This is a genomic window from Campylobacter sp. CNRCH_2013_0898h (genome assembly GCF_025772965.1).
GTDB lineage: Bacteria > Campylobacterota > Campylobacteria > Campylobacterales > Campylobacteraceae > Campylobacter_D > Campylobacter_D lari_D.
Genome location: NZ_JAKMTD010000011.1, coordinates 1 through 44,665, shown reverse-complemented (window position 1 = coordinate 44,665; position 44,665 = coordinate 1). Strand labels below are relative to the sequence as shown.

Below are 44,665 nucleotides of genomic sequence, written 5' to 3'. Positions count from 1 at the left end.
TAGTTTTACAAAATAAAAAGAAGGTTTTAGTATTTATTAAGTGGTAGAAAATCAGAAAAGTTATTTAGAAATTTTATTTAGTAGTAATACTTTAATTTAATATTTTTAATTAGCCATAGTTGATATTTTTGGTTTTTGATATAAAATATTAATTTTTATAATGTATTGTATCTTTTTTATTTTTGGAGGATATATGAAAAAATTATTTTTAACTTTAACGCTTGGTTTTACAAGCTTATTGGCTAATGAAAAAATATTAAATATTTACGAAAGTCCCACTTGTGGATGTTGCGATCTTTGGGCTAATTATATGAAAGATAAAGGCTATAAAGTACAAATACACAAAAGTGAAGATTTTTTAAAAATAAAAGAAAAAATGAATATTCAGCCTATGTATCAAAGCTGTCATACTGGCGTGATTGATGACTATGCTATAGAAGGGCATGTTCCTGAAGATGCAGTTGCTTGGCTTTTGGAAAATAAACCTGAGGATGTTATAGGTATTTCTGCTCCTGGTATGCCTCAAGGAAGTCCTGGAATGGAACAAGGTTATGAAGAAGAATATCCTGTAGTTTTGATGCTTAAAAATGGAGATTATAAAATTTATGGGATCTATAAAGGACATAATTTAATCAAGACAAACTAAGTAAAATTGCTTAGTTTATTTTGTATATTAAAGGTATTCTTATATGAAAAGTTTTTTCATATTGTGGAAAATTCTTAGATGCTATGCGTATAGTTTCTAAGGCACTATCATTTAATAGTTTATATTTTGATGGTTTTAATATTTTTAAGTTTAATAAGTTTTTATCCTTAGTCCATGTGAATTCTACTAAAATTTCACCACTCATCCGCATTTTTCGAGCTTGCCTAGGATAAATTAAAGCTTTATCTATAGCTTGCTTAACTTCTTTTAAAAGTTCATTGTTATTAGTTAAAGATATACTTTCTTGAGAATTTATCAGGATGTTTTTTTCTTGAGATGTTATTTTTTGAGATTTTATTTCCTCTTTTAATCGATTTGTTGCTTTAGTATCGGTTGAAGTATTTATTTTTTTAGGTTGAACGATAGGTTTTTCTTTTACTTGTTCTATTTTTTTTATTTTTTCTTGTTTAGATTGTTCGTTTTTTACTTTAGGAGAATCTTGTAAAAATTGTTTTATAGCTATATTAAATTTTTCTTCCTTTGTAGTGTTATGTTGTATATGTAAAAAATTCTTAGTATAAAGAAAAACAAAAAGTAAAGGTAAAAAGATAAATAAAGTAATGAAAAATGATTGATTTTTATGATTACTTATAAAAGTCTTCATCTTTTGTGCTCTGTTAAAATTTGAAAATTTTCATGATTTTTATTTTTTAAAATATCAATAATTTTTACAAAGCTTTCAAATTTTGCCTCTTTATCGCTTTTTAACTCTACTAAGGTTTTAGAATTTATAGTGTCAAATTTTTCTTTTATTTCTTCTATGGAAACTGTTTTTCCATCGATATAAAATTTATTTTCTTTATCGATTAAGATGCTTATTTTGTCTTTATTTTCACTTATGGAATTTGAATTTTCACTTTGAGGTAGATTGATTTTGATTTCACCATGCGCGATAAAGGTGGATATGCTTAAAACAATAGCAAGTAAAACAAGCATTATGTCTATAAAAGGAATGATGTTTAAGCCTTCATTTTTTGGTAATTTAAGCATTTTTATCCTTAAAAATACGATATGCATTACTCAAGGTTGATATTTTTCTAAGTAATCCATTATAAGCCATTAAAGAAGGAATAGCAACTAAAATTCCTAATGCTGTAGCCTTTAAAGCTAGCGATAAGCCAATAACAATAGATTTAACATCAATATTCCCACTTGCTCCCATGTCGTAAAATGTAATCATAATCCCTACTACAGTTCCTAAAAGCCCTACATAAGGAGCATTAGTGTAAATGATATAAAGCATAGTAAGATTTTCACTAATTGCATCATCAAATTTTTCTTGGCATTGATAATCATTTAGTTTAATTTTTCTAAAAAATAAGATGCGTTCTATAGTGCACCATATAGCAATAAATGCCATTATCCCTAAAACAATAAATATAATTAAGTCAATATAAGTTTTTAAAAATTCCATCATATCCTCATCCTAAAATTTTTTGTGATTATATAGCTAAAAATTAAATTTTTTATTAATAACAATTATCATAATTGATACAATAAATTTATTTTAAATTAATAATTATTATCATAATATTCCAACTTTGAAAATTTGTTTATCAAGAAAGGAAATAATGAAAAAACATTGTTTATCGTTTTGTGTTGCTAGTTTTTTGGTCTGCAATGCTTTATCACAAGAAGTTTTATTAGATAGCTCCATAGTAAGTGCTTCGGGTTTTTCTCAAGATATCAAAGAAGCCCCTGCTACTATAAATGTGATTAGCAAAAAAGATTTAGGAGGTAAGCCTTATAGAGATGTTGCCGAAGCTATTGCTGATATTCCTGGTGTAGATTTATTTGCTAGCAAGGGAAAAACTGGATCTTATAATATCACCATGAGAGGTATTACTGGATATACTTTAGTTTTGATTGATGGGCGTCGTCAAGGAATAGGTGGAGAAGTAGGACCTAATGGTTTTAATGAAATTTCAAATTCATTCTTACCACCAATTTCTAGTATAGAAAGAATAGAAGTAATAAAAGGGCCAATGAGCACTTTATATGGTTCTGAAGCTTTGGGTGGTGTTGTAAATATCATCACAAAAAAAGTAAGCGATAAATGGGAAACATCAGTTAGTTTAGATAGTATTTTTAATGCACATAAAGAATGGGGTAATACTTATGGCACAAGTATATATTCAAGCGGCCCGTTGATGAATGATCGCCTAGGATTAACCTTACGTTTTAGAGAGTTTTATAGGGAACAATCTAATGTTGAATTTAGTAATGGGAGTGGACAAAGAGTGCAAGGTGATCAAGCACAAAGTCCTACAAAAGCTAATAATTTTAATTTAGGAACTAGGTTAAATTACTTAGTAGATGATTATAATACTTTGATATTTGATATTGATTTTTCAAGAAATCACTATGATAATAAAAAAGACCAACTGGGCACATTAACAAAACCAACAGATAAAAATGATGGCTCTTTAACAGGTGGTTATACAGACACTATGCAAGTGGATAAGTTGGTAACTTATTTAAGTCATGAGGGTGTATATGAAGATTTTTCGATTACTTCTACCTTGCAGTATAACCGTGTAAGTAACGATGGGCGTGAGGTGGTTGGCCAGGCAAATCAGTCATTTTTAGGGCAAAATAGAGATATAGTTGCTGAAGATATTATCGTAGATACAAGATCAGTTATTCCTTTAGGTCAAAGTCATATTTTAAGCGTGGGTGGTGAATATAGACTTGAAAAAATGCAAGATAAAATCGCTAATCCTACGAATTTTGATCAGTATTTATTAGCTTTTTTTGCAGAAGATGAATATAGCATAAGAGATGATTTAAGATTTACTTTTGGAGCAAGATATAATTATCATGAAATTTTTGGAAATAATATTTCACCAAGGGCTTATTTGGTTTATAATCCTACTAGCGAGCTTACTTTAAAGGGTGGTGTTTCAACGGGCTTTAGAACTCCATATGCTAATAGATTGATAGCTGGTGCTTATAATTATAGTGGACAGGGTAAGTACCCTATGTATGGAAATCCGAATTTAAAAGAAGAAACATCGCTTAATTATGAATTAGCTGCTGTTTATAATAATGACTTATTCTATATTTCAGCTACTGGGTTTTTGACAAATTTTAAAGATAAAATTTCTAGTCAAAAATTCGACAAAGATAGTATGATTTCGGGTATTGGAAAATGTGAAGCTGAGTCTTGTTATCAAGCGATTAATCATGGCAAGGTTGAATACAAAGGCATAGAGCTTGGAGCGGGGATTACTCCTATAGATCATTTAAATTTAGATTTAGCTTATACTTATCTTGATAGTGAAGTAAAAGATGCACAAGATAAAACTGTGATAGGAAAGCCAGAAATTGATAGTCTAAAACACAATATCATGCTAAAAGCAAGTTATAATATCTTTAATAAATTTTCTCCATGGATAAAAGGCGAATGGCAAATAGATCGATATATGGGTGATACAAATATTAATAGAGAATATTACCAAGATGTCTTTTTAGCTTCTATGGGTGTGCGTTATGATATCAATAAAAATTGGAATATTAATGCAGCAATTTATAATCTTTTTGATAAAAGTTTTACAAATGATTGGGAATCTTATAAAAACAAAGGTGAAGATACTTGGGTAAATACTTATAATCGTATAGAAGAGGGAAGAAGAATTTATATTTCAATCAATGGTAGTTTTTAATTTTGTATTGTCGGAGAACCAAAGAGCTTGATAAGAGCTTCTTTGGTTTCGTCTTTAGGATCGTATTTTTTAGCGTCTTTTTTAAAATTTTCAAAATGCTCATTTAAATTCGGAGTACTTTTTATTTCTTGTTTTATAGGAGTTTTGAATATATCTTGTAATTTTTGGGTATCTATAGTTTCTATTTTTTGAATTTTAATTTGTGTTTTTTCTCCAAAAAGCTCATGAAGCAAGACTTTGATTAATTTAAAGCCATTGTTTAGGGTTTTTCTATCATCATCTTTAGCATGTGAGCTAATACTTAAAATATCATCTTCAAAGGAAATAAACTGCGTGGTTTTTTTGAAAACTTCAGCTAAATCATAATCTCTTTTGTAAATAGCTTTTAACAAACTTTCATAAGGATTAAGTTTTTCTTCTTTAATTGTTTGTGTAGAAAGAATTTCTTGTTGTTTTGGGCTTGGTGTGTTATCTTGTTTTGGGCTTTTACTATAAATAGCCTCATCAATACTTTTTAGATAAGTTGCTTCTATAAGCATGAAAGCCATAACACAAAGTACAAAACTATCATCATCGCTAGAATTTAACATAGTCTTAGCACGCGAAAGAATTCTAAAAAATCTTTCGTAAATTAACATAGAAAAAAGATTGTTTTTAGCAAAAAATGCTTCTTTTAAAAAAAATATCATCTCATCGATGACATTGCTTGCCTCGTAATCTTCAAATTCTTTTAAAAACTCAAGAACTTTATCTTTATCGCTAGCTAAAATGGCTTGATAAAATTCTTCAATTTTAGATGGATCTAAAAAGCCTAGCATCGCAGTAATTTTTTGTGTTTGTATATGATTTTGACAATATACTATGGCTTGATCTAATAAAGTTAGAGTATCTCTTAAAGAACCGTTTCCACTTCTTGCTATGAGTTTTAAAGCTTCTTTTTCATAATTGATATTTTCTTTTTCTAAAATCCACTCAAGATGATTTAAGATATCGTGAATAGAAATTTGCTTAAATCTAAAATGCTGTGTTCTTGAAAGAACCGTAGCAGGAAGTTTTAAAGGGTCAGTTGTTGCTAGTATAAATTTTACATAGCTTGGTGGTTCTTCCAAGGTTTTAAGCAAGGCATTTGCTGCTTGTGGGGTAAGCATATGCACTTCATCGATAATAAAAATTTTAAACCTAGCTAAAGATGGAGCGTATTTAACTTGCTCGATAAGCTCTTGAATATCTTCTAAGCTTCTATGGCTTGCAGCATCCATTTCTATAATGTCTATATTAGAGCCACTGAGTGAAGATAAACATTGAGAACATTCTCCACAAGGATTAGCACTTGGTCCTTTTTCGCATACTAGGGCTCTTGAAAAAATTCTTGCACTTGAAGTTTTTCCACTTCCGCGTAATCCTGAAAATAAATAAGCATGTGCTAAGCGGTTATTTTCAAGAGCATATTTTAAGCTTGTAGAAACAGTATTTTGCCCTACAAGCTCATTGAAATTTTTTGGTCTGTATTTAACAGCAAGAGCTTGGAGCATTACTACTCATTCATGATAGATAATAACTCTTCATTGCTTTTGGTTTTTAGCATTTTAGAGTATAAGAATTTTAAAGCTTCTATATCATCCATTTGTGAAATAGCTGATCTAATCGCCCAAATTTTTTGAAGTTTTTCAACACCTTGGAGTAATTCTTCTTTTCTAGTACCTGATTTTATAATATTAATTGCAGGGTAAATTCTTCTGTCTGAAATATTTCTATCAAGAACGATTTCGCTATTTCCTGTTCCTTTAAATTCTTCAAAAATCACTTCATCCATTCTTGAGCCTGTTTCTATCAAAGCAGTTGCTATGATGGTTAATGAGCCACCATGTTCTATATTTCTAGCTGCACCAAAAAAGCGCTTTGGCTTATGCAAGGCATTTGCATCAACCCCGCCACTTAAAACTTTACCACTGCTTGGTGTGGCAGTATTATAAGCTCTTGCTAATCTTGTAATAGAATCAAGTAATATAATGACATCTTTACCTGTTTCTACCATCCTTTTTGCTTTTTCTATAACAAGTTCAGCCACTCTAACATGATTATAGGCAGGTAAGTCAAAAGTAGAGCTAAAAACCTCGCCTTTAACACATCTTTGCATATCTGTAACTTCTTCAGGGCGCTCATCTACTAAAAGTACAATCAAATGAGCCTCCGGATGATTTTTAGCAATAGCGGTAGCTAGTTCTTTCATTAACTCAGTTTTACCAGTTCTTGGAGGTGCTACGATTAAGCTTCTTTGACCTTTTCCAATAGGAGCAAACAGATCAAGCATTCTACCTGTTAATTTTAAAGGATCATATTCTAATTTGATTTTTTCAGTTGGAAAAATTGGAGTAAGATTGTCAAATAAAGGTCTTTCTCTAGCTTCTTTTAATGGAAGATAGTTGATTGCTTCAATTTTTAATAAAGCATAGTATTTTTCTTGATCTTTTGGCTCTCTAACTTGACCAGTAACTATATCTCCTACACGCAGAGCAAATTTGCGAATTTGTGAGTTTGATACATAAGCATCATTTACACTATCGCTTAAATTTGAGTCCATTCCACGTAAGAATCCATAACCTTCAGGCGAAATTTCTAAAATTCCTGTAAAGAGTATAAAGCCACCTTTTTTTGTTTGTGCTTTTAGAATTTCAAAAATAAGATCTTGTCTTCTAAATTCTCTCGGATTTTCTATTTCTGCTTCATTTGCTATTTTTACTAAGCTTTCTAAATCAAGCAACTTTAAATCTTCTATTTTATAACCTTCAACAGGAATGTGTGTTCTTTGGTGTTGTTTCTTTTCTTTTGTATTTTCCATATATCCTCATAAAATGTAGAAAATGTAGTTTTTGTTTTAGTTTATTCAAAAAAGATTTTATTAAAAAAAATACTTTTTTGTCAAATTTTGGAAATTATAATATAGCTTTGTAAATAATTTTTAAAATTGAAAGTTTGAAAAAATGATAAAATATTGTAAAAACTTATAAAGAAAGTATAAAATGAGATGTAAGCATTGCCAATTAAGCTTTAAACAAGAACAAATGATAGAAAAAAATGGAAATTATTTTTGTTGTAAAGGCTGTGAAAGTGTATATGAAATTTTACAAGAGAATAATTTGGAGGAATTTTATGAAAAACTTGGTAATCAAACTTTAACCCCAATAACAATAGAATATAGTATTAAAGACTATGAAAAATACATACAAAAAACAAAAGAAGGCTTTAGTGAGGTTTTTTTACTGATAGAAGAAATTCATTGTGCGGCCTGTGTTTGGCTTAATGAAAAAATTCTCATTAAAAGCGAAGGAGTGATAGAAGTTGATATTAATTCTATTACCCATAAAGCTAGAATTGTTTTTGATGAAAAAAGTATTAATCTAGTAAAAATTATCCAAAATATAGAAAGCATAGGCTATAAAGCTAGTGTGTATTTACCTACAAAAAATGAACAAAGAGCAACTCAAACCAAAAGAGATTTTTATGCAAAATTAATAGTTGCTATAGCTTGCGTAATGAATATCATGTGGATATCTGTAGCTAAATATGCTGGGTTTTTTAGTGGCATGGAAGCTGATATTAAAGATATTTTACATTTTGCTGAATTTTTACTTTGCACTCCTGTACTTTTTTACACAGGTTCGATTTTTTATAAAAATGCCTATTATGCTTTGAAATTTAAAAATGTTAATATGGATACTTTGGTAATTAGTGGAGCAAGTTTAGCTTATATATATTCAGTGTGGGCAATGTTTTCAAGAGCTTCACAGGTATATTTTGACTCTGTGGCGATGATTATTTGTTTTGTTTTTATAGGAAAGTATTTAGAGCTTTTAAGTAAGAAAAAAGCCCTTGATACGCTCGATCATTTGAGGTCATTTTTAGGTAATGAAGTAAGGGTGTTAAAAAATGAAAAAATAGAAAATATCGATGTAGAAGAGGTGCAAATAGGAGATATTATAGAGTTAAAAGAAGGCGATAGGGTTTTAATAGATGGAGTGTGTATTAGCGGTAATATTAGTTTAGATATGTCTAGTTTAAGCGGAGAGAGCTTACCACTTGATGTGCAAAAAGATGATATGATTTATTCTGCTTCTTTAGTTTTAAGCGGGAATGCTTTATATAAGACAAATGCTCTTTATAAGGATTCTAAATTAGCTAGGATTATTGATTTACTTGAAAATTCAAGTGCTAAAAAAGCCAAAATAGAAAAAATGGTGCAACAGGTAAGTAAGTATTTTTCGCCTATTATTTTAATTTGTGCTTTGTTGTGCTTTGTTTTTACTTTTTTTGTACTAAATTTAGGTTTTGAAGAAGCCATGATACGCATGGTTTCTGTGCTAATCATAGCTTGTCCATGCGCTTTGGCTTTAGCTACACCGGTGAGTTCTTTAGTAGCAATTAGCACTGGTTTGAAGGAAAAAATTTTATTTAAAGAAGCAGGTGTTGTGGAGGATTTGAGTAAGTGCAATGTGGCTGTGTTTGATAAAACAGGGGTTTTAACAAAGGCTAGTTTAGAGGTTAAAAAAAGCTTTTTGGATGAGAGGTTAGATAAAAATGAATTATTAAATTTCTTACACCTGACTAACCACCCAGTGGCTAAAAGCATTTTGAAATTTTTAGATGAAAAAATTGATAGCAGAATAGAATTTGAAAAAGTTCAAAATTTTCAAGCAAGAGGTTATAAAGCCTTTTTGGGTAAAGATGAATTTTTAGGAGGAAATGAGAAATTTTTCAAAGAAAATCATATGCAAGTACAAGAATTTCAAACTACGCATTTTATATTTGCTAAAAATAAAACTATATTAGCAGTTTTTGAATTAGAAGATAGTATGAGAGAAAGCTCTGAAGAGTTGATCGAATTTATGAAAGAATGCAAAATGCAAATTTATATGTTAAGTGGTGATAATTTATCTGCTGTGAGTAAGGTAGCTGAAAAATTAAAAATAAATAATTTCAAAGCCTCATGCATGCCAGAAGATAAGATGCAAACAATAGCTAGGTTAAATCAAACAGGTAAGGTTTTAATGGTAGGAGATGGGGTAAATGATGCTTTAGCACTTTCTTATGCAGGTGTTGGGGTTTCTTTAAAAGAAGGTTCTGAGCTTGCTATGGAAAATAGTGATATTATATTGTTAAAAAACGACTTAAAAAGCTTGCAAAAGGCTATACAAATAGCTAAAAAAACTTATCAAATTATTAAACAAAATTTAGCTTTTTCTTTATTTTATAATGCCTTGAGCATGCCTTTAGCTTTTTTTGGTTTGATTAATCCTTTAATTGCAGCTTTATCAATGTCTTTTAGTAGTATAATAGTGATTTTAAATGCTTTAAGGATTAAAAAATGAATGGTGTTTTAATGATGATGATAGGTGTTTCTATGGTTGCTTTATTTTTGGCAATTTGTGCTTTACTTTGGGGGATCAAAAATAAGCAATTTGACGATGATTATAAATTTACTACTTTAAATGATAGCGAAGAAGCTTTAAATGATGCAGTAATTTTGGAAAAAAGAAAAAAAGAAGCTTTGGAAAAGAAAAATCAAGAAAAACAGCCATAAAGGCTGTCAAATTATTTTTTTAAGCTCTCGATGTATTCTTCAATTGCTTTAAAATCTGCTTCTGTTAAACCTTTAAGGTTAATCTTCATGATTGCACCTTGGCCATAAGCATTTCTTTTACCTGCTGCATAATCTTTCATGTATTGTAATCTTTCAGCTGCAGTTAAAGTATTTAAAGCAGGAACTTTGTTAAGATAAACTTTATCTGCTTTAGCACCATGACATACTGCACATTTTTTATAAAGTGTAGCACCATCCGCAGCAAAAGCTGAAACACTAAGACATGCCAAAGCTGATAAAACAAGTAGCTTTTTCATTGTATCACTCCTATATAAATTGAAAATAAAATGTTTTTAATTATATGCTTTTTTTATTTAAAGTCGCTTAAAAAACTTTTTTACTTGATAAATTATAAAATCTTAAAAAAAATTCATTATAATTTTTTCATGAAAACAAAGGCGTTATTTTTAGATAGAGATGGGATTATTAATATAGATAAAAAATATGTTCATAAGATTAGTGATTTTGAATTTTGTGATGGTATTTTTGAACTTTGTGAATTTTTTCAAAAGCAAAATTTTTTAATTTTTGTAGCTACTAATCAATCAGGTATTGCAAGGGCTTATTATAATGAAAAAGATTTTGAAATTTTAAGCTCATATATGCTAGGTGAGTTTTTGAAAAAAGGCATTAAAATAGAAAAAATTTATCACTGCCCTCATTTAGAAAATTGTGAATGCCGTAAGCCAAAACCTGGCATGCTTTTAAAAGCACAAAAAGAATTTTATATAGATTTTTCACAATCTTTTTTTATAGGGGATAATTTAAGTGATATGCAAGCTGGAATCAATGCTGGTATAAAAAATCTATTTTTGATTAATGAAAATTATAATGATAATAAAAACTATAAGGTCTTTAAAAATTTAAAAGAACTTTTGTATTATTTAAAGGATAGGAAATGAAAATTGTGATAACAGGTGGAGCAGGTTTTATAGGCTCTGCTCTTGCTCTAGAACTTCAGGATAAACATGAGGTTTTGATTGTGGATAAAATGCGATCAAGTGCTACTTTTGAAAATGGAAATTTAGAAAGTTTTGGTCATTTTAAGAATATTTTAGATTTTGAAGGTGAGCTTTATGTGGGCGATATTAATGATGAAAAAACTTTAAAAGTTATAAAAGCTTTTAAACCTGATGTGATCTTTCATAAGGCCGCAATTTCAGATACAACTGTTTATGATCAAAACAAAGTTTTAAAGACCAATTTAAACACTTTTAAAGATTTTATAGAACTTGCTTTGGAACTTAATGCAAAATTAATCTATGCAAGTTCAGCCTCAGTTTATGGAGATGCTCCAAGCCCGCAAACTGTAAATTTAAGTGAAGCCCCTAAAAACCCTTATGCATTTTCAAAATTAATGATGGATAAATTAGCAAAAAAATACTTTAATAAAATGCATATAGTTGGGCTTAGATATTTTAATGTATATGGCAAGGGAGAATTTTTTAAAAATAGCACTGCTTCTATGATTTTGCAATTTGGACATCAAATTTTAGCGGGTAAAAGTCCGCGTTTGTTTGAAGGAAGTGATCAAATTTATCGTGATTTTGTGTATATTAAAGATGTTGTGAGTGCAAATTTAAAAGCTTTAGAAGCAAAAAGTGGAATTTATAATGTAGCTACAGGTAAAGCAAGAACTTTTCAAGATATAGTAGATATTTTGCAAAAAGAATTAAACACTAATTATCCTTGTGAGTATATTCCTAATCCTTACAAAAATTCTTATCAATTCCATACTCAAGCAAAATTAGATGAGAGTTTTTCATATAAAGCTAAATTTAGTCTTGAAGAGGGTGTAAAAGATTATTTAGATGAGATCAAAAGGCTTTATGAAAAGGAAGTAAATGTTTGATTTTTTAAGTTCTAAAAAGCCAAAAATTTTAGTTGTCGGGGATTTTATGGTGGATCATTATATATGGTGTGATTGCACTAGAATTTCTCCAGAAGCTCCTGTAATGGTGATGAAATCACAAAAAGAAGATAAAAGACTAGGTGGAGCTGGTAATGTATATGCAAATTTAAAAAGTCTTGGTGCTGAGGTTTTTGCTCTAGGACTTGTGGGTGATGATGAGAGTGGGAAGTTTTTAAAAGAGAATTTAAATGCAAAATTATTAGTAGAAAAGAATAGAAAAACCCCTCTTAAGAGTAGAGTTTTATCACATTCTCAGCAAGTTTTAAGACTTGATGATGAGAATGATTTTGATACTAAATTAGAAGATGAAATTATCCAAGAGTATAAAACAATCGCAAAAGATTATGATGCGATTGTTTTGAGTGATTATGCCAAAGGGATTTTAACTTCAAAAGTAACAAAAGCTTTGATAGAGCATGCAAATACTTTAAATTTACCTATTTTGATTGATCCAAAAGGAAGTGATTTTAGTAAATATCAAAATGCAACCTTGCTAACTCCAAATAAAAAAGAAGCTATTCAAGCTTTGGGTGTAGAAAAAATTGATAATTTAGAAAAAGCTTTGAAAAAATTAAAAGATGATTTAAATTTAGCTTATTCTATTATAACTTTATCTGAAGAAGGAATAGCACTTTTTGATGAGAAATTACATATTATTCCCGCAAAAGCTTTGGAAGTTTATGATGTAACAGGAGCTGGAGATAGTGTTATAGCTATGCTTGCTTATGCTTTAGCCTTAAAAGTTGATATCGTAAAAGCATGTGAGTTAGCAAATGATGCAGCAGCTGTTGTGGTAGCAAAAGTAGGAAGTGTGAGTGTAAGTTTAGAAGAGATTAAAAATCTAAAAAAAGCTTCTTTTGAAGATAAAATTAAAAGCAAAGAAGAGCTTGTGAAGTTGATACAAAATCAAAAAGTAGTTTTTACCAATGGATGTTTTGATATTATGCATTATGGTCATATAAAATACCTTGAAAAAGCTAAAAAACTAGGAGATATCTTAGTTGTAGGTTTAAATTCAGATGAAAGCGTAAAAAGACTAAAAGGAAACTCAAGACCTATAAATTTAGAATTCCAACGCGCATGTATGCTTGCGAGTATGTATTTTGTAGATTATGTAGTGATTTTTAATGATGATACTCCTTATGAACTGATAGAGTTTTTAAAGCCTGATGTGCTAGTTAAAGGAGCTGATTATAAAGGCAAGGAAGTAGTGGGTTCAAATTTAGTAAAAAAAGTAGAATTAATTGACTTTGAAGATGGATTTAGTACTACTAATATAATTAATAGGATTGCAAATGATAAATAAAATTGAAAAGGAATTTATTCAACATCAAAAAACTTTAGAGCAAAGTTTGAATTTAAAAGAGCAAATTGCTACGGTTGCTCAAGAATTAAAAGTGTGCTTGAAAAGTGGTGGGAAAATTTTAATTTGTGGAAATGGTGGAAGTGCTGCAGATAGCCAACATTTTGCAGCTGAACTTAGTGGAAGATATAAAAAAGAAAGAAAGGCTTTAGCTGCTATTGCTCTAAGCACTGATACTTCTGCTTTAAGTGCTATAGGAAATGACTATGGTTTTGAATTTGTTTTTTTAAGACAAGCAATAATGATGTATTGATTGGAATTTCTACTAGTGGAAAAAGCCCAAATGTGATCAAAGCTTTTGAAAAGGCCAAAGAAATTGGCACTAAATGTATAGGGCTTAGTGGAAAAGGTGGTGGAGCGATGAATGCATTATGTGAGCATAATATAGTCGTCCCAAGTGATGATACGACCAGAATTCAAGAAATGCATATTTTAATCATACACTGCTTGTGTGATCTAATAGAAGAAGAATATTAAGTTTGGGTTATTTTCCCAAACTTAAATAATATTCAATTTGATCTTTTTGTAAAATTCTAATTAAATTTGTACTTCCTGCAACACCTACTGGAAATCCTGCAGTAAGAGTGTAAACCCCATCTTTTTTCATAAGGCCTTTTTCAACTCCAAGTTTTACAGAATTGCTTAAAAGTTCTGTTAAATTTTCATGCTTTTCTATCAATATAGCAGGTTGAACTCCCCAGACTATACTTAAAAAATTTAAAGCTTTTTTAGAATGAGTAATAGCTATGATATCCATTTTTGGACGATACCTTGCTGTTTTAACCGCAGAAGCACCACTGCTTGTAATGGTAAAAATTGCATTTGCATTTAAATCAGTAGCTAATTGTGTGCTTGATTTGGCAATGATATCAGTTTCGTTAAAGCATTTAAAATTTTCAAATTTTTCATAAGGATAGTTTTTTTCTGTTTCAATGATAGTTTGAGTCATAATATCAACTGCATTTGCCGGATCAATCCCCACCGCACTTTCTTCGCTAAGCATAACCGCATCAGTGCCATCAAGTACAGCATTAGCAACATCTGAAATTTCAGCTCTTGTGGCAGTTTTTGATTTTGCAAGCGAAAAAAGCATTTGAGTGGCAGTGATTACAGGTTTATTGGCCTCATTAGCTTTTTTAATGATGAGTTTTTGTATATTTGGTACTCTATAATAAGGCACTTCAATGCCTAAATCTCCTCTTGCTACCATTATACCATCGCTACTATTTATAATTTCATCGATATTTTCAACAGCATCAAATTTTTCTATTTTTGCAAAAATAGCAATTTTGGCATTATTTTCATCAAGTATTTTTTTAACTTCATCAATATCATGAGCATTTTGCACAAAAGATATAGCTAAAAAATCAACATCGTTTTTAATGCCCCATGCAAGATCATCTTTATCTTTTTGAGTTATAACATCGATATTGATTTTTGTATTTGGAAAATTAATTCCTTTATTTGAACTAAGCACCCCGCTATTTTCTACTTGGGTTTGGATAAAATCTTTTTCAACTTGTATAACTTTAGTTTTAATAGAGCCATCACAAAGATAGATGTATTCTCCCACTTTTAGCATAGAAAGAATTTCGGGATGATTAATACAGACTTTATAATGTTCATTAGAAAGTTTTTCTCCTTCAAAAGTATCCTTGTAAAAGTCTAGTCTATCTCCACTTTTTAGCTCAAAAGCTTCTGGAATTTTTAAGGTTCTAATTTTTGGCCCGCTAATATCTTGTAAAATTCCAATCCTTGCATTAAGTTCAGCTGCTACTTTTCTAATGGTGGCTAGATTTTGACTATGATATTCATGAGTTCCATGTGAGAAATTTAAGCGAAAAACATTCACTCCATTAATAATCATTTGTCTTATTGTAGTTTCATTTTCACTTGCTGGCCCAATTGTTGCGACTATTTTTGTTTTTTTTAACATTTCCTATCCTTTTTATAGCAGTTCACTAGTAAATAAATCTTCATTAAAATTAGCACCCAAATATTGACAAATAAGTTTTGCATCTCTATAACCATTACCAAGACAACTCGTAGCACCTGGGCTTGGTGTCATATTAAAAATTATACCCGGAATTTCAGTGATGCTAGCCTCTCCAAGCATTAATTCTCCTGCTTTTTTATCAAGCACTTGAGGTCGCACTCCTCCAAAATTTTTAGCATAGTAAATATCATCTGTTTTTAAACTAGGAACTATTTTTTTAGCATCTTTTACAAAAAGTTTTTTGTTGATATAAGGAATTTCAAATAAATAATTATAAAGAATATAATTTCTAATAGTAGAATCTTTAAAAAGATTAAAACAAATTTTAATTACATTCATATCAAGATTAAGTGTTTTAAAAAATTCAGGTAAAGATTTAAAGCCATGGTATCTTTCTAGCATAGGAATAACTAAAGCAGTAGGACCAAAACGGGTGTTCATGTTAGTTAGTAAATCAGGATCGCCATGTAGTGCAGCAAATGGGAGTTTTGGATTTTGCACCATATAAACCTTACCATTTAAAATTTTTCTTTTTGCCATGTAAAAACTTCCTGCAACAGGAAAGCAAGATTTGTCTAAACCTATACCCATTTTATGTGCTAAAAATAATGAGTGTGCGCCTGCATTGACGATAATGGATTTTGCACTATATTCTTTAAAATCTCTTGTTTTTATATAAAAAATATCATCTTTTTTTTCTATAAACACAACTTCTTGATTGTAAGCAACATGAGTATCTTTACCTTGTTTACAAGCTTGCTCTATGAGATTTTGACTCATAAGTCCAAAATCTACTGTGGTATAAATTTCACCTTCTTCTACACCCATAGCTACTATATTATCCGCCCTATCATTGACACCATCTTCACCTAAAACAACATTTGGTTCTATTTGTTTGATTTCATTTTTTGTGTAAAATTTAATATAAGGATATAATTCTTTAAATTCTTCATATCTATTTTTCATATATTCACATTCTTTTTCCCCAACTGCAAGTGCAAGTTTTTGGTGTGAATACATGAATTTATTTTGTGCATTTTGCAAGAGCCCATATTTTACAATCATATCTGCTGTTTTTTTAACTTTTTTTGCTTTTTCCAAGGTATAGTTAGTTTCTATATCACCGCAGTGGATGGTTTGTGAATTACTTGTGCTGTGACTATTTAATGTTGCAGCGTTATTGTATTTTTCTAATAATGCAATACTTTTAATATCAGTATATCTTGCTAATTCGTAAAATGCTGCAGCACCAGAAATCCCACCGCCAATCACCACGGCATCAAAGTGTTTTCGATCCATTATCATCAATTCCTTTTGTGTATGTTTGATTTTGCTAATAATATCAAAATATAGTTGTTTTGAGTTTAAATAAAGCTTATAATTGAAAAGCCAAAGATATGGTTAATCTTTTAAAGTATAAAATTTTCACAAACAGCTTTTTTCATACCTCTAAAAATCAAAAATTTATCATAAATTGCATAATCAAAAAAATTTGCAAGAAATTGCCCATCGCCACCTGTGAAATATAACTTTTTATCATATGCACTATCTTTTATAAGTAAATATATACTTTTAAAAACTCCATAACTTAAGGCATCAATAGTTCTTTGGGGAAAGGCATCAAAGTTTATTTGAGTGTTAAGTTCGTGTTTTAAGCGAGAAGAAATACTAGCAAAAGATTTTTTGTAGCTTTCAATACCAGGCAGGATAAATCCTCCAAGATGGATTGAATTTGAAACAATATCCACAGTTATTGCAGAGCCAGCATCAACTACTACCCCATCTTCTATGGTATAGCAAGCTGCTATTCTATCAACTCCTAAATTCTTATAAATAGTATCAAAATTAAAATATGGAGCAAGGTTAATAAATAAAGGATTTTGCTTTAATCTTTGCTCTAAATTTGGATTAACATTGATGTAAAACACTTTTTGTGTCGGCTCATACTGTAAAAATTGCTCTATGCTCATAGAATGAAATTTTTGCTCATTTAAAAAACTTGCAGTTGTATTGCCAATATCACACAAAAGCATAATTTTGAATTCCTTTGGTGAATAAATATTCTTTTGCTTTTGAGCAAATTAGAGACTGATGAAAAATAAAATGATTTTTAAATTTTAAATTTAAAATTTGACTTATGTTTTGAAAAATATTTTCAAATTCTAAACCATCTTTTTTTAAAATCTTACTTTTTGCAAAAGAAAATAAAAATAAACAATATTGTTTTTTTGTATTTTCTCCATAAAAGCAAATTAGTTTTTTCTTTTTGCTAAAAGCATGGATATCCAAAGAATTAATATTTTTTAAAATAATTCCATGCTTAATAAGAATATCGCTTAGTTCTTGATTCATTTTAATTTAATTGTAAAACTTTATTGTGATAGAAAAATTTACCATTAGCCATAAAACTTTTTTTATCAATAGCTTCATTTAATTTATATACGGTAAAATCTTTCAGATTTGTATTTAATTTAATTAAATAGCCAGTTTTTTCAAATACATACAAAGAATCATTATATAATGTGCTTTTGGAAAATAAAGCAAATTGAAATTTTATTTCATTAATTTTTCTAAGATTATAATCATTTTTGATAACTCTTCCATCTTTTGTTAATATAAAAATTTCTTTATCATTAATATTTACCTCTTTAATGTTTTCGTTTAGGTATAAAGTTCTATTTGGTGTTACAACGATGATTTTTTGTGCTGTTGCGGCAACCATTGTATCGTTTTTAACATGAAGATAGATGATATTATTAAAAAATTCTTCACTACTTACTAAAATTTCTTTACTAACTTTTAGTGTACTTTTGTTAAGTATGGCTAATTTTCCATTAAGCATAGGGTATATGATAATGGTATTTAAAAAATAAGGATTAGCATAGCGACTATCTTGAGCATAAGCAGTGCCTAAATTTTGTAGCATTCTTATACCAAGATTTTTATTAGCATACACTAAAGTATTACTTGCTAAAATCAAAGCTATATCATCCCCATCTACATTAGCACTTACTACACTTTCGTTAAATTTATGAGAAAATAATTCTTCACCTTGTAAATTTAAAATTTTAAAATTCCCATCATTATCAGCTATAAGAATTTCTTCTTGACGGATATTTAAAATATTATAGTTTTTATCTATTTTTAAAGCAGTAATATTTCCTTTATTGTCTATGAAAGTATTATTGTTTAACTGAGCAATGTTGTTGTTAAAATTAACTATTTTTCCATTAATATTTTTAGAATTATAAGGAAGTTGTTCTAGTTGTGTTGGTTGATAGTATTCCCTTTTAGTGCCACAAGCACTAAAAAATATTAAAGTAATAATAAATAAATAAAAATGCTTCATTTTATTCCTTGATAGTGTTTTAAGCTTGTGATGATTTGCCATAAAGGAGAATTTATAGGTATTTTATTAAATTCAACATCTGCGTTTTTAAAATCATTTTGTTTTAAAAATTCAAAACCTATTAATAGAGTATTATAATCTTTTAGAAAATCTGATTTTTGATTATTTTGGGCAAGCACTATTTGTTTTAACAAAGGATCTATATTAAGACTCAAGGTTTGATTAAGATCTTGATTATTTTGACCCATAATATATATGGTGTATAAATTTGCATTTTTTTGCTTTAATTCCTCAATTAATTTTTGATCTGAAGGATTTTTTAACAGATTATTAAAAATGATATTACTTTCTTGGATATTTTTTTCTTGTTTTATATTATAAATATAACTTCCACTAAAATAAAGAACTAAAAGAGTAATAAGAGCAATAAAATAATATTTGTATTTTCTTATAAAGCGTTCTGATTTGATAAAATTTTCCATCATTTGCTCTTGAGAGCTTAATTCTTCTTTTACTGCTTTCAAATTTTCTTTTAAAGCCATATTTTTCCTTTATTAATATAAAAAATGTTATTTTGTAATTTTAAAGTCTATAATTGTAACATATAAAAATGAAAAAATAAATTATTTTATGTTATAATTTTCAATCTAAACCAAAGAGTTTTATAAAATTAAAATTAAGGTAAATGATGCAAATTGATGATAAATTATTAACTAAACTTGAAAAGCTAAGTGCTCTAAAAATAGCAGATGAAAAAAGACAAGAATTAGAAGAACAATTAAGTCAAATTGTTAATTTTGTAGAAAAATTAGATGAATTAAAACTTGATGATATAGAAGCCATGACTAGCACAACAAATGGTGGAACCTTATTGAGAAATGATGAGAGTAAAAAATCTGATGTGATAGATACGATAAGTAAGCATGCTCCAAATTCTCAAGATGGATTTTTTATAGTCCCTAAAATAATTGAATAAAATATTTGGAGTTTAGCGTAGATGGAAAATTTTTCGTGGTTTGATGTTTTTGTTTTAGGTTTGACTGTAATTTTAGGCTTAAAAGGCTTGGTAAGTGGCTTATTTAAAGAAATTTTTGGTTTATTGGGTATAGTTGGTGGGGTTTTACTTGCTTCAAGATATGCTAAAGAGGTAGCAGAGATTATCAATAATAATTTTTATGCAATTGAAAATGAAAATCTTGCTATTTTTGCAGGTTTTTTAGTTTTGTTAATCGTGATATGGATAGCATGTATGGCCTTGGGAAATATATTATCAAAAATGTTTAGCATGAGTGGTCTTGGTTTTATAGATCGTATAGGTGGATTTTTATTTGGAAGTGCTAAAATATTTTTAATTTTTGCAATTTTAGTTGCTTGTATTAATAATATAGAATTTTTAAATTCAAGTTTAGAAAAATATGCAAACAATAGTCATACTTTAAATTTACTTAGAAAAACAGGTGAATTTATAATGAATACTGATTTTACTCAAAATAGTTTAGAAAAAATAGAAGAAAGAATTAAAGATTCTAATATAAGTCTAAATTCGGAGGTAAATAATGCAAATTGAAAATATAGAATATGATGTTTTACTTGAGCGCTTTAAGAAGACACTTAAGGATAATGGCTTAAAATATACCAAACAAAGAGAAGTGCTTTTGAAAACTTTATATAATAGTGATATGCATTATACCCCAGAAAGTTTGTATGTGGAAATCAAGCAAAAAAATCCTGAATTAAATGTAGGAATTGCTACAGTTTATAGAACTTTAAATTTATTAGAAGAATCGGGCATGGCTACTTCTATATCTTTTGGAGCTTCAGGGAAGAAATTTGAACTTGCAAATAAACCTCATCATGATCATTTAATTTGTAAAAGTTGTGGAGAAATAGTTGAATTTGAAAATTCTATTATTGAGCAGCAACAAATGTTAATAGCAAAAGAATATAATTTTAAATTAACAGGGCATTTAATGCAACTTTATGGGTTATGTCCGCAATGTAGTAAAAAATAAAGGTAAAATTAATGTTTGATAATATTTTAGAACAACAAAAAATTCAAAAAGCACAAGAGTTAAAAAAGCTAGGAATTAATCCATATCCACATTTTTTGAAAAAAGAAATGAGTATAGTCGAATATAAAAATAAATTTGCATACATTAAAGATACGGAAAATCAGCGTGATGAAAAAGTATATGGAGTGTTAGCAGGAAGATTAAAACTTCTTAGAATAGCTGGTAAATCGGTATTTGCCAATATAGAAGATGAGCAAGATAATATTCAAATTTATTTTAATCAAAATATTTTAGGGGAAGAATACTTTGCTATTTTAAAAAAATATCTTGAAGTAGGGGATATTGTTTTGGTTAAAGGTTTTCCTTTTATGACTAAAACAGGAGAATTTAGTCTTCATGTTGAGCAAATTCAAATAGCTACAAAAGCCATAGTGCCTTTACCGGAAAAATATCATGGGCTTACTGACATTGAGCAAAGATATAGAAAAAGATACCTTGATATGATCATGAATAGTGAAGTAAGAAAAGATTTTATTTTGCGTTCTAAAATTGTTTCTTACATTAGATCTTTTTTTGATAATAAAGGATTTTTAGAGGTTGAAACACCAATGATGCATCCTATTGCAGGAGGAGCAAATGCAAAGCCTTTTGTGACTTATCATAATGCTTTAGGCGTGGAAAGATTTTTAAGAATTGCTCCAGAATTATATCTAAAGCGTTTGATTGTAGGTGGTTTTGAGGCAGTTTATGAGATTAATAGATGTTTTAGAAATGAAGGAATGGATTTAACACATAATCCTGAATTTACCACAATCGAGTTTTATTGGGCTTATCACAATTATCATGATTTAATGGATTTAACAGAAGAGCTTTTTGCTATGCTTTTGGATAAATTAAATTTAGATAAAAAGCTCGAATTTGATGAAAAAATAATTGATTTTTCTAAACCATTTGAAAGAATTACTTATAAAGATGCTTTGAAAAAATATGGCGGTTTAGATGATGAGCTTATTAATAATAAAGAATTAATTTTAGAAAAATTAAAAAAAGATGGTTTTGAAGCCAATGAAAAATTAGAATTAGGTCATTTGCAAGCTGAACTTTTTGATAATTATGTTGAAGATAAATTGATTAATCCCACTTTTGTAATAGATTTTCCTATTTCTATAAGTCCTTTGTCTAGAAGGAGTGACAAGGATAAGGATATTGCTGAAAGATTTGAATTGTTTATCGCGGGTAGAGAGATTGCTAATGGATTTAATGAGCTTAATGATCCGCTAGATCAATATGAGAGATTCTTAAAGCAAATTGAAGCTAAAAATGCAGGTGATGAGGAAGCATGTGAAATGGATGAAGATTTTGTTAATGCATTGGGCTATGCTATGGCACCAACTGCAGGTCAAGGCATAGGAATAGATAGGCTAGTTATGCTTTTAATTAATAAAAAATCAATTCGTGATGTAGTGCTTTTCCCAGCTATGAGGCCACTTAAAAATGAGGTAAAAGGAGAGTAAATGTTGGAAAATTTTGATAAAGAAATTTTTGATTTAACCCAAAAGGAGCTAGCAAGACAATGTGATGGTCTTGAAATGATAGCAAGTGAGAATTTCACTATACCAGAAGTAATGGAAGTAATGGGGAGTATTTTAACAAATAAATATGCAGAAGGCTATCCTGGTAAAAGATATTATGGTGGATGCGAATTTGTAGATGAAATTGAGACAATTGCTATAGAAAGATGTAAAAAACTTTTTAATTGTAATTTTGCCAATGTACAGCCTAATTCAGGTTCTCAAGCAAATCAAGGTGTATACATGGCATTGTTAAATCCTGGTGATAGAATTTTGGGTATGGATTTAAGTCACGGAGGACATTTAACTCACGGTTCTAAAGTAAGTTCTTCTGGAAAATTTTATGAAAGTTTTTTTTATGGGGTAGAGCTTGATGGGAGAATTAATTATGATAAAGTTAGAGAGATAGCAAAAGAAGTTAAGCCAAAACTTATTGTTTGTGGTGCTAGTGCTTATCCTAGAGTGATTGATTTTGCTGAATTTAGAGAAATAGCAGATGAGGTTGGCGCATATTTATTTGCTGATGTTGCGCATATTGCAGGATTGGTTGTAGCAGGTGAGCATCCTAGCCCGTTTCCCTATGCTCATGTTGTAAGCTCTACAACACATAAAACTTTAAGAGGTCCAAGAGGTGGGATTATTATGAGTAACGATGAAGAAATTGCCAAAAAAATCAATTCTGCAATTTTTCCGGGTATTCAAGGTGGTCCATTAATGCATGTAATTGCCGCCAAAGCTGTTGGATTTAAATATAACTTAAGTGATGAGTGGAAAATTTATGCTAAGCAAATCATTAAAAATACTGCTACCTTGGCTCAAGTTCTAATAGATAGAAAATATGATTTAGTTAGCGGTGGTACTGATAATCATTTAATTTTATTAAGCTTTTTAAATAAAGATTTTAGTGGTAAAGATGCGGATTTAGCTTTAGAAAGAGCAGGTATTACAGCAAATAAAAATACGGTTCCAGGGGAAACTAGAAGTCCATTTGTAACGAGTGGTTTAAGACTTGGAACAGCAGCTTTAACAGCAAGAGGTTTTAAAGAGGAGCAAATTGCTATTGTTGCAAATTATATAGCTGATATTTTAGATGATATACAAAATACAAAACTACAAGAAGAGATTAAAGTTAAACTGAAAAATTTGGCAAGTAATTTTATTATTTATGAAAGGGCTTTATTTTGATTACAACTATGGATTTGGCTTTAATTAAAATGGTTACAAGCCATTATTATATTAAGCGTAATGCTATAATTAACAAATATGAGCATAAAGGTAGAATTTTTTTTGATAAATTCGAAAAAGTAAATGCTCCTTTGACAGCTAATGTTATACAAGAACATATGGAAAAAAAGATTATTGTAGCACACTCTTTGATTAATAGTTTTGATAAGGTTGAAAATATTGTATTTGATTACAATGGTTTTAACGCAGAGCGTTTTTGGCATAGAGCACAGCTTGTTTTAAGGGAAGAAGGTTTTATAAATTTTACTGCCTATAAAACAAGAACTAATAATCATTTGCATTTGTATATCCATAAAGGACATACTACTTTTAATGAAGCATGCTCTTTGGGATCAAAATTATCTTTGCTTTTTTCTCAAAAAATGCCTGTAGAGTGGAAAGTTTTTCCTAGTATGGATATACCTAAGGAATTTAATATTTTAACTTTACCTTATGAGGTTTATCAAAAAGAGCGTGGCGCTTCTTGGTCTAAACATATGTAATTTTTGAAAGGATGAAAAATGGAAGAAAACAACAAAAATGAATTTGATGATATTATCTTGCAAAAAAGCAATAAAAGTGAAAAACTTAAAAAAATTTTACTCAGATCGATTATTTTAATTATTGTGTTTTTGGTAGTAATGATAGCAATGAAGTTAATTAATGATCCAGGCGAGGAAAAATCACTACAAATGCCATCAGAGCCGCAAGAGCAAGCTTCTTATGAAAATAATTTTAATTCTTTGCCTATTACAGATAATACTAAAGAAGAGGATGAATTTGAAGCTTTAGCTAGAAAACTGAAAGAAGAAAGTTCATTGGCTGATGCAAATAATACCATAGAGGAAAAACAGGAAATTCCAAGCAATAGTGTATTAGATCAAATTACATCAACAGAACCAAAAGAAGAACCAGCTAAGGTGGAAGAAAAACAAGAAGAGATTAAGCCTGTAGAAAAATCTATAGAAAAACCAATTCAAAAACCTTCTGAAAAATCAAAAACTAATGTTGTTGAAAAGCCAAAAACCCCAGAGCAGAGCAATGCAAATGAATTGTTTGAGAGTATAAAAACCACAAGTATTCAAACACAACTTCCTGCAGGTGCTTATATTCAAGTTTTTTCTTTAAATAGTCTTGATCCTAAATCAAAAGAATTAAATATACTTAAAGAAAATGGATATGAATATAAAATTTACAAAACAACAGTAAATGGCAAAGAACTTACAAAAGTTTTAGTTGGGCCTTATAAAGAAAGCGAATTAAAAGCTGAATTGGAAAAAGTGCGTTCTAAAATCGCAAAAGGTGCTTTTACTTTTAGAGTAAAATGAAAATTTTCACAGTTATAGGTGATCCTATTGTGCATTCTAAATCTCCAAGAATGCACAATAATGCTTTACAAGTTCTTAAAAAAGACGCAATATATACAAGATACCATTTAAAAAATAAAGCAAAATTAAAAGAAATTATTCAAAAATTTGATGGAGCAAATATTACTATACCTTTTAAAGAAGAAGCGTATAAAATTGCAGATTTTTTTGATGAAAGTGTTATGCATATAGGCTCTGCTAATACTTTGTTAAATAAAAATAACAAAATTTATGCTTATAATACAGATTATCTAGGATTTTTAAAAGCAATTGAAAATTTTTTTTCTATTAAAAATGCTTTGATTTTAGGTGCTGGTGGCACCGCTAAAGCTTTAGCTTATGCTTTAAAATCTATAAATATTGAAGTTGCAATAGCAAATCGCTCTAGTGCTAGATTTGAAAATTTAACCATCTATCCATGTTTTTTATATGATCAACTTGATTTAAATACACAATTTGATTTGGTAATAAATACGACTAGTGTGGGTTTACATGATGAAAGTTTACCTTGTGAAGAAAGGATTTTAAAAAATATTTTTCAAAAAGCTAAGTATGCTTTTGATGTTATTTATAGTAGAGAAACATCTTTTTTAAAGTTGGCACGAGAAAATGGATTAAAAATAAAAGATGGCACGCAAATGCTTTTATGGCAAGGTGTTTTTGCTTTTGAGCTATTTTTAGAGTGTCAAAAAACAGAAGAAATTTATAAAGCCATGGAGATGGCTTTAAAACTTCCTTAGTGACTAAACCAAGATTTGATTTTATCAAACAAGCTCTCTTGTTCTATAAAAGCTTCCTCATTTTCTAAGCCAAAGCTTTTTTCAAGTTGCAATAGTAGATTTTTTTGTTCATCAGTAAGTGTTTTTGGAAATTTTATTTCAATTTGTACAATATGCGAACCAAGTTTTCCATTGTGAATATTTTTAACACCTTCATTAGCTAATTCAAATTTTTGTTTATCTTTTGCACCCACTGGAAGTTTAAGATCAGCCTCTCCTCTTATGGTGGAAATTTTAATTGTCTTTCCAAGGGCAGCTTGGGTAAAAAATACAGGTACTATGGTATATATATCATCATCATGTCTAATAAATTTATTATCATCTTCTACAATGATTTTGATATACAAATCACCTCTTTGAGAAGAATTTGGAAGCTCATTTGCTTTGTTTTGCACTCTAAGACTCATACCGCTATCAATACCTTCTGGTATATCAAGTTCCATATGATCTTTTTTTTCTTCATAACCATTTCCATGGCATGTTTTACACTTATTTTTTATTATTTTCCCACTGCCCTTACAATGATCACAAGTTTGTACAAAAGTCATAAAACCTTGTCTAACACCAACTTGTCCTTTTCCTCCACAATGAGAACAAATATCTTCTTTTCCATTTTCTGATCCACTACCATTGCATATTTTACAAAATGTTTTATAGGTAAAATCAATTTCTTTTTTGCAGCCAAAAACAGCCTCTTTGAAGCTAATCTTTACTGCTATTTTTAAATCATGTGGATATTTATTTCCTCTTTCTTTTTTACGCGTTGAGTTTCCAAAACCAAATCCATCTCCAAAAAAACTTGAAAATATATCCCCTAAATCAACATCTCCAAAACCACCAAAACCACCGGCTTGTCCTTTCAATCCTTCTTTGCCGTATCTATCATATATACTTCGTTTTTCATCATTACTAAGTACTTCATAAGCTTCATTGACAAGTTTAAATTTTTCTTCAGCTTCTTTATCTCCTTGATTTCTATCAGGATGATATTTTAATGCCATTTTTCTATAAGCTTTTTTTATAGTTTCTTTATCTGAAGTTTGAGAAATTTCTAATATTTCATAATAATTAAGTTCCACTTTTTTCCTCTCTTGAAAAATTAATATTATAATTTTAGCAAAAAAATAAATGAATAGTTAAATTATGTGTTATAATATTAAGTTTGTAACATATTTTCACTAATAAGGGGTAGAGATGATTAATGTTTTAATGATCGAAGATGATCCAGATTTTGCAGAGTTTTTAGCAGAATATTTGGCCCAATTTAATATCAAAGTTACTAATTATGAAGATCCATATTTGGGAATGAGTGCTGGTATAAAAAATTATGATTGTTTAATTCTTGATTTAACTTTACCTGGACTTGATGGTCTTGAAGTTTGTCGCGAAATAAGAGAAAAATATAGTATTCCTATTATTATTTCTTCAGCTAGAAGCGATTTAAGTGATAAAATTGTAGGACTTCAAATAGGTGCGGATGATTATTTACCAAAGCCTTATGATCCTAAAGAAATGCATGCAAGAATTATGAGTTTAATCCGTCGTTCAAAACGCGTAAATGAAACTCCTGAAAAAATAATCAATTCAGCTTTTAAAATTGATGAAAAAAGACATGAGATTAGTTACAATGAAGAGGTTTTAATTTTAACTCCTGCTGAATATGAAATTTTAAGTTATATGATAAGACAACATGGATTTTCAGTTAGCAGAGAGCAGCTTGTGTATCACTGCAAAAGCTTAAAAGATAAAGATTCTAAAAGTTTAGATGTAATTATCGGTAGGCTTAGAACTAAGATCGGCGATAGTTCGAAGGCACCAAAGCATATTTTTTCAGTTAGAGGGATAGGATATAAATTAATAGGATGAAAGTAACTATTAATCTTAAGATTACCGTTCTTTTCGCAACGGCTTTTTTGTTTGTTTGTGCTTTGTTTGTGCTCTTGGGTAAGGTTCAGGTTGATTCTTATTTAACCAATGAGCAAAATAGACAAAAAGAAATTGTAGAAAAAATTATATATAATTTAGAAAGAAAAGAAGGTTTTTCAATTCATGATTATCTTCTTTCTAAGTCTTTTAAAATAGTTGAAAATGAACGTAGTGCAAAACATATAGTTGCAAAAGGTGAAAAGGTGCTTAAGGTTAATTCTGCTTACGGTAGTTTTTCTTCTATTATTTACCATAATCAAATTTTTTTTTATGTTGAACAAGTTAATTTAAAGCAGCTTTATGAGCTAAATGCATCTACGCGTTTAGAGTATTTGTTTTTACTAAGTTTCTTTTTTAGCTTGATTTTGATTATATTTTTATATTTTTCTGTTTTAAGATCTTTAATGCCTTTAAAAATTTTAAAAAAGAAAATTAAAAATATTAGTGCTGGAAAAATAGAACCTTTATCCGAATATTCACAAATTAATGATGAGATTTCAGAAATTTCTTTTGAATTTGACCATGCTATTAATAAAATACAAGAATTAGTAAAATCAAGACAATTTTTTTTAAGAATGATTATGCATGAACTTAAAACACCTATTGGAAAAGGTAGGATAGTTTGTGAGATGCTAGACAATCAAAAACAAAAAGACCGCTTAGTAGCGATTTTTGAAAGACTTGAATTATTGATTGATGAATTTGGTAAAATTGAAAAAGTTTTATCTAGAAATTGCCAACTAAATTTGCAAACTTATCATTTGAGCCTAATTTTAGAGCAGGCTGAAGATTATCTCATGAGAGATGATTTTTATCAAAAAGTTAAGATTTCTTACAAAGAAGATACTATGATTGTTGCTGATTTAGAACTTTTTTCCTTAATGCTTAAAAATTTGATTGATAATGCTATTAAATATTCTGACGATAAAGCTTGTGAGATTATATGTTCAGGGGACTATGTAATTGTTAGAAATAAAGGGGTTCAACTTAAAAAAACTTTTGATTATTATTTGAAACCTTTTGTAAGAGAACAAAATACTCAAGTTGAAGGTATGGGATTAGGGCTTTATATTATCAATAATATTTGCAATCTTCATGGTTATAATTTAACTTATAGTTATGAAGATGGTTATCATATTTTTAAGATTGTTTTTTCAAGGTTAAAATGACTTGAAAGATTTAGAAAAATTTAATGAATTAGTAAATGCATTTTCTGCATTGCCTACTATCGGTAAAAAGTCCGCATTAAGACTTGCTTATTATGTTTGTATAAAAGATCCTTTGCTAGGTTCTAAACTTGCTTATAGTATTGAAGAATCCATTAGAGGAATTAAAAAATGTATACAATGCGGGGCTTTAAGTGAAAATGAATTATGTGAAGTTTGTTCTGATATAGAAAGAAATAATAATATTATTTGTATAGTGCAAGATCCTAAAGATGTATTAATTTTAGAAGATAGTAAAAGCTATGATGGGCTTTATTTTGTACTAGAAAATACTAACGAAGAAAATATTACTAAATTAAGAGTAATGATTGAAAATAAAAATACTAAAGAAATTTTTTTCGCTTTTACTCAAGGCTTAAATTCAGATGCTGTAGTTTTTTTTATAGAGGAAAAATTAAAGGATTTAAATTTGAGTTTTTCCCAAATAGCCCAAGGTATTCCAAGCGGTGTTAGTTTGGAAAATGTCGATTTTATATCTTTACATAAGGCTATTAATCATAGAACTAAACTTGATTGATATATTTTTTAAGTAAAATTATCCATTCATTTTTGCTAATGTCATTTATAATTTCATCGGCAAAATCGCAATTTTTAACTCTATTTTTGGTAAAAAGTAAAATTTTATTTTGTGAATTTTGTATTTTATACTCATGTAGTATTTGGCTAAAATATAAAATATCGAACTTTATGACTTCATAATCAACCAAAATTAATCTAAAATTTAATTTTAAAGCGTTCTTAAAATCACTTAGGCTATCTACGATTTGATTATTTGAGCAAAATTGATTGGTTATATTTAAAATTAGATTATTTTCAAAACTAGAAGATTTAAAAATCAATACATTGTATAAATTTGCTATTTGATAACTTTCTTCTTTAAAATTTGCACTTAAAAAATTGATAAGATCTTTGACATTGACATCTACAAATGTGTAGTTTAGCGTATTTTTTATTTTCTTCTTTGAAATAATAAAGGAATATTTTTTCTCTGCTTTTTGAAAATCATCAAAAATTTCACTACTAATGCCTATATCTAATAAAATACATTGTAATAAAAAATTTTCAATCATATCATCATTTACAATGCATGCGTGGATATTCTTAAAAATAATATTTTTTGTTTTTGTATTTATTTGATATTTTTTTAAAATCGGTTTTAGTGCAATGGAATTTTCTAATCGCATATAGTTAAAACTTTGAATAAGATATTGTAAGTTTTTTTGTAAAAGTTTGTTTTGTATTTTTTGATCTTGCAATTGTTTTTGCGTTAGTTCAAATGATGTTTTTAATTTTTCTTTTAGATCTATTAAAGAGGTTGAACTTGATATTTTTAAAAATTTTTCTATTTCTTGAATAATGATATTATCTTTTTTAAGTTTTTGATTTTTTATGATTAAATAAATACATGTAGCGATAAATATTAAAATACTAATAGAGGTATAAATATAGAATAATTTTTGATCAATTGGATATAAAAAATAATAATTGAAAAAACATAAAATCAAAGTTAAAGAACTAATAAAAAATATCATAAATTTTCCTTAATTATTTTGGCTATTTTTATATTAGAAAGTGATTTTAATTCATTAAAATCGGCTTTACTGATTTTATCAAAACTACCATAATAATCTAAAAATTTTTTAATATAACCTTGAGAGATTCCAAGTTGTATCAACTTAGAGCTTTGTAGGTCCTGTTTTCTTTTTGTTTTTTGGTGAAAACTAATTGCGAAGCGATGTGCCTCATCGCGTAATTTTTGTAAAAATTGCAATTTTTTATCATCGGTAGAAAGTTGAATTTTTCCTTCTTGAGTATAAATTTTATCTTTTGCACTTCCTTTTGCTCTATAAGCTTTAGCATCTATTTTTTCTTTAGATATAGCTAAAATATCCACATTTGCTCCAGAACTTTTAATAATATCATTTGCTAGTTTCAATAAGGCATTCCCACCATCAATCAGCCATAAATCAGGCGGTGGATTTTTATCAAAGGATAAAGCTCTTTTACTAAGGATTTGAAGCATTTGATCATAATCATTTTTATAAGATAAATGATAGTGTCTATAAGAGCTTTTATCAAATTTCCCATCTTTGAAGGTTACTAAAGCACCTACAATTGCATCACCTTGCATATGAGAATTATCAAAAATTTCTATATGATTGGGATAATTTTGCAGATTGAAAAAATCTTTTAATTCTTTTAAAAATAAATAACTTTCATTTTTTAAATGCTTTTGTATGTTTATTTTTGCATTTTCTAGAGCAAGCTCGCATAGGGCTTTTTTTTCACCAAGTTTTGGCGATTTAAGGTAAAATTTTTTAGAAAATCTCTCGCTGAGTAGATCTTGCAGTAGCTTCATATCTTCAAAATCTTTGTGTGTATAAATATGAGTTGATTTTATTGGAGATTCTTGTGTGTAATTTTCTAGAATATATTGTTTATAAATTGCATTTAAGTCAAATTCGTTTTGATTATTAAGAGCTAGTATTTTATGATTTGAACTAATGATTTTACCATTATTTATTACAAAACGCACCATGGAGAGTATGTTTTCTTCGCAATAAATAGCATAAATATCAAAATCTTCTAATTTTGCAAGGTCTATTTGTATTTTTACACTTAAATCTTCAATTGTTTTAATTTGATCCCTTATAAGAGCTGCTTCTTCGTAGTTTTCACTCTTTGCGTATTCAAGCATTTTATTTTCTAAATTTTTTGTTAAAGATAAGGGATTTAAAAGAGCTTGTGTGGCTTTTTGGATAATTTTTTCATATTCTTGTTTGGAAATTTTTTGCTCGCACGGACCTTTGCAACGCTTAATCTGATAAAAAAGACAAAGTTCTTTGCAAGATTTCTTTTGTCTTAGCTCAAAAGATAAATATAAAGCATTTAAAAGCTCTTTTGCACCTTTAAAAAACGGACCAAAGTATTTTATTTTATTTTTTTTGATGATTTTTCTTGTAATCTCAAATCTTGGAAAATCTTCGTTTAAGTCTATATAAATATAAGGGTAGGTTTTATCATCTCTTAATAATATATTGTATTTTGGGTGTAATTGTTTTATAAAAGAATTTTCTAGTATTAAAGCATCGGCCTCGCTTTTTGTGGTAATAAATTCTAAATGATGGGTCTGACTAATCATCTTTTGAATTCTTAAACTATTGCTAGGATTTGGGCAAAGATTTGGAGTGAAATTAAAATAACTTCTAACGCGGTTTTTTAAATTCTTGGCTTTACCTACATATAAAAGCTTACCTTGTATATCAAAATACTGATACACGCCAGGTAAATTAGGCAAGGTTTTGAGTTCATTTTCAAGCATTTTTTATAAGCTTTCGTAGTTCTTCAAATTTATTATATAAAATAGGATTTTCAAAATGGTTTTTAAAATTTCCATTAGAAAGTTCTAGATGAGTTTTTTTATGTGCGTTAAAAGTATTGTTTTTGGATATAAAGTTTTTGTCGCTAAGTATTTTTATATTTTCCACTTTAGCAAAATTACTCATTGGCTTAGCTAAAATATAGTTTTTTATGAGACTTTTAATCATTTTTTTGGTATTATCGTGATTAAGCTCCATATATGCAATGTGGTGTTTAACTAAAATAATTAAAGTATTATTTTTTATAAAGAGTTTAGTAATCATTTGTTGGTGATTATGGTTAAACAGTTTTAAAAACTCTTTATATTGCAAAAGTGCTTTTAAAGGTCTATAATGTTTATATTTTTCAGAATTAGCAAATATATCAATAACATCACGACTTGTTTTAATTTTATTTTCAACTTCCATTTAATTATTGTAACATTTTTTTTATTAATATTTTTAAGTGCATGTGGTTATAAAGCTGCTCCATTTTATGAGATAAAAGATAATAATGGTAGTGTAAAGGAAATAAAAAAATTCCAATCTTTGGAGAGTGAAATATGAACAGAATATTTTTTTTACTTTGTTTTGGTGCTAGTTTTTTACTAGCAAATCAAAATCATGAATTAAATTTAGCTTTTAGTGTTTTAGGTGTAAGTGTTTTAATAATTTTTGTATTGGGGTATTATTTTATAGCAGCGGAAGAAAAATATCATATCAATAAAACTAAACCTGCTTTATTTATAGGAACATTTTCTTTTATTGTCATTGGTATATATATGGTAGTAAATGATTTAGACACGCAAATACTTGAAGAAAGCGTTAATCATCTTATCTTGGAAATCGCACAAATTGTGTTTTTCTTAATAGCAGCAATGACTTTTATAGAAGCATTAATAGAAAGATCGGTTTTTGAAACTTTAAAATATAAGCTTGTAAGCAAGGGTTATACTTATAGAAAATTATTTTGGCTAACAGGAATTTTGGCTTTTTTTATCTCTCCGATTGCAGATAATCTTACAACGGCTTTGATTTTATCCACTGTGCTTTTAACTATAGATAAACATAATAAAGAATTTTTAATCCCAGGCGCTATAAATATTGTAGTAGCAGCTAATGCTGGCGGAGCTTGGTCGCCATTTGGTGATATTACTACTTTGATGGTTTGGACGGCAAAAAAAGCTACTTTTTTTGAATTTTTTGCTCTTTTTCCTGCTTCTTTTATTGGATGGTTTCTTACGGCTTATTTGCTATCGCGTTATGTGCCTGATGTTGAGCCAAATTTTCATAAAGATAATCTAGAAAAAGTTGAAATTAAGCCAGGTGGTAAAGTATTTATTGTGCTTGGTTTTTTAACTATCGCTTTAGCAGTTTTTATCCATAGTATTTGCGATTTGCCTGCAATGTGGGGTATGATTTTTGGTCTTTCTTTGCTCAGCTTATATATGTATTTTTTCAATAGAAAACAAGGTAAAAAAGATTTGAATATTTTTCATTATATGACACGTATTGAAATGGATACTTTATTATTTTTCTTTGGAATTTTATCTGCTGTGGGCGCTTTACATTTTGTTGGATGGCTTGCTTATGCTTCCGATCTTTATACAAAATTTGGAGCTACTAGTATTAATATAAGCGTAGGATTTTTATCTGCTATTGTAGATAATGTTCCAGTTATGAGTGCGGTATTAAAAGCTAATCCAAGTATGGATGATACTCAATGGCTTTTAGTAACTCTTACAGCAGGAATTGGAGGATCATTAATAAGCTTTGGCTCAGCAGCTGGTGTGGGGGTAATGGGAAAAATGAAAGGAATTTATACTTTTAATTCTCATTTAAAATATGCATGGACGATTTTAGTTGGATATATAGTATCTATTATAGTTTGGTATGTACAATTTCAATTGTTAAATTTATAAAGGAGTTAGATGAAAAAAGCAGATATTTTGGTTTTGGACTTTGGTTCGCAATATACACAGCTCATTGCAAGAAGATTAAGAGAGCAGGGCGTATATGCAGAAATTTTACCTTTTAATGTAAGTTTAGATGAAATTAAAATTAAAGAGCCTAAGGGTATTATTTTAAGCGGTGGACCGGCTAGTGTATATGCAAATGATGCTTATTTTTGTGATAAAGGTGTTTTTGATTTAAATATACCAGTTTTAGGAATTTGTTATGGTATGCAACTTATGGCACATCATTTTGGTGCAAATGTAGCTCCAGCAGGTCATAAAGAATATGGCAAAGCAACTATAGATATTCAAAATGATAGTGACTTGTTTAAAAATTTACCTAAAAAACAAACGGTATGGATGAGTCATTCTGATAAGGTAGAAAATTTGCCACAAGGTTTTGAGGTTTTAGCAACAAGTGAAAATAGTCCTTTTTGTGTATTTGGAGATGAAAAGCGTAAATTTTTTGCTTTACAATTTCACCCTGAAGTTCAACATAGTGAGTTTGGAAAAAGCATCTTAAAAAATTTCGCTAAGTATGCATGTAATTGTGATAGTATATGGAATATGGGATCTTTTGCAAAAACTCAAGCGCAAAAAATTAAAGAAGAAGTAGGTAATGATAAGGTATTATGTGCTGTTAGTGGTGGGGTTGATAGCAGTGTAGTGGCTGCATTACTAGCAAGTGCGATAAAAGATCAAGTGGTAGTAGTATTTGTTGATAATGGTCTTTTAAGAAGCGGTGAAAAAGAGCAAGTTGAATATATGTTTAGACATACTTTAGGTATTGATCTAATTAGTATTGATGCTAGGGAGATTTTTTTAAGTCGCTTAGCAGGTGTTAGGGATCCTGAACAAAAGAGAAAAATTATAGGAAATACCTTTATAGAAGTTTTTGAAGAAGAAGCTAAAAAACATAAAGATGTAAAATATTTAGCACAAGGAACTTTATATACTGATATTATTGAAAGTTCGGTTGTAGGGGCTAGTAAAACCATAAAATCTCATCATAATGTGGGTGGGTTACCTGAAAAGATGAATTTAAAACTTATTGAACCTCTAAAAGAAATTTTTAAAGATGAGGTAAGAGCTTTAGGAATAGAACTTGGCTTGAGTAAAGATGTAGTTTATCGTCATCCCTTCCCGGGTCCAGGGCTTGCTATACGCATTATGGGTGAAGTAAATGAGCCTAGTTTGGAGCTTTTGAGAAAAGCTGATGTGATTTTGATTGAAGAATTAAAAAGCAGTGGTTGGTATGATAAAACATGGCAGGCTTTTTGCGTGCTTTTAAATGTGCAAAGTGTTGGCGTAATGGGAGATAATAGGACTTATGATAATGCAGTTTGTGTGCGTGTGGTGAATGCAAGTGATGGTATGACAGCTACTTTTTCTCATTTACCTTATGAGTTACTAGAAAATATTTCACGCCGTATTATTAATGAAGTAGAAGGAATTAATCGTGTGGTGTATGATATTTCTAGTAAGCCGCCAGCGACTATTGAATGGGAATAGTTATTTAGTGCAAAAATAAACAAAAGCAGGAGGGAGATTTTGCCAAATGATAGGTGAAATTTCTACCTTGCTAAAAGTAGTAAAAAGTTTTTTCTTAAAAGCTCTTCCTTTTGGCGTGGGCAGTATATATGCAAATGTTGCAAAGCAACCATTTTCCTCTAAAACTTCATGAATGGATTTTAATAATAAATCTTGTTCTTTGGAATTTAATAAAGCCCAAGGAATTCCAGAAATAATTAAGTCTGCGTTGTTGATTGCTCTTTTTTCTAACATATCAGGTAGAAATTCCGCTGATCTAATTTCTAAATCTATATTTTTTATATTTTGTTGTAGTTTTTTTGCCATATGTGGATTAATTTCAACTGCAAAAAATCTTGCATCATGATTTTTTTGCTTAAGGATATATTTGGTAAAACTTCCTGTTCCAGGTCCTATTTCAATAATATTTTTTGCATGTTGGACATGAGAGGTTATGAGTTTGCTTAGTTTTTTTGAGCTTGCACAAAATGCTCCTGTTTGCTTTGGATTTTTAAAGTATTGATATAAAAACATAGATTAAATACCTAAGATAGTTATTTTTAATAAATTTTAAAATATTATTGTAAATTTATGAAAACAAAGTTAAAATAAGAATTTAATTTTTCTTTAGATCAAGGATTTGGATATGCATGGAAAAATAATGGTTTATGTGGATGGTACTGGAAGAGGAACAGTAATTAATCTTGCAAAAACATTTTTTGAATTTAACAAACATGCTTGGCACGATAAAAGAAGCATGCCAACGGTTGGTATGTTTGTTGAGTTTAGATCCGATGGAAAGCATATTACAGATTTAAGACCTTCTAAATTTCAAGAATTTGGAGATAATGATTTTATTAAAGAAAGAGATTTTTGGAAAACAGATAGTGATGATGAATTGGAGGATTTAAGACTAACAAGGCGTGATGCTTATGTTCAAGAGCTTTATAGAGAAACTGATTATGATAATCTTGATAAGATTACTCTAAATTTGACTATCCCACAAGCCATTCAAAGGTATTTTTATAATGAAACACTATCAATCAATGCTGTGAAAGATATTAATACAGATGAGGTACCATATATTATAGATTTTTTTGCTATGAAGCGTTTTTTACATAAAGCTTTGGATACTTTGCTTTTTTCAGATAATACTATTAACCAAGCTGACTTTTCTGCTATGAAAAATATTATAGTACATCTTGAAATGGCTTATAAAGATATGAAAGATAAACAAAAACATATCAACATGGAGCGTTTGTATGATGAGGTCTTTTTGTCTCATCAATGCCACTATCAAGCACTTCTTGCTTCGATTGATAATAGGAAAAATAGAAAATTAGCATTTGATCGCCAAATGAGTACTTTGATTACAGATATTAAATCAAAACAAGCGAGAATAGAAACAGAAAGTGGCAAAAAACGACAAGAATTTGAAGAAATGATACAAAGTAAAAAACAAAAGCTTGTTGAAATAAAAAATGAAGTAGATTATTTTACAAAAAGCATTGAAAAATTAGAGGCAATGAGAAAGTCTTTCTATGAAAAAAATCTTACTATTTTTAATAATAGTTTTAATATGGCTAGAGAGAAACTTTTTGAGAAAATTAAACAAGGTTTAAATATATGTGCTACAAAATTAGATATAGAAATTTGGAAAAAATCTTTAAAATCAACAAGTATAAAAAATTCTTATTTTAAAACTGCAAGCGAAATTTCTTTCTGCACTCTTTCTTTTGCTGAACTTTATTTAAATAGATTAAATAAACATGCACTAAATCCAAATGATCAATTATTGCTTTCTTATGTTAAAAAAGTAAGAAAAGAATGTGAAAAAAGTTTTTTAATAGTTACTTCCAATCCTGATTTATATGTTAATATGAAAATCCAAATTTTTGCAATGAATCCTTATTATGTTGTTAAGCATGCACCTAAAAAAGTAAATTATCAAGGATTGATGAAAAATACTGAATTTGATATAGTTTATGTAGATGAAAAAACTATTTGGGCATCTGTTGCTGATGTTATTTTAGAGGGAAAGTATTTTTTAAAAAAGGACTCTAAAACTAAATTCAAAATTTTATAAAAATCCTTTTAAACCCTATTTTTAAGTTTTCTTAGTTATAATTAGAATGCCTAAATGGTTCGATATGGTATTAAAGAGGATCCAACACATTAATTATAAGCTGTGATGTGTGATTTACCGTGTTCTGTGACTTCGTTTGAGTTTTGAAAAAAAGCGAGAAGCTGCAGCCTTTAAAAATCACCTAATGGCATACTTTGACTTTTTGAGGGTCAGACACTTATACTCCGGCCATTTGGGTTTTGATATTTTAAGGAAAATAATGAAAATTTTAATATTAGGAAGCGGTGCTAGGGAATATTCTATCGCTTTGGCTCTTCAAAAAACAAATGATAATTTGGAATTTTATTTTGCACCAGGAAATGGTGCTACCGCTAAAATAGGAACAAATCTTAATATGAAAGATCCTAAGGTTATTACAGCTTATGCAAAGGCATCTGAGATTGATCTTTGTATAGTTGGAAGTGAAAATTTTCTAGCAGAGGGTATAGTAGATCTTTTTAAAGAAAATAATATTGCTATTTTTGGTCCTACTAAAGCTGCTGCTATGCTTGAAGCTTCAAAATCTTATATGAAGAGTTTTTTAAAAAAATATAAAATTAAAACAGCTAAATTTTTAAATACAACAGATTATGAGAAAGCTAAGAAATTTATTATGAGTTTAACTCCTCCTATAGTGGTAAAAGCAGATGGTTTGTGTGCGGGCAAAGGTGTGATTATTGCTCAAAGCCATGAAGAAGCTTTAGAGGCTACTAAAAATATGCTTAGCGGAGAGAGTTTTGGTGAAGCTGGTAAGATTGTTGTTATAGAAGAATATCTCAACGGATTTGAATTAAGTGTATTTGCAGTTTGTGATGGAGATGATTTTATATTGTTACCTGCTGCACAAGATCATAAAAGATTACTGGATAATGATAAGGGACCAAACACAGGAGGAATGGGTGCATATGCTCCAAGTATTTTAGCAAGTGAAAATTTATTAGAGCAAGTAAAAAAAGATATAGTAGTACCAACTCTTAAAGGTATGAAAGAAGAGGGTGCTGAATTTGTTGGAGTATTGTTTATAGGTTTGATGGTTGTAAATAATAAACCTTATGTTTTAGAATACAATGTGCGTTTTGGTGATCCTGAGTGTGAAGTTTTGATGCCTTTGATAGAAAATCCTTTGGATTTATTTTTAGCATGTGTGAATAAAAATCTTGCAAATACTCGTATAAAAATCAAAGATGAATTTGCAGTAGGTGTGGTTTGTGCAAGTAAAAACTATCCTTATAAAGATTCTCCAAAAGCATTAATTGATATAGGAGAAATTCCGCAAAATTCTCATATTTCTTATGCTGGAGTAATTTTAGAAAATAACAAACTATATGCTAGTGGTGGTCGTGTATTAGTTTGTGTAGGAATTGGAAAAAGTATTGAAGAAGCGCAAAAAAACGCTTATATGCTTTGTGATAATGTTCATTTTAAAGGAAAACAACATAGAAAAGATATTGCTTTTCAGGTTCTTAAATGAGTGCAAATCAAGAATTATTTGACAAACTAGAAAAAGAAGAGCTAAAAATAGCAAGTTTTAAAAAAAGATTTTTAGCTTATATTGTTGATAGTTTTGTGATTTTAGCTATTGTGAGTATTATTTTATTTGATAAGATTAGTTCTATGCAAACTTATGATGAAATTCACAATCTTTTAATACGTTTTGCTGGTGGAACTTTAATTTTGCAATTTACATATCATAGTCTATTTACATATTTATATGGTGCAACTTTAGGAAAAATGCTTTTGAAGATTATGGTTATTGATCAAAACTTATTAGATAAACCAAATTTCATTCAAAGTGCTTTAAGAGCAGGTGTGAGGCAAATTAGTGATATGTTGTATGGTTTGGGTTTTGCTTGGGCTTTAAGCAATATCGTTTTAAAAACTTGGCATGATTATGCGGCCAAAACAGTGGTGATAGATCTTGCGTAAAATATTACTTTCTTTGGCTTGCATAGGAAGTTTATATGCTTCCAAAGTAGATATTTATGCTTTGGATGTTGTCAAAAAAAATGATATTATAGAGGCAAAAAATAATGTAGTTGTGGTATCTGATTTTTATTTGATAACTGCAAGCGAGGCTAAATTTAATGAAACAACAAAAGATTTGGAGCTTTTTGGAGATGTTAATATCTTAAGGGGGCAAAAAGAAAGAACTAATTCTACTTATACAAAGATTAACTTAAAAGATAACACTACAGCTTTTAAAAATTTATTTTTTTCAAATAATGATTTGGAGGTTTGGCTACAATGTCATCAAGCTAAAATTGATGACAAATTTGTAATGGGTAAAAAGTCTGTTGTATCTAGTTGTAATGTTGAAAATCCTGATTGGGAAATTCGTTTTGATGAAGGCAAATTAAACAAAGAGAGTAATTTTTTACATCTTTATAATGCAAGATTATATGTAAAAAATGTTCCGGTGATGTATTTACCTTATTTTGGTTTTAGCGTAGATACTAAAAGAAAAAGTGGATTGTTAATTCCCCAAGTAGTTTTAAAACAAAGTGAGGGGCTATATTATAATCAGCCAATTTATTATGTTATTGATGATAATGCGGACATTCAATTTGAACCTCAGATTAGAACAAAAAGAGGTTATGGCTTATACTCAACTTTAAGATTTATTGATACCCCTTATTCTCAAGGTGAAATTAGCGGTGGTATTTTTGGCGAAAAATCAAGTTATAAAAGAGAAGAAAATTTAAAAAATAAAGAACACTATGGTTTAGAGGTTAAATATTCAAATGAATCTTTATTTAAAAGTCTTTTAGGTGAAGAATTTCAAGAGGGTTTATGGGTTGATGCTACTTATTTAAATGATGTTGATTATATGAATTTAAGTTCTAGTGCAAAAACCGAAGCTTCTTTAGTTACTTCTAAAATAAATTATTTTTTATCAGATGATGATAATTATTATGGTGCTTATGCAAAGTATTATATAGACACTTCTAAAATTAGCAATAAAGATACTTTACAAGAATATCCATCTTTTCAATATCATAGATATTTAAATGGATTTTTTGATAATTATATACAATATAGCTTGGATGCTTCTTTTCATAGGTATTATAGACATACGGGTATTTATGCTAAAACTTTAGATTTTGATTTACCTTTAATTTATCATACGAGTTTTTTTGATGATTTTTTAAATTTTGCGTTCACAGAAAGGATATATGCAAATTTTGTAGATTATTCTAATACAGATGTTAAAAATCAAGAACATTTATTTAGAAATTCTCATAATTTTTCTTTATATACAGATCTTTCAAAGCCATATGAAAATTTTTATCATACTCTATATTTAGGGGTTAATTATTTTCTACCTGGAGCTAAATCGGGTGAAATCACTGAAGATTTTGTAGAGTTAAAAAATGATCCTGAGCAACTTAATTTTTTAATGTATCAGTATTTTTATAATACTTTAGGCAAAAAAAAATTATATCATAACTTGAAGGTTAAATACTTTACTAAAGAAGGTAGCTTTGGTGCTTTTGATAATGTTGTAGAATATTTTTACAATGATTATATAAGTTTAAGAAATGAAGCTGAATATTCTGGAGTTGATAATCGTTTTGATAAGGTTTTTAGTGAAGCTTTGTTTGATTATGGTGAATGGAAGATTAGTTTAAACCATGCTTATAGAATGTATGAAAATGAAAAATATAATTTTATAGGAACTAAAGCCCAATATGATATAAATACTAATTATCAAATTTTTGGCGGATTGTGGTTTGATTTGAACAAAGATCCTGAAAAATGGGAAATAGGTTATACTTATCAAAGAAAATGTTGGAATTATTCTTTGATGTATCGCAAAGATATTTCACCTAAACTTACAAGTGGTGGTATTAGTGCTAAAGATCAAAGTGGTGTATATTTTATGTTTAATTTTTATCCATTAGGCGGGGTATCTTATGATTTTTCTTTAGAGGAAAATGAAAGGTCGATATGATATTTTTTGAAGATGAAAAAGATGCGCTTGAGAAATTATATGATATATTACCATTAAACAAACTAAAAGATTATATTATTATTACACCTTCTTTAAAATCGATAGTTTTTGTTGATGCACTAGCACAAAAATTAGAAATTCCATATGATTTTTTATTTACAGAACAAATTAAAGCTCCTAATAATGATGAATGTCAAATAGCTATGATTAGTGAAACAAAGGAGTTGGTTTATAATGAGGCTTTAGTTAAAGCTTTTGATATAAGTTTAGATTATATTTATGGTGAAGCCAATAGAACCTACGAAGAAAAAATTTTAAAAAATGTGTATCGTTATAGAAAAGGAAATCTTTTAAAGGATTTAAAAGGGAGAAATATTTTAATATTGCATGAAGGTTGCGAAAGTGGAATTACTGCTTCTTCATGTATTAAAAGTTTGTTAAAAGAAGAAGTAAATAGTATTGTTTATGCTACTGCTTTAATGCCAAGTGATGTATATGAATATATCGGTGTTTTTGTAGATGAGGTTTATTGTGTGCAAAAAATTGATCATTTTGTGAATATTGAGTTTTATTTTAAAAATAAAACGATTTTGCAAGCTCATGAAATTTTAGATATTTTAGAAGAAAGTAAATATTATCTTCCATTAAAGAGATAAATTTATATCTAAACAATCGGTTGTTTAGATATAAATTTATAGGCAAAACAAAAACAGGCTTTTTAAGTTTTAATTTTTAAAATTTAAAAAGCTTATTTGGTTTTTGCCTATGATGAAAATATTAAAGGAAAAATCATGCGACATGAAATAAATATTAATAATCATCTTGAAATATTTGAGACTAATAAGGTTGCAAAACAAGCAGCAGGTGCAGTTTTAATGCAAGAAAAAAATGCTGTAGTTTTGGCAACTGTTGCTAGAGAAGAAAAAATGGTAGAAGAGGATTTTTTACCTCTTACGGTACAATATATAGAAAAAGCTTATGCGGCAGGAAGAATTCCAGGTGGTTATGTAAAAAGAGAAACTAAACCAGGTGATAATGAAACTTTAAGTGCAAGGATTATAGATAGAAGTTTAAGACCTCTTTTCCCAAAAGGCTATGCTTATCCAACTCAAATTGTAGTAATGGTTCTTTCTGCTGATCCTGAAGTAGATCTGCAAGTGATGAGTTTAAATGCCGCAAGCATTGCTTTATATTTAAGTGATATTCCTATAAAAGCGCCAGTTTGTGGTGTAAGAATAGGTCGTATGAATAATGAATTTGTTTTAAATCCAAGCAATAGTGAATTAAAAAATAGCACCCTAGACCTTTATGTGGCGGGTGTTAAAGATGAGCTTTTAATGATAGAAATGAGAGCTTTAGCAAATAAACAAAATGGTCAACATTGTATGAATGAGCTTAATGAGGATGATGTTTTAAAGGCTTTAGAATTTGCAGGCAATGCGATTTTGCGTGGCTCTAATGAATATGAAAGAGTTTTTGCTGCTTATAGAAAAAATTCCAAACTTGAATTTAAAATAGAAACAGATGGTGGTAAAATTGTTGATTTTATTAAAAATTCTTATATCTCAAAGCTTAAAATTGCAATTAACCAAATGGCGAAAAGTGAAAGAGCAAGTGAAATCTCACAAATAGCAAAAGAGATTGAAAATGAAGCTAGTGCTATTGAAAATGAATGGAAAATTGAAGATATTGAGAAAGCTTTATATTTGTGCAAAAGAGAGCTTGTTAGAAGTCAAATTCTTAATGAAAATAAAAGGGCAGATGGTAGAGGCTTGAAAGATGTTAGAAAGATAGATATAGAGACAAATATTCTGCCAAATGCACATGGATCGTGTCTTTTTACTAGAGGGCAAACTCAAGCTTTAGTTATAGCTACCTTGGGAAGTGATAATGATGCGCAAATGTCAGATTTGCTAACAGAAAAAAATCCAATATGCGAAAAATTTATGGTAAATTATAATTTTCCAGGTTTTTCCGTAGGTGAGGCTACTCCTATAAAAGCTCCAGGTAGAAGAGAGTTAGGGCATGGAAATTTAGCAAAAAGAGCTTTACATCCTAGTATTGATACGGATTATATTCATACTATTCGTTTAGTGTCTGAAATTTTAGAAAGCAATGGTTCTAGTTCCATGGCTACTGTTTGTGGTGGTGCTTTGGCTTTAAGAGCCGCAGGGGTAAAAAGTGAAAAACTAGTGGCAGGTGTGGCAATGGGACTTGTTTTTGAAGATGAAAAATATGCTATTTTAACAGATATTATGGGTCTTGAGGATCATGATGGAGATATGGATTTTAAAGTAGCAGGAAGTTACGAGGGAATCACTGCTTTGCAGATGGATATAAAACTTGGCGGTATAGAGCAACAAGTTTTAAAAGAGGCTTTATATCAAGCAAAAGAAGCTAGGGAGCACATTTTACAATTAATGGAAGAGGCCAATCAAAACATAGTTGTTAATGAAGCAATTTTACCAAAGATTGAAATTTTTAATGTAGATCCAAATAAAATCCCTGATATTATTGGCCAAGGTGGTAAAACTATAAAAGAGATTATAGAAAAATTTGAAGTTAATATTGACTTAGATAGAGATAAAGGTGAGGTTAAAATAGCAGGAATTAATCATGATTTTATTTCTCAAAGCAAAGAATATATATTAAATTTAGTTCATTCTAAAGGTTCTAATAAAAAGCGCGATAGAAAAGAAGTACCTAAATTTGATATCGGAGAAGAATTTATAGGAAAAGTTCAAAAAGTTGTAGAATTTGGAGTTTTTGTAGAACTTAGAGATGGTGTAGATGGTTTATTGCATAATTCTAAATTCAAGGAAAAACTAGAAATTGGTAACGAGGTTAAAGTTAAGGTGGCAGAAATTAAAAATGGAAAAGTGTCATTGAACTTAGCTTAATCGTTTAAATTTAAGCATATTTAAGAATATGCTTAAATTTTTATTTTAGATCTTGACAAAAAAATATTCTTTTGGCATAATTTCATTTTTTGATTGTCTCGTTAGCTCAG

At 28.8% G+C, this 44,665-nt stretch carries 43 protein-coding genes and 1 pseudogene; 27 read left to right on the top strand and 17 right to left on the bottom strand.

Features of this window, described 5'->3' with window-relative positions; all coding sequences use genetic code 11:
- Positions 1-193: 193 nt before the first annotated feature.
- Entirely contained in the window at positions 194-646 is a 453-nt protein-coding gene (locus tag L8X50_RS07020; RefSeq protein WP_220567152.1) for a DUF411 domain-containing protein, read from the top strand.
- A 10-nt stretch (positions 647-656) separates the two neighbouring features.
- Here the strand turns inward: L8X50_RS07020 and L8X50_RS07015 are convergent, their stop codons facing one another.
- The 3 genes from L8X50_RS07015 to exbB are packed head-to-tail and all read right to left on the bottom strand — an operon-like array spanning position 657 to position 2,120.
- A complete protein-coding gene (locus L8X50_RS07015; RefSeq protein ID WP_220567153.1) occupies positions 657-1,310 on the bottom strand; it encodes an energy transducer TonB in 654 nt (217 codons plus the stop codon).
- Positions 1,307-1,696, bottom strand: a complete 390-nt coding sequence (gene exbD / locus L8X50_RS07010) for a TonB system transport protein ExbD (protein WP_263660767.1) — start codon at positions 1,694-1,696, stop codon at positions 1,307-1,309. The genes L8X50_RS07015 and exbD overlap by 4 nt, the downstream gene beginning before the upstream one ends.
- Positions 1,689-2,120, bottom strand: coding sequence for a TonB-system energizer ExbB (gene exbB / locus L8X50_RS07005; RefSeq protein ID WP_149062773.1), 432 nt, complete (start codon positions 2,118-2,120; stop codon positions 1,689-1,691). Before exbB ends, exbD begins: the two co-directional genes overlap by 8 nt.
- Positions 2,121-2,277: 157 nt before the next feature.
- Here exbB and L8X50_RS07000 point away from each other — a divergent pair, with 157 nt between their 5' ends.
- Positions 2,278-4,371 carry a TonB-dependent receptor domain-containing protein gene (locus L8X50_RS07000; protein WP_263660766.1) on the top strand — a complete coding sequence of 698 codons (2,094 nt, stop codon included), beginning with the start codon at positions 2,278-2,280 and terminating at the stop codon, positions 4,369-4,371.
- Here the strand turns inward: L8X50_RS07000 and L8X50_RS06995 are convergent.
- Positions 4,368-5,903, bottom strand: a complete 1,536-nt coding sequence (locus L8X50_RS06995; RefSeq protein WP_263660765.1) for a DNA polymerase III subunit gamma/tau — start codon at positions 5,901-5,903, stop codon at positions 4,368-4,370. The two genes, L8X50_RS07000 and L8X50_RS06995, sit on opposite strands and share 4 nt — an antisense overlap.
- Before the next feature lie 2 nt (positions 5,904-5,905).
- Entirely contained in the window at positions 5,906-7,210 is a 1,305-nt protein-coding gene (gene rho / locus L8X50_RS06990; RefSeq protein ID WP_039617780.1) for a transcription termination factor Rho, read from the bottom strand.
- A 181-nt stretch (positions 7,211-7,391) separates the two neighbouring features.
- On the opposite strand from rho, the gene L8X50_RS06985 reads away from it, so the two are divergent.
- Both L8X50_RS06985 and L8X50_RS06980 read left to right on the top strand, forming a co-directional pair.
- On the top strand, positions 7,392-9,737 hold the full coding sequence (locus tag L8X50_RS06985; RefSeq protein ID WP_263660764.1) for a heavy metal translocating P-type ATPase: 2,346 nt from the start codon (positions 7,392-7,394) through the stop codon (positions 9,735-9,737).
- Positions 9,734-9,949: a cbb3-type cytochrome oxidase assembly protein gene (locus tag L8X50_RS06980; RefSeq protein ID WP_133319850.1), complete on the top strand. Its 216-nt coding sequence runs from the start codon at positions 9,734-9,736 to the stop codon at positions 9,947-9,949. Before L8X50_RS06985 ends, L8X50_RS06980 begins: the two co-directional genes overlap by 4 nt.
- A gap of 11 nt (positions 9,950-9,960) precedes the next feature.
- Here the strand turns inward: L8X50_RS06980 and L8X50_RS06975 are convergent, their stop codons facing one another.
- A complete protein-coding gene (locus L8X50_RS06975) occupies positions 9,961-10,266 on the bottom strand; it encodes a c-type cytochrome (RefSeq protein WP_133319851.1) in 306 nt (101 codons plus the stop codon).
- A gap of 129 nt (positions 10,267-10,395) precedes the next feature.
- Between L8X50_RS06975 and L8X50_RS06970 the strand changes: the two genes are divergently transcribed.
- The 4 genes and pseudogenes from L8X50_RS06970 (at position 10,396) to L8X50_RS06955 (ending at position 13,761) form a co-directional block, all read left to right on the top strand.
- Entirely contained in the window at positions 10,396-10,911 is a 516-nt protein-coding gene (locus L8X50_RS06970) for a D-glycero-alpha-D-manno-heptose-1,7-bisphosphate 7-phosphatase (RefSeq protein ID WP_263660763.1), read from the top strand.
- A complete protein-coding gene (gene rfaD, locus L8X50_RS06965) occupies positions 10,908-11,861 on the top strand; it encodes an ADP-glyceromanno-heptose 6-epimerase (RefSeq protein ID WP_263660762.1) in 954 nt (317 codons plus the stop codon). The genes L8X50_RS06970 and rfaD overlap by 4 nt, the downstream gene beginning before the upstream one ends.
- Positions 11,854-13,227 carry a D-glycero-beta-D-manno-heptose-7-phosphate kinase gene (rfaE1, locus tag L8X50_RS06960; RefSeq protein ID WP_263660761.1) on the top strand — a complete coding sequence of 458 codons (1,374 nt, stop codon included), beginning with the start codon at positions 11,854-11,856 and terminating at the stop codon, positions 13,225-13,227. The genes rfaD and rfaE1 overlap by 8 nt, the downstream gene beginning before the upstream one ends.
- Positions 13,217-13,761: pseudogene (locus tag L8X50_RS06955) on the top strand (D-sedoheptulose 7-phosphate isomerase). The gene rfaE1 and the pseudogene L8X50_RS06955 overlap by 11 nt, the downstream one beginning before the upstream one ends.
- A 7-nt stretch (positions 13,762-13,768) precedes the next feature.
- Here L8X50_RS06955 and pyk read toward each other — a convergent pair.
- The 6 genes from pyk to L8X50_RS06925 form a co-directional block, all read right to left on the bottom strand.
- A complete protein-coding gene (gene pyk, locus L8X50_RS06950) occupies positions 13,769-15,220 on the bottom strand; it encodes a pyruvate kinase (protein WP_214114012.1) in 1,452 nt (483 codons plus the stop codon).
- A 12-nt stretch (positions 15,221-15,232) separates the two neighbouring features.
- The gene (locus L8X50_RS06945) at positions 15,233-16,579 is read right to left on the bottom strand and encodes an FAD-dependent oxidoreductase (protein ID WP_263660760.1); all 1,347 of its coding nucleotides are present in this window, start codon (positions 16,577-16,579) and stop codon (positions 15,233-15,235) included.
- A gap of 110 nt (positions 16,580-16,689) precedes the next feature.
- On the bottom strand, positions 16,690-17,313 hold the full coding sequence (locus L8X50_RS06940) for a type III pantothenate kinase (protein WP_133319858.1): 624 nt from the start codon (positions 17,311-17,313) through the stop codon (positions 16,690-16,692).
- Entirely contained in the window at positions 17,300-17,632 is a 333-nt protein-coding gene (locus tag L8X50_RS06935; protein WP_263660759.1) for a hypothetical protein, read from the bottom strand. The genes L8X50_RS06940 and L8X50_RS06935 overlap by 14 nt, the downstream gene beginning before the upstream one ends.
- Position 17,633: 1 nt before the next feature.
- On the bottom strand, positions 17,634-18,629 hold the full coding sequence (locus L8X50_RS06930) for a hypothetical protein (RefSeq protein ID WP_263660758.1): 996 nt from the start codon (positions 18,627-18,629) through the stop codon (positions 17,634-17,636).
- On the bottom strand, positions 18,626-19,171 hold the full coding sequence (locus tag L8X50_RS06925) for a hypothetical protein (protein WP_263660757.1): 546 nt from the start codon (positions 19,169-19,171) through the stop codon (positions 18,626-18,628). The genes L8X50_RS06930 and L8X50_RS06925 overlap by 4 nt, the downstream gene beginning before the upstream one ends.
- A 146-nt stretch (positions 19,172-19,317) precedes the next feature.
- On the opposite strand from L8X50_RS06925, the gene gatC reads away from it, so the two are divergent.
- From gatC to L8X50_RS06885, 8 genes are read left to right on the top strand one after another with little or no spacing between them, the layout of a single operon-like run.
- Positions 19,318-19,605, top strand: a complete 288-nt coding sequence (gene gatC, locus L8X50_RS06920; protein ID WP_133319862.1) for an Asp-tRNA(Asn)/Glu-tRNA(Gln) amidotransferase subunit GatC — start codon at positions 19,318-19,320, stop codon at positions 19,603-19,605.
- Positions 19,606-19,626: 21 nt separating this feature from the next.
- Complete coding sequence (locus tag L8X50_RS06915; RefSeq protein WP_133319863.1) at positions 19,627-20,196, top strand: CvpA family protein; 570 nt, start codon at positions 19,627-19,629, stop codon at positions 20,194-20,196.
- Positions 20,186-20,641 (top strand): Fur family transcriptional regulator, encoded by a 456-nt coding sequence (locus L8X50_RS06910; protein ID WP_043019516.1) that lies wholly within the window; start codon positions 20,186-20,188, stop codon positions 20,639-20,641. The genes L8X50_RS06915 and L8X50_RS06910 overlap by 11 nt, the downstream gene beginning before the upstream one ends.
- Positions 20,642-20,652: 11 nt before the next feature.
- Entirely contained in the window at positions 20,653-22,155 is a 1,503-nt protein-coding gene (lysS, locus tag L8X50_RS06905; protein WP_220567169.1) for a lysine--tRNA ligase, read from the top strand.
- The gene (locus tag L8X50_RS06900; protein WP_263660756.1) at positions 22,156-23,397 is read left to right on the top strand and encodes a serine hydroxymethyltransferase; all 1,242 of its coding nucleotides are present in this window, start codon (positions 22,156-22,158) and stop codon (positions 23,395-23,397) included.
- A complete protein-coding gene (locus L8X50_RS06895; RefSeq protein ID WP_133319866.1) occupies positions 23,394-23,939 on the top strand; it encodes a DUF1882 domain-containing protein in 546 nt (181 codons plus the stop codon). Before L8X50_RS06900 ends, L8X50_RS06895 begins: the two co-directional genes overlap by 4 nt.
- 18 nt (positions 23,940-23,957) lie before the next feature.
- The gene (locus L8X50_RS06890; RefSeq protein ID WP_220567171.1) at positions 23,958-24,764 is read left to right on the top strand and encodes an SPOR domain-containing protein; all 807 of its coding nucleotides are present in this window, start codon (positions 23,958-23,960) and stop codon (positions 24,762-24,764) included.
- The gene (locus L8X50_RS06885; protein WP_263660755.1) at positions 24,761-25,543 is read left to right on the top strand and encodes a shikimate dehydrogenase; all 783 of its coding nucleotides are present in this window, start codon (positions 24,761-24,763) and stop codon (positions 25,541-25,543) included. Before L8X50_RS06890 ends, L8X50_RS06885 begins: the two co-directional genes overlap by 4 nt.
- On the opposite strand, the gene dnaJ is transcribed toward L8X50_RS06885, so the two are convergent.
- Positions 25,540-26,661: a molecular chaperone DnaJ gene (gene dnaJ, locus L8X50_RS06880; RefSeq protein ID WP_263660754.1), complete on the bottom strand. Its 1,122-nt coding sequence runs from the start codon at positions 26,659-26,661 to the stop codon at positions 25,540-25,542. The two genes, L8X50_RS06885 and dnaJ, sit on opposite strands and share 4 nt — an antisense overlap.
- Positions 26,662-26,776: 115 nt before the next feature.
- On the opposite strand from dnaJ, the gene L8X50_RS06875 reads away from it, so the two are divergent.
- The 3 genes from L8X50_RS06875 to recR are packed head-to-tail and all read left to right on the top strand — an operon-like array spanning position 26,777 to position 29,251.
- Entirely contained in the window at positions 26,777-27,448 is a 672-nt protein-coding gene (locus tag L8X50_RS06875) for a response regulator transcription factor (RefSeq protein ID WP_066006696.1), read from the top strand.
- Positions 27,445-28,677: an ArsS family sensor histidine kinase gene (locus tag L8X50_RS06870; RefSeq protein WP_220567174.1), complete on the top strand. Its 1,233-nt coding sequence runs from the start codon at positions 27,445-27,447 to the stop codon at positions 28,675-28,677. Before L8X50_RS06875 ends, L8X50_RS06870 begins: the two co-directional genes overlap by 4 nt.
- Position 28,678: 1 nt before the next feature.
- Complete coding sequence (gene recR / locus L8X50_RS06865; RefSeq protein ID WP_263660753.1) at positions 28,679-29,251, top strand: recombination mediator RecR; 573 nt, start codon at positions 28,679-28,681, stop codon at positions 29,249-29,251.
- Here the strand turns inward: recR and L8X50_RS06860 are convergent.
- The 3 genes from L8X50_RS06860 to L8X50_RS06850 are packed head-to-tail and all read right to left on the bottom strand — an operon-like array spanning position 29,238 to position 32,522.
- A complete protein-coding gene (locus L8X50_RS06860; RefSeq protein WP_263660752.1) occupies positions 29,238-30,266 on the bottom strand; it encodes a hypothetical protein in 1,029 nt (342 codons plus the stop codon). The genes recR and L8X50_RS06860 overlap by 14 nt on opposite strands.
- Positions 30,263-32,056, bottom strand: coding sequence for an excinuclease ABC subunit UvrC (gene uvrC, locus L8X50_RS06855; protein WP_263659806.1), 1,794 nt, complete (start codon positions 32,054-32,056; stop codon positions 30,263-30,265). The genes L8X50_RS06860 and uvrC overlap by 4 nt, the downstream gene beginning before the upstream one ends.
- On the bottom strand, positions 32,049-32,522 hold the full coding sequence (locus L8X50_RS06850; protein WP_220567177.1) for a hypothetical protein: 474 nt from the start codon (positions 32,520-32,522) through the stop codon (positions 32,049-32,051). The genes uvrC and L8X50_RS06850 overlap by 8 nt, the downstream gene beginning before the upstream one ends.
- A 134-nt stretch (positions 32,523-32,656) precedes the next feature.
- Between L8X50_RS06850 and nhaD the strand changes: the two genes are divergently transcribed.
- Positions 32,657-34,015 carry a sodium:proton antiporter NhaD gene (gene nhaD / locus L8X50_RS06845; RefSeq protein ID WP_263660751.1) on the top strand — a complete coding sequence of 453 codons (1,359 nt, stop codon included), beginning with the start codon at positions 32,657-32,659 and terminating at the stop codon, positions 34,013-34,015.
- A 9-nt stretch (positions 34,016-34,024) separates the two neighbouring features.
- On the top strand, positions 34,025-35,560 hold the full coding sequence (gene guaA / locus L8X50_RS06840) for a glutamine-hydrolyzing GMP synthase (protein ID WP_220567179.1): 1,536 nt from the start codon (positions 34,025-34,027) through the stop codon (positions 35,558-35,560).
- On the opposite strand, the gene L8X50_RS06835 is transcribed toward guaA, so the two are convergent.
- Positions 35,561-36,112 carry a class I SAM-dependent methyltransferase gene (locus L8X50_RS06835; RefSeq protein WP_133319878.1) on the bottom strand — a complete coding sequence of 184 codons (552 nt, stop codon included), beginning with the start codon at positions 36,110-36,112 and terminating at the stop codon, positions 35,561-35,563.
- A gap of 112 nt (positions 36,113-36,224) precedes the next feature.
- Between L8X50_RS06835 and L8X50_RS06830 the strand changes: the two genes are divergently transcribed.
- From L8X50_RS06830 to L8X50_RS06805, 6 genes are all read left to right on the top strand, one after another.
- Positions 36,225-37,664, top strand: a complete 1,440-nt coding sequence (locus L8X50_RS06830; protein ID WP_263660750.1) for a hypothetical protein — start codon at positions 36,225-36,227, stop codon at positions 37,662-37,664.
- Positions 37,665-37,923: 259 nt separating this feature from the next.
- Positions 37,924-39,174 (top strand): phosphoribosylamine--glycine ligase, encoded by a 1,251-nt coding sequence (purD, locus tag L8X50_RS06825; protein ID WP_263660749.1) that lies wholly within the window; start codon positions 37,924-37,926, stop codon positions 39,172-39,174.
- The gene (locus L8X50_RS06820) at positions 39,171-39,629 is read left to right on the top strand and encodes an RDD family protein (RefSeq protein WP_133319881.1); all 459 of its coding nucleotides are present in this window, start codon (positions 39,171-39,173) and stop codon (positions 39,627-39,629) included. The genes purD and L8X50_RS06820 overlap by 4 nt, the downstream gene beginning before the upstream one ends.
- Positions 39,619-41,655 (top strand): LPS-assembly protein LptD, encoded by a 2,037-nt coding sequence (locus tag L8X50_RS06815; RefSeq protein WP_263660768.1) that lies wholly within the window; start codon positions 39,619-39,621, stop codon positions 41,653-41,655. The genes L8X50_RS06820 and L8X50_RS06815 overlap by 11 nt, the downstream gene beginning before the upstream one ends.
- The gene (locus L8X50_RS06810; protein WP_133319883.1) at positions 41,652-42,311 is read left to right on the top strand and encodes a phosphoribosyltransferase; all 660 of its coding nucleotides are present in this window, start codon (positions 41,652-41,654) and stop codon (positions 42,309-42,311) included. The genes L8X50_RS06815 and L8X50_RS06810 overlap by 4 nt, the downstream gene beginning before the upstream one ends.
- Positions 42,312-42,446: 135 nt before the next feature.
- Positions 42,447-44,555, top strand: a complete 2,109-nt coding sequence (locus L8X50_RS06805) for a polyribonucleotide nucleotidyltransferase (RefSeq protein ID WP_263660748.1) — start codon at positions 42,447-42,449, stop codon at positions 44,553-44,555.
- Positions 44,556-44,665 lie beyond the last annotated feature (110 nt).

Coding starts and splice junctions, on each gene's coding strand:
- L8X50_RS07020 (WP_220567152.1), top strand. CDS start 194: ATGAAAAAATTATTTTTAACTTTAACGCTTGGTTTTACAAGCTTATTG.
- L8X50_RS07015 (WP_220567153.1), bottom strand. CDS start 1,310: ATGAAGACTTTTATAAGTAATCATAAAAATCAATCATTTTTCATTACT.
- exbD (WP_263660767.1), bottom strand. CDS start 1,696: ATGCTTAAATTACCAAAAAATGAAGGCTTAAACATCATTCCTTTTATA.
- exbB (WP_149062773.1), bottom strand. CDS start 2,120: ATGGAATTTTTAAAAACTTATATTGACTTAATTATATTTATTGTTTTA.
- L8X50_RS07000 (WP_263660766.1), top strand. CDS start 2,278: ATGAAAAAACATTGTTTATCGTTTTGTGTTGCTAGTTTTTTGGTCTGC.
- L8X50_RS06995 (WP_263660765.1), bottom strand. CDS start 5,903: ATGCTCCAAGCTCTTGCTGTTAAATACAGACCAAAAAATTTCAATGAG.
- rho (WP_039617780.1), bottom strand. CDS start 7,210: ATGGAAAATACAAAAGAAAAGAAACAACACCAAAGAACACACATTCCT.
- L8X50_RS06985 (WP_263660764.1), top strand. CDS start 7,392: ATGAGATGTAAGCATTGCCAATTAAGCTTTAAACAAGAACAAATGATA.
- L8X50_RS06980 (WP_133319850.1), top strand. CDS start 9,734: ATGAATGGTGTTTTAATGATGATGATAGGTGTTTCTATGGTTGCTTTA.
- L8X50_RS06975 (WP_133319851.1), bottom strand. CDS start 10,266: ATGAAAAAGCTACTTGTTTTATCAGCTTTGGCATGTCTTAGTGTTTCA.
- L8X50_RS06970 (WP_263660763.1), top strand. CDS start 10,396: ATGAAAACAAAGGCGTTATTTTTAGATAGAGATGGGATTATTAATATA.
- rfaD (WP_263660762.1), top strand. CDS start 10,908: ATGAAAATTGTGATAACAGGTGGAGCAGGTTTTATAGGCTCTGCTCTT.
- rfaE1 (WP_263660761.1), top strand. CDS start 11,854: ATGTTTGATTTTTTAAGTTCTAAAAAGCCAAAAATTTTAGTTGTCGGG.
- pyk (WP_214114012.1), bottom strand. CDS start 15,220: ATGTTAAAAAAAACAAAAATAGTCGCAACAATTGGGCCAGCAAGTGAA.
- L8X50_RS06945 (WP_263660760.1), bottom strand. CDS start 16,579: ATGGATCGAAAACACTTTGATGCCGTGGTGATTGGCGGTGGGATTTCT.
- L8X50_RS06940 (WP_133319858.1), bottom strand. CDS start 17,313: ATGCTTTTGTGTGATATTGGCAATACAACTGCAAGTTTTTTAAATGAG.
- L8X50_RS06935 (WP_263660759.1), bottom strand. CDS start 17,632: ATGAATCAAGAACTAAGCGATATTCTTATTAAGCATGGAATTATTTTA.
- L8X50_RS06930 (WP_263660758.1), bottom strand. CDS start 18,629: ATGAAGCATTTTTATTTATTTATTATTACTTTAATATTTTTTAGTGCT.
- L8X50_RS06925 (WP_263660757.1), bottom strand. CDS start 19,171: ATGGCTTTAAAAGAAAATTTGAAAGCAGTAAAAGAAGAATTAAGCTCT.
- gatC (WP_133319862.1), top strand. CDS start 19,318: ATGCAAATTGATGATAAATTATTAACTAAACTTGAAAAGCTAAGTGCT.
- L8X50_RS06915 (WP_133319863.1), top strand. CDS start 19,627: ATGGAAAATTTTTCGTGGTTTGATGTTTTTGTTTTAGGTTTGACTGTA.
- L8X50_RS06910 (WP_043019516.1), top strand. CDS start 20,186: ATGCAAATTGAAAATATAGAATATGATGTTTTACTTGAGCGCTTTAAG.
- lysS (WP_220567169.1), top strand. CDS start 20,653: ATGTTTGATAATATTTTAGAACAACAAAAAATTCAAAAAGCACAAGAG.
- L8X50_RS06900 (WP_263660756.1), top strand. CDS start 22,156: ATGTTGGAAAATTTTGATAAAGAAATTTTTGATTTAACCCAAAAGGAG.
- L8X50_RS06890 (WP_220567171.1), top strand. CDS start 23,958: ATGGAAGAAAACAACAAAAATGAATTTGATGATATTATCTTGCAAAAA.
- L8X50_RS06885 (WP_263660755.1), top strand. CDS start 24,761: ATGAAAATTTTCACAGTTATAGGTGATCCTATTGTGCATTCTAAATCT.
- L8X50_RS06875 (WP_066006696.1), top strand. CDS start 26,777: ATGATTAATGTTTTAATGATCGAAGATGATCCAGATTTTGCAGAGTTT.
- L8X50_RS06870 (WP_220567174.1), top strand. CDS start 27,445: ATGAAAGTAACTATTAATCTTAAGATTACCGTTCTTTTCGCAACGGCT.
- L8X50_RS06860 (WP_263660752.1), bottom strand. CDS start 30,266: ATGATATTTTTTATTAGTTCTTTAACTTTGATTTTATGTTTTTTCAAT.
- uvrC (WP_263659806.1), bottom strand. CDS start 32,056: ATGCTTGAAAATGAACTCAAAACCTTGCCTAATTTACCTGGCGTGTAT.
- L8X50_RS06850 (WP_220567177.1), bottom strand. CDS start 32,522: ATGGAAGTTGAAAATAAAATTAAAACAAGTCGTGATGTTATTGATATA.
- nhaD (WP_263660751.1), top strand. CDS start 32,657: ATGAACAGAATATTTTTTTTACTTTGTTTTGGTGCTAGTTTTTTACTA.
- guaA (WP_220567179.1), top strand. CDS start 34,025: ATGAAAAAAGCAGATATTTTGGTTTTGGACTTTGGTTCGCAATATACA.
- L8X50_RS06835 (WP_133319878.1), bottom strand. CDS start 36,112: ATGTTTTTATATCAATACTTTAAAAATCCAAAGCAAACAGGAGCATTT.
- L8X50_RS06830 (WP_263660750.1), top strand. CDS start 36,225: ATGCATGGAAAAATAATGGTTTATGTGGATGGTACTGGAAGAGGAACA.
- purD (WP_263660749.1), top strand. CDS start 37,924: ATGAAAATTTTAATATTAGGAAGCGGTGCTAGGGAATATTCTATCGCT.
- L8X50_RS06820 (WP_133319881.1), top strand. CDS start 39,171: ATGAGTGCAAATCAAGAATTATTTGACAAACTAGAAAAAGAAGAGCTA.
- L8X50_RS06810 (WP_133319883.1), top strand. CDS start 41,652: ATGATATTTTTTGAAGATGAAAAAGATGCGCTTGAGAAATTATATGAT.
- L8X50_RS06805 (WP_263660748.1), top strand. CDS start 42,447: ATGCGACATGAAATAAATATTAATAATCATCTTGAAATATTTGAGACT.